Here is a 49,691-nt window from a genome sequence, read left to right as displayed (position 1 = left end):
CAGGCCTGAACCTCTTCAGTCTGAACCGCCGTCAAATAATGTGCCAGCACCAACGCTGCGTTGGCTGCACTCGGTTCATTACCATGCACACCGTAACCCAGCCAGATGATAACCGGTGCATCGCCGGCAATTTTTGTACCTTGTTTTGCCTGCTGCACATGTTGCTGACGGATCTGATCCAACCGACCTAAATTTTCAGGCGATGAAATAACCAACTGCAGCAACGGCCGTTGTTCGTGGCTATAACCTATTACTTCTAACATGGCATTGTCTGACTGGCGGGCCAGCTGCTCAAAATAATGCTGGATCTGATCATGCCGTGCATGCCAGTCACCCACAGCATGACCTAAGGTTTGTTGTGGAGAGGGTAGCCTGGTGTTAACCGGCTCATTAAAATATTGCGCCTGCGCCGTTGCGGCCCAGAGTGTGAAAAAAACCATTACACTCAGTTTCATGCCTGTTTCCTTTAATTTTTTTGCGCGCCCAGTTAGCCAGAAAGTACAGCAAAACTCAAGCAGGGCTGGCATCAGCGCCAGACAGAGAGTATGATAGCCATTAACCTAGTAATTTAGTCAGGTACTAAGATGATTTCTATTTCAGAACAGGCGCAAGCCCATTTTGCAAAGCTGCTGGAAAAACAAGCTGCCGGTACCAGCATCCGGGTATTTGTAGTTAACCCTGGCACGGCTCAGGCGGAGTGTGGTGTATCTTATTGTCCGGCAGATGCCATGGAAGATACCGACATTCAAATCGAATTTACCGGCTTTAATGCGGTAGTTGACGCAGAAAGTAAACCGTTTTTAGTTGACGCAGAAATTGATTTTGTGACCGATCAAATGGGATCACAACTGACCTTAAAAGCGCCGAACGCCAAAGTACGCAAGGTAAATGACAACGCACCTTTGATGGAACGGGTGCAGTACGTTATTGACGCTGAGATTAATCCGCAACTGGCCAATCATGGTGGCCGGGTATCCGTCATGGAATTAACTAACGACGGTGTCGCCGTGTTGCAATTCGGTGGTGGATGTAATGGTTGCTCGCAAGTTGATCTCACCCTGAAAGAGGGTATTGAAAAAGAATTGCTGGCCCGCTTTAGTGGCGAGTTAAATGGGGTTCGTGACATCACCGAACACCAGCGTGGTGAGCATTCTTACTACTAAGCCGCTAGCAGTTTATGGTATAACGACCCCGGTTAAGTTTATTTTCCGGGTTTTTTTATGCGTATGATTATTTTATTTGCTGCACTGTTTAGCCTTATTCTCGCACTCCCGGCTAAGGCTGCTGTCATGCTCATCTATCATCATGTTGCTGATGACACTCCGCGGGTAAGCAGTGTTACCGCCAAGGAACTGCGTCAGCACCTGCAATATTTCAAAGATAATGATTTCCAGGTTATTGCTCTGGATGTCCTGATTAACCAGCTGCGGAACAACCTGCCGATAGCTGACAATGCGGTGGTCATCACCTTTGATGACAGCTTTGAAAATAACTACACTACTGCTCATCCCATTCTGATGGAGTTTGGCTTTCCCTATACTATTTTTATCAGCCCGGGCAGTATTGATAACCGGGTTGGCCCGGTGCTGAGCTGGGATCAAGTAAGGAAGATGGCGGCAGACGGCGTACTGGTAGCGAATCATGCAATGAACCATGAGCATATGACCCAGCTGGAACCTGGCGAAAGCAAGGCTGACTGGCATAGTCGGATCAAGCACAACATTTTAGAAGCTGAACGCAGAATTCTGACCGAAACTGGCCAGAGCCATAAATGGCTGGCATACCCTTACGGCGAATTTAACAATGAACTGGAAACCCTGGTTGAAGCATTAGGCTTTATCGGTATTGGCCAGCAGTCCGGCGCCATTGGTGCCTCAACAAAACTCAGCAGGATCCCACGCTATCCGGCAGCCGGCCAGTATGCCGATTTAGCCAATCTTGCTCAGAAATTACGTACTTTAGCTTTTGATATAACGCATTACCTATCGGCTGATCAGCAAATAACTGATAACCCGCCAACGTTACGCCTGCAAATTAAGGTTAACGACTTTCTGCCTGGCCAGCTACGCTGTTACGCCGGTACCGAGGCACTTGAACCTGACTGGTTAAATGAGAATACCTTCGAAGTTACTGCGAGCAAACCATTGAATCGTGGCCGAAGCCGCTACAATTGCACTGCCCCGTCACTGACTAAAAAGGGCTACTTCTACTGGTATTCGCAGCCTTGGCTAAATTAGCGCTGTTGCAGCTGATACAGTACTAACGGGAAGTCAGCGAGGAGTTGCTCACGGTTAACCAGTGGCACTTCACCGGGTGCCATATCGGGTTTAAACATCGCGGCAACCTGGCCCTTTGGATTAATTAAAACTACCGAAGCACTATGGTCTACCAGATAATCCTGTGCAGTGGTGCTGCTCATGGCATACATTAATCCCAGCTCACGAACGAATGGAAACAGCTGATCGTGGCCCGCAGTTAACCCACTTAAAGCAGGTTGGTTAAAATACTCGACGTACTGCTGCAACTGCTCCGGGGTATCGCGCTGTGGGTCGACCGAAATAAACCAAATTTGCAGTGGCTGCTCCAGACTGGCTGCCAGCTCTGCCTGCACTCCAGCCAGCTTGGCCAACGTTAACGGGCAAATATCCGGACAATAGGTATAGCCAACAAACGCCAGGGTCCATTTTCCCATTAAATCTTCGCGGCCACGACGCTGCTTTTCCTGGTCTATCAGAGTAAATTCGGACAGATTGCGTGGTTGCGGATAAACCAGTGCCTGCTGCGGTAATGGCTGATGCTGCCAAAGTAAATACAGCATCACACCTGCAACCACGGCAGCAGCAGATAAGATTAAAACGATTAAATTACGAAACATAAAAAGGTGACACCTTAAAATAGTGATCCAACAGCAACACTAAAAACAGCACCATTAAATGAACAATGGAGAACTTGAACGTAGCCATTGCGGTTGTAGTGTCTGCATTAAATTTTAATTTCCAGGCATATTGTAAAAATCGTAAATTCAGTAAGGTACTACCCAGTAAATATACCGCCCCGGTCATACCGACAATGTAAGGCAGTAAACACACCAGACACAATAACACCGTGTACAACAAAATGGCGCTTTTGGTGTATTCAATACCGTGCGTCACCGGCAGCATCGGCATATTTACTTTGGCGTAATCATCTCGTCGATGAATGGCCAACGCCCAAAAATGCGGTGGCGTCCAGGCAAAAATAATCATCACTAACAGTAGTGCATAACCATGAATTTCACCCGAAACCGCTGTCCAGCCAAGTAAAGGAGGCATAGCCCCTGCCAGGCCACCAATCACGATATTTTGTGGTGTGGCACGTTTCAGAAACATGGTATAGACCACTGCATAACCAAACAAACTAAGCAACGTCAGCCAGGCGGTTAGCGGGTTAACTCCCAGATAAAGCAAGACAAAGCCGGTTGCTGCCAGTGCGCAGGCGAACGCTATGGCTTGCTGGGAACTGACCCGCCCTTTGGCTACCGGCCTGCTATGGGTCCGCGCCATCTGGGCGTCAATCCGCTGGTCGACCACATGGTTAAGGGCCGCAGCAGCGCCCGATAACAGGCCAATGCCAATGGTGGCAAAAACCACTACCGCGAGATCAGGTAAGCCCGGAGAAGCCAGCATCATGCCCACCCAGGCTGTCAGCACCAGTAGCGCGACGACTTTAGGCTTTGTCAGTTCAAGATAGTCGCGCCAGCGTGAAATACTATGACGAGTTGCTGTTATAGCCGCCATTTATGCCTCCTTTCCCACGGGGCGGTATAACTGATACACCACCACTATCATGATCATCAGTAAGTTCGCGCCGACAAAATTATGTGCCACGGCGTTCACCAATGGCAAATGCAGTACCACATTTAACAGACCCAGTATAAATTGCAACAACAAAACACCGCCCATAGCCAGGGCAAAATTCTGCATGACTTTCGTCTGAGCCCGCTTATACAACAGCACGGCGAACCAACTAACGATCCCGAGTGTAATAAAGGCGCCCAGCCGATGAAATACATGTACTGTCTGGCGGGCTTCGGCAGACATCACCCCATACTCATAGTCACTGTATCCAAGATGTAAATCAAAGGCTTCATCAAGTGCCAGCCGGCTTAGCCAGCCAGCTTCACAAACCGGCAACTCAATACAAGCTAAGGCGGCATAATTAGCCGCAGTCCAGCCGCCAAGCCCAATCTGAATCATGACTACCAGCGCAGCGACTATGGCCAGCGGTTTCAAACTATTTAATGCCGGCTCTGTTTGCCGCAACCCCGGTGACAATTGCATCCAATATAACGCCAGCAAGCAGTAAAGGGTAAAGCCCCCTAACAAATGAGCCAATACCACTATCGGTAATAAACTCATGGTAACTGTCCAGGCCCCCAACGCTGCCTGGAAAATCACCAGAAGCAACAGCACGATAGGAAGCGTACGTGGCTGGCGGACCTTACTAAAAAAGCTGGACATAAATATGGCAGCAATTAATAAGCCCAACGTACCGGCCAGATAACGATGGATCATCTCATTCCAGGCTTTATGAGGCTCTAAAGGCCTATCTGGAAATGCCTGCGCCGCCAACGCAATGCTTTCAGGTTTTTCGGGCACCTTTAAAAAGCCATAGCAGCCTGGCCAGTCCGGACATCCTAAGCCCGCGTCGGTTAAACGGGTAAAAGCACCATATATAATTACTACCATCGTTAGCAGCAAGGTAACGGATACCAACCATTTATGTCTGGTCATACACTGGTCCTGTCATAATTTAGCAGCTTTAATAAGTCGTAGCGGATGTTCCGGGCAATCTGCGCCATCTGCTCGTCCTGCTCCGGCATCGGATAGCTCAGTAGCACCAGGCCTTTTTGGTCAACCAGTAAAATTTGCTGTGAGAGCGCAGCAACGTTCGCGGGTATGGCCTGCTGAATATCGAACATCGGATAAAGCTCAGGTTGTTGCAATGACCCTATAACCACTGGCTGAACCTGCTCTTGCTTGCGTCCCAGACCAATATAGAGCTGTTTTACCGTGTGCAACGCGTTCTGACAGCGCTGCTGACAAGGTGAATCGGTTAACAACACGATCCGCCAATGCTTTTTCTCGCCAGTGATATCATTCAGCAGAAAAATTTCCTGCTTCAGCCACTCTCCCTTGCTGGATGACCCCGGATTAAACCAACCCATTTCGAGTACCAGCTTTGCTCCCGCCAGCGGCAGAGCACAACATAAAACGAAAAGCAGCACAAATTTATTCTTGTTCATTTTCACTCCCGCTGCGCCGAGCAGCAGCAATCGCCACTGCCACTACGGCGATTGCCAGCATAAACCATTGAAAGGCATAACCATGATGTTTTTCTGGTGGCATAACCACCGCGTTGTAGTGGGGCAGAAACGGGCTGTCACCTTGTTGAAATAACATAATCGGCAATGCGTTTACCGGTAATTGCGCAGCCATTTGCTCCAGCTCAGGTTGCTGAATTCGCTGTGGCCACCCGTCTTTTTCAGTGTTGGCACCCAGTCTGAAGCCCCCTACTTCACTGCGTATAAGGCCGTGCAGCGAGAGCTGCAGCGGAATTGTTAGCTCAGGAAATACGGAACGGTCATTACCGCCGGCGACCCAGCCCAGATTAACCAGCAGTATTGGGCTGACAGTATTGTGCTGCACCGGAATAATCACATCGTAGCCGACTTTGCCCTCCACAATCTGGTTATCCAGCAACCAGACATAAGGTTGCAGCCAGCGGCCCTGACTGGCAAACAGCACGCCGTCCGCCTCGCTTGCTGTCAACCCAGCCAGCTGTTGCCAGTTCAGGGCGCCTTGTTGCTGAAGTTGTTCGAGCTGACTGATTTGAATCGCTTTTTCTTCTGCCCGTTGCAACTGCCAGAAGCCAAGCTTGCTTAATATTGCAAAAGCCGTCACAGTAATTAGCAACCATACTTTATGAATGCCAAAATAACGGCCGAATAATTTAAACCGCATAATTGGCTAACCGGAGATTAAAAAGGATGTTGCTTAAGCTTGTTATCATCGCACTACTACTATTTATTGTTTTCAACTTATTCCGGGCCGGAATTGTCATGTTGCGTAACGATCCGGAACAAAAACAAATGTCACGCTTTCTCGGGCGTCGGGTATTTTTATCAGTATTAGTATTATTAGTGATTATGCTGGCCATGGCACTGGGCTGGATAACACCCAACCCCAGGCCTTACTGAAACCGCTGGTTACAGCATGTACACAATAACAAATAAACAAATCCACACCACATCAACGAAGTGCCAGTACCAGGCAGCAGCCTGAAAGGCAAAGTGCTTCTCTGGGGTGAAATGCCCCTTTAGCACTCTGAAAAACACAAACAGCAGGATGATAGCACCCAGGGTAACATGCAGGCCGTGAAAGCCGGTCAGTAAGAAAAACGTATTGCCGTAAAATCCAGAATCTAATCTTAAGCCCAAGTCCCGATAAGCATGAATGTATTCATAAACCTGCAGACTTAGAAAAGTCGCGCCTAACAGTAACGTTAGCAACAACATCAACTTTAACTGGCCACGTTTCTGCTGTTCAAGGCCGGTATGGGCAAAATGTAAGGTAATGGACGACACGACCAGAATAGCCGTGTTAATTAATGGCAAACCGGTCCAGGGCATGGCCTGAGTTTCAATTCCACCAGGCGTTTTAAGTAATGGCCATACCGGTTCGAAGTTGGGCCAAAGCAGCTCGAATGTCATGGCATTATTGCTCGAGCCCCCAAGCCACTGCATCGCAATCATCCGGCCGTAAAACAACGCACCGAAAAAGGCCATAAAGAACATCACTTCAGAGACGATAAACCAGCTCATGCCCTGGCGAAACGAGCGATCCATCTGTGCACTGTATAAGCCACTCATCGACTCATCAATCACATTTCTGAACCAACCCACCAGCATAAATACCAGCACAGCAAAGCCTAACAGCAGTAAATAACCACCAAAGCCACTTTGCTGATTACTGATGTCGATTACCAGATGCCCTGCGCCAAAAGCAATAAAAAACAGCGCGATCGCACCAACAATAGGCCACGGACTCTGAGCGGGAACATAATATTTTTCATAGGTTTTTGTTGTCATCTTATTCCCCAATATTATTTTGTTGTGGTTGCTGAGCTGCCCAGGCCTGAGTGACATCGTACAGAGTGTAATTCAGGGTTATGGTATTAAATTGAGCCGGCAAAGCCGGGTCGACATAAAACTGTAACGGCATCAGCATATTTTTACCGCCAGCCAGTTGTTGCTGGCTGAAGCAAAAACATTCAATTTTATTAAAATACAGCGCTGCCTGACCCGGCGATACAGACGGAACGGCCTGACCGACAATCATCCGGCCAGTCGGGTTTTCCGCCAGATAATTCATAATATGAATTTCGCCGGGGTGCACTGTCATGCTCTGTACTTCTGGTGCAAATACCCAGGGCATGTCTTTGTTTGGTCGCGCCAGGAACTCAATGGTAATCACCCGGCTGGTGTCAATAATTGCATTGTCACCTGTTGCTGCAACTGCCGCAGTTTTACCATTAATGCCAGTTAAATCGCAGAACACGTCGTAAAGTGGGACCAGAGCGAAGCCAAAGCCAAACATAGCCAGCGCTATCAGGATCAACTTGCCAATTAACGGTTTGTTCTGCGCCATGGTCGATTCCTTACTTAATGACCGGAGGTGTTTCAAAGGTATGATATGGCGCTGGCGATGGCACTTCCCATTCCAGACCTTCTGCACCTTCCCATACCTGATCGGTTGCTTGCACGCCGCCACGGGCACACTTAATCAATACCCAGACAAAAATCAGCTGTGATAAACCAAACAGGAAACCGCCAATACTAATAAAGGCATTAAAGTCAGCAAATTGCAGTGCGTAATCCGGGATCCGACGTGGCATGCCCGCTAAACCTACAAAATGCATCGGGAAGAACAGCAGGTTGACCGAAATCAACGAGCACCAGAAATGCCAGCGGCCAAGGCTTTCGTCATACATAAAGCCGGTCCATTTTGGCAACCAGTAATACACCGCTGCCACAATGGAGAAAATGGCACCCGTCACCAGTACATAATGAAAATGCGCAACCACAAAGTAGGTATCGTGATACTGGAAATCTGCCGGCGTTATTGCCAGCATCAGGCCAGAAAAGCCACCAATGGTAAACAGCACAATAAAGGCCAGGGCAAACATCATCGGCACTTCAAATGTCATCGCGCCACGCCACATTGTTGCCACCCAGTTAAACACTTTTACCCCGGTTGGCACCGCAATCAGCATGGTGGCGTACATAAAGAACAGCGTGGCGAACACCGGCATACCGGTGGTAAACATATGGTGCGCCCACACCAGGAATGACAGGATAGCGATACTTGCTGTGGCATAAACCATAGAGGCATACCCAAATAGCTTTTTCCGGGCAAAGGTAGGAATAATAGCCGAGACAATACCAAAGGCAGGTAAAATCATAATGTACACTTCGGGATGGCCGAAAAACCAGAAAATGTGTTGAAACAGCACCGGATCCCCGCCGCCGGCAGCATCAAAGAAGCTGGTACCAAAGTATTTATCTGTTAATACCATCGTAACCACACCTGCCAGCACAGGCATCACCATAATTAACAGGAATGCTGTAATAAACCAGGTCCAGACAAACAGTGGCATCTTCATCCAGGTCATGCCGGGTGCCCGCATATTCCAGATGGTAACAATGACGTTGATCGCCCCCATAATCGAGGATATACCCATGATATGCACAGAAAACACAAACAGGGCTGTACTGTCACCGCTATACGTGGTGGAAAGTGGTGCATAGAAGGTCCAGCCAAAGCTTGGGCCACCACCTGGCATAAACAACGACAATAACAGGATCAGGAAGGCAAAAGGCAGTATCCAGAAACTCCAGTTATTCATCCGGGGCAACGCCATATCTGGCGCGCCAATCATCATCGGAATCATCCAGTTTGCCAGCCCGGTAAAGGCAGGCATTACTGCCCCAAATACCATAATAAGACCATGTACTGTGGTCATCTGATTGAAGAAGTGTGGCTCAACAAATTGCATACCCGGCTGAAATAGCTCCAGCCGGATGATCATTGCCATGGTGCCACCAATAAAAAACATGATTAACGCAAACACCAGGTACATGGTGCCGATATCTTTATGGTTGGTGGTGTAAAGCCAGCGTTTTATGCCGCCAGGTTTATGATCATGATGCTCATGCTCGTGGTCATGCTGCGATTCATGGTCATGTGGTTCAGTAGTTACTACAGACATTATTATTCTCCCTCACCCTGCTGCACTTTATAAACGTCGGCGGCTTGAATGGCCTCTCCGGTGTCGTTACCCCAGGCATTGCGGGTGTAAGTCAGGACAGATGCTAATTCTTTTAAGCTTAACTGGCGGCCAAACGCCTGCATTGAAGTGCCGGCTTTGCCGTTTAATACGATATCAATGTGGGCAGTTTTGTCATTTAAGATAAGTTGACTGCCTGCCAGAGAGGGAAAAATACCAGGTAAACCAGCACCATTAGGTTGATGACATGCCGCGCAATAGGCAATGTAAGTGCGCTCGCCGTTGGCCATCAGCTCAGACATATCCATATTCATCGCCAACAATTCCTGCTCTGCGGCTTTTTCCTGTGCAATCCGGGTTTCTTCGCCAGCCTTCCACGCAGCGTAGTCGTCAGGGCTTTTTGCTATCACCACTATCGGCATGTAAGCATGATCTTTACCACAAAGCTCTGCACATTGACCCCGATAAATTCCAGGCTCCTCGACCCGGGTCCAGGCTTCGTTGATAAACCCTGGGTTAGCGTCCTTTTTAATGGCAAATGCCGGTACCCACCAGGAATGAATAACATCATCAGAGGTCATCAGGAAACGAACTTTCTGGCCGGTGGGGATAATCAGGGGTCTGTCCACTTCTAACAGATAATTTTCACCTTTGGCAAAACGGTTGGTTATCTGCTCACGAGGCGTAGCCAGTACAGAGAAGTATTCCAGATCACTGCCCAGGTATTTATAATGCCACTTCCATTGCGAACCTGTTATCTGAACCGTGACATCCGCTGCAGAGGTGTCGTCCATGGCAATGAGCGTTTTGGAAGCAGGTATAGCCATACCAATTAAGATTACCACCGGTATAGCGGTCCAAAGAATTTCTATTTTGGTACTTTCGTGAAATTGAGCTGGTTGCACGCCCCGCGCTTTTCGGTGTAACAGGATAGAGACAAACATAATCCCGAAAACCACTGCCCCGATAACACAGCAAATCCAGAAAATCAGCATGTGCAGGCTGTAAACCTCCTGACTGATCTCCGTTACGCCCCTGGTCATATTTAAAGGCATAGCTGCTGCATTAGCCGAAGCGGCTAAAAGCAAGGTCGGCAGCGTCCAACGTATACTACTCGTCTTCGCCACTGTACTTCTCCTCTGTCATTTGCAAAGCAAACCGCAGAAACCTGTACACAGTAATACACGGCGAATACCGATAGAATATACGGTGAATACCGCTAGCCCCCGAACCTATGTATGACGTTTCTTTAGTTTATTATTGTTATAGTTTTTTTAATTTTAACTGCCCGCGCAGTATCCCAAAACGGTAACCGATATTTTTTTCGGCAACCTTTGTCTAAGAATCATCCAAATCACCGTCAGTGTAAACCCCTAAATAACAAAAGCGCCGGCAAAACCAACAGGTCGTACCAGCGCTTCTATTAACAAATAACTTATTGAGCTAATAGTTTTTTATAACCAACTGCCATTTCGAATTACCCCAACAGCCAATCCTTCGATGGCAAACTGTTGTTGGCGCAGGTCTACTTTAATTACATCAAAATCTTTATTTTCAGGCTGTAACAACACCTGGTGACCATCGCGTTGAAACCTCTTAACCGTGACATCCTCATCAACCCTGGCAACAATTACCTGTCCAGGCTGAGCCTGGGAAGTTTTATGCACGGCCAGCAAATCACCATCCAGAATACCAATATCCTGCATGCTCATTCCCTGCACTTTAAGTAAAAAGTCAGCGTGCGGTTTAAATAAGTGTCCATCCACTTTGTAATGATTCTGTACGTGTTCTGCTGCCAGAATGGGTTGCCCGGCAGCAACTTTACCTATCAAGGGTAAACCCAGCTGCTCTGGTTCATTCTCGTCTTCTAATAAGCGAATGCCGCGCGAGGTGCCCGGCATCATAGTCAGAACGCCTTTCTTTGCCAGTGCTTTTAAATGCTCTTCTGCTGCATTGGCCGATTTAAAGCCGAGCTGGCTGGCAATTTCCGCCCGGGTTGGCGGCATACCGGTCTCGGCCTGATAATCTTTGATAAGTTGCAAAATTTCTGCCTGACGCGGCGTAAGTGGTCTCATAATGCTGGCTACCTATACAGTGGTTACTGTGAGTATATACAGCCTTTTGCCAATTGCCAAGTTTTTGTCTGCACGACAAATTTGCCAGTTTCTGCTTCCGTGATATTCTGGCAAGTCTGTGTTCATGGTCGGTATTTGTATGTTTTCTTTGTTGTCATTGTGTACCGCGTTATTAAAATGGCCATTGCGACTGCTGGTTAAGTTTAAGATTGTTCCTGACCACCCGGTCAGTGACTTGGCGCTGGATATTGACAGACCCATTTTCTATGTCTGTCATACAGAGTCTGCCAGCGATCTCGCCACGTTACGTCGGGTGTGCCAGCAGCTAAATCTGCCGGATCCACTGCAGTCAGTTACGCTAGACGGCACGGTACTGGCCCGTACGCTATTTCTCGAAAAGCCTCATAGTGTCATTGGCGGCAGGAGTAAAACCCGGGCACTGCGCCAGGGCCAGCAGTTGCTGCAACTTCATCTTGCTAACCCTGAATTGAACGCACAACTGGTGCCCGTTGCAATATTGTGGGGCCGGGCGCCCGGTAAGGAAAACAGTATAAAATGGTTGCTGGGCGAAGCAAATGCGCCACATTGGCTGGCTAAGTTTATGATTGTACTGGTGTCAGGCCGCCACACTCTGGTCCGGTTAAGCCGGGCAGTCTCCCTGACTCAGATGGCAGCGCAATTTGGTGATAAACCGGATACTGCCCGCAAACTGCTGCGCATGTCACGATTTCATTTTTACCGGCAAAAACTGGCTGCTACCGGGCCTAAACTGGTTAATCGCAGCCAGCTTTTCAACGCTTTACTGGCATCACCCGCGTTAAAGCAAGCAATAGAAGATGAAGCACGCTCAAAAAAAGTGTCACTTAAAGTCGCCCGGCAGAACGCCCACAAACTGTTGCAAGAAATCGCTGCAGACTATCGTGAATCCACTTTGCGCGTGGGTGACAGGATACTGAGCTGGCTCTGGAAAAAACTTTACAGCGGTATCAAAATAAATAACGCAGATATGCTGCGTGATTTGGCACAAAAGGGGCATGAAATTGTCTATGTACCCTGTCATCGCAGCCATATGGACTACCTGCTATTAAGTTATGTTATTTATCATCAGGGCCTGGTGCCGCCGCATATTGCCGCCGGTATCAATTTAAACTTCTGGCCGGCTGGTACTATCTTTCGGCGTGGCGGCGCGTTTTTTATCCGGCGCAGCTTTAGTGGCAATAAATTGTATTCTGCAGTTTTTCGGGAATATCTTAGTCAACTGTTTAGTAAAGGTTACGCCGTAAAATATTACTCCGAAGGTGGCCGCAGCCGCACCGGCAGGCTGTTGCAACCTAAAACCGGCATGTTGGCCATGACGGTGCAATCGATGCTGCGGGGTATAGAACGCCCCGTGACGCTGGTACCGGTATATCTGGGCTACGAGCACGTGATGGAAGTCAGTACCTATGTCAACGAGCTACAGGGATCGGGTAAAAAGAAAGAATCCATCGGCGGCGTACTAAAGGCTATTCGCAATTTACGGGATTATGGTTACGGCTATGTCAGTTTTGGCGAGCCTATTCAACTTAATCAGTACCTTAATCAGCAGGTAAGTGACTGGAAGAGTCAAATTCATCCACTGGAAGTGCAAAAGCCAACCTGGTTAAACCCGCTGGTCGCTAAACTGGCGAATCAGGTAATGCAGCACATTAATCAGGCTGCGGCGCTAAACGCCACCAACCTGATTGCCTTAAGTATTCTTGCCACTGATAAGCATGTGCTAACCCGGAATGAACTGGTCCAGCAACTGAGCTTTTATCTGAATTTACAGCGCCAGGTGCCCTACCACCCCCAGGTTAGTTTGCCTGAAGGAGATGCCGACAGTCTTATTGCTCACGCCCTTAATCTACAGAAGGTGCAAAGCACCACCGACGGCTTTGGCGAGCTAATCGGATTAAATGCAGAGCATAGTGTGTTAGCCAGCTATTACAAAAATAACGTGCTGCATTTATTTATGCTGCCTTCGTTATTGGCCTCATCAGTACTGCATCAGCGCAGCATCAGTAGTGAGCAGTTACTCAGTGATATTGAACAGCTATACCCATTGCTTAAAGCTGAACTATTTTTATATGTCAGCTCTTTACGCACTTACTGCCAGGCGTTACTGCAATTTATGACCGAACAAGGCTTAATTGAGTCTGATGGCGTTAACTTTTACGCCCCTGCCCAGCAAAGCAGGCACTATTTTATGCTAAGCCTGCTGGCCCATAATGCTGAAGACACCTTGCAGCGCTACGCTATCGTGTTAAATCTGATTGTGGCGAAGGGGCCGCTAAACCGCACAGACCTGGAAAACAGAGGGCATGAACTGGCTCAGCGGCTGCTGCATTTACACGGCATTGTTGCACCGGAATATTATGACAAAGGGTTGTTTGCCACCCTGATCAATGCCCTGAAAGAGGCTGGGATCAGCCATACTAACAGCAGTAATCAGGTATGCAGCAGTCCACGGCTACAGCAGCTGACACAAACCGTGAATACATTACTGAGAAACGACATTCTGCAAACGTTGCAAAGCATTATGCCAGAGGATGCTGCGCCCTAACGGGCGCTGGCATAGCGGCGAATAACCCCTTCCTGCATGGTTGACGCGACCAGTTCACCGTTACGGTTAAAAAACTGGCCTCGCACCAGGCCCCGGCCGCCACTGGCCCGAGGGCTGTCTACGGCATACAACAGCCAGTCGTCGAAACGAAAGTCCTGGTGAAACCACATCGCATGATCAATCGTCGCCACTTGCATATTTGCTGCCATAAAGGATGCACCATGTGGCTGTAACGCTGTTGGCAGAAAATTAAAGTCTGACGCATAGGCCAGTAGATATTTATGTACCCGGATATCATCTGGCATATTACCATTTGCTTTAAACCAGACGTAACGCTTCGGTGCGCTGACTTGCGGCTGAAACGGATTTTGAAAATCGACCGGCCGCATCTCTATCGGTTTCTCACAAATAAATTTGCTGCGCAGGCTTTCGGGTATTAATGAAGCATGCTGCTGATAAAATGCCAGATCGGATACCAAGTCATCAGGCTCAGGCACCTCCGGCATAGGATCGTAGTGATTAAACCCCTGCTCTTCTGTCTGAAACGAGGCGGTCATGTAGAAAATAGGCTTACCGTACTGAATCGCACTGACCCGGCGGGTGCTGAAACTTTTACCATCCCGAATCGCTTCAACCTCATAAACGATCGGTTTACTGGCGTCACCTGGTCGCAAAAAATAAGAGTGAAATGAATGCACCTTGCGCTCTTCGGTCAGGGTTTCTTTTGCGGCTGACAATGCCTGACCCATGACCTGACCGCCAAAAACGGCTTTAAAGCCTAAATCCTGACTTTGTCCCCGATACAGCCCTAACTCAATCGTTTCTAATTTTAGCAACGATAACAAATTCTCTAATACCTGACTCATTCAGCGGTCCTTTTGCTACACTCTGCAGTCTCTATTCTGCCGCAAAGCGAGGGGCCTGGCAAAGATGAACTACTGGTTATTTAAAACCGAACCGGACGAATGCAGTATTGATGACTTTGCGCAGGCTCCCACCACACCCATAGTCTGGGAGGGGGTTCGCAATTATCAGGCCAGGAACTTTCTGCGGGATAATATCGTCGTTGGTGACCAGGTTTTTATTTATCATTCCAGTTGCAAGGATATTGGCATAGCTGGCGTTGCCAGTGTGGTTAAATCGGCGTACCCAGACCCCAGCCAGTTTGATCGCAGCAGTCACTATTTTGATAATAAAGCCACTAAGCAGAAACCACGTTGGGTAGCTGTCGATTTGCAGTTTGTTTGTAAACTGCCCCAACTGATCAGACTGGACAAGTTAAAAAATGTAGCTACTCTGAATGAGTTGCCGCTGGTACGTAAAGGCAACAGACTTTCTGTTATGCCTGTTACTTGTGCTCAATGGCTAACCATAGTGGCGCTTTCCCAACCGGCCTGACTGAATCCAAAAATTTAAGTCCCTGCAGTTGGAGCCAGGTATGATTCAAGAGCGGCGCCAGACGGATAAGGATATGCATTATTTCTGGGAAGAACTGAATTTAGCACAGAAGTTTTCTGTAGCAGAGTTACAACGATTCGGCTATGAATTACGATTTGTACGGCAGCAAGACAACCAAAAAATAGCCGTGTTGTTTGCTGGCAATAAAATGGCAGCAATAGATAACGAAGGTCAGATTAATACCGAGCCTAAAGTTATTCTCAGACATTGAGGTCACGTTGCTTCTGTTTGATACGCATAATGTACACGTATCAGCTAACGTTTAATCCTGACAAATTAAGCATCACGAACAGTAAACAGCCGGCAAGTGCCGGCTGTTTTTTATCGTCTTTAGGCCGGTATTATTCAGCCAGTTGCGCAGTAATGTAAGCAGCAACCTGCTGCTCTAACACCGCTAACGGTACGCTGCCATTGCCTAATACAACGTCATGAAAACGACGGATATCGAATTTATCTGCCAGTTGCTGCTGCGCATCGGCTCTTAAACGCCTGATGGTGATTTCACCTAACTTATAAGATAACGCCTGTGCTGGCCAGCTGATGTAACGATCTATCTCAGTGGTCACGTTATGTATTGATAAGGCTGTGTTTGCGGCCAGAAAGTCGATAGCCTGCTGTCGGCTCCAGCCCATGCTATGCATACCCGTATCGACCACCAACCTGGCTGCCCGCCACATTTCGTAAGTCAGGCGGCCAAAATTGCTGTAAGGGTCATCGTAAAACCCCATCTCAAGCCCAAGATATTCGGCATACAAGCCCCAGCCCTCACCAAAAGCAGAGGTATAAAAACTACGCCGGTAGTCCGGTAAGCTGGCTTGCTCGCGAGCCAGCGAGATTTGCAAATGATGACCCGGTACCGCTTCGTGCAAGGTTAGCGCTGGCATCTCGTATAACGGCCGACGATTCAATGCATAGGTATTTACCCAGTAAAATCCCGCCTGATCATCGCGCGATGCGCCCGCATACCGGCCGGTCGTGTACTTTGGCGCAATTTCCGCGGGCACCGGCACCACCCCATAAGGCGTGCGTGGCAATGTTTTAAATAACCGGGGCAGCTCTGCATCCGCCTGCTTAGACAACCAGGCAGCGTACCGCATTAACTCCTGCTCAGATTGCGGATAAAACTGCGGATCGGTGCGTAAGAACTGAATAAAATCGGCAAAACTACCGGCAAAGTCTAATTGCGTAATAATGGCCTGCATCTCAGCGCGAATCCGCTTTACCTCTGCCAGCCCGGTATCGTGAACTTGCCGTGGGGTCAGCTTAAGTGTGGTGTAATGCTCAAGTCTGTTCTGGTAAAACGCGGCACCGTCGACTAACGCACTGGCAGCAATAGTATCGCGGGCACCGGGAATATAATCCTGTACCATAAAGTCATAATATGCCTGATATGCCGGATTAATGTCCTGCAAAATAATCTGCTGTGCACTGTCCTGCAGCTGTCGCCACTTGGTATCGCTAATGCTGTCTGGCTTCGTCATAAATGGCCGGTAAAAAACGCTGGCCGTCATATCATCTGTGATATACGAACTAATACTGTGTTCAAAACCTTTCAGTACCGCTTTGGGTTGGGTAATTCCGGTCAACAATCCCTGACGCATCCAGTCTGTCTGTTGTTGCATATAACGCGGGACAGTCGCCAGCTTCTGCAGATAGTTCTCATAGTCGGCCAGCTGGCGAAAGGCACTGCGCTGCAACATCATTGCCACGGACGTGTGAAACCCCGATTCTGACGTCAGCGGCGTTAAATGTGCATTAAACCGGTACTCATCAATATCATTAGCTAACCGGTACAACAGGATGGCATGGTTAATCTGATTTTGCTCTGACAACTGCGCAACATCCACCTGCTGTAATTGTTGCTGCCAATTTAACCGTTGCTGCTGGCGGGCACTTAATGCTGCCGGCGACATATCGGGCATCCGGTCGGGTTCACTGGCGGTCAGGGTGGTTTCAGCCTGCCAAAGTTGCTCGGCTAACTGGGTAAAGCGCTGGTCGGGATCCTGCTGCAGCGGCCCTGTCGCACATCCGGCCAGACTTACCAGTAAGCATGTTATCGTAAGCATAATTCGCATCGGGTTGATCCTTTGAGCTGTGTTGTTAACGATTGTAACCTGATTTAGCCGCGAATAAAGCCACTTAAACTTGCAAATCGTGTCGCTGAGCCGAGATTTAACCATCGGTTTGCCGCTATTTTCAGCGACTGAACGATTTTGTTTACATAGCATGTTGCCAGCGAGCCGGATTCGGTTACTATGGGATCAGAAAAAAATAATAAAAAGAATGGCCCCGGAGCTCAATATCGTCTTATGAAGTATCAGGACTCGCTGCAACAAGCGCTGGAAAAAGCGGGCTTAGTCAAAGCTTTCCTGCAGCATAACCAACTTGCTATTCACCCTATCAATTATGCGGTGGCCTACGACTATATCAGCGGCAACAATGCAGGCCTGTGTCACGCCATTGAGCAAAAACTCGCCAGCAAAGCAACTTTTGATGACTTTATTATGGTCGAGCTTTATCAGCGTTGGCTGGCAGACGAAAATGCGCAGCAAGAACAACTGCTGCATGAGGTAACCGGTATTGTTGGCCGTCTATCTGGCTATACTGATTTGGCCGCAGAGGCTACAGGTCAGTTTCTTCAACAATTAGAACAACAGTTATATGACCTTACAAATGCGCCCGCTAAGGTAGCGGATATCGCCGGAATTATTATGGCGCAGGCGCAGTCTTATCAGCAACAGCAGCAGCAGTTACATAGCCAGCTTGCCATGGCGAACAAACAGAGCCATCAGTTACGACATGAACTTGAACAGCTTAAGTTAGAGCGAATGCAGGACCCGCTAACCGGCCTTTACAATCGGATTGCCATGCAAAATCAGGTTGATGTTTGGTTATCGGAACAACCGGAGCGGCGAATTGCTGCCATTGTGGTCGATATTGATCATTTCAGTCGGTTTAATCAGGATTATGGGCAGACTATCGGCGATGTTATTCTGAGCAAGGTGGCACGAAAAGTGGGTAGTTATGTACAAGCCAGCGGAATGCCGGTGCGTTCAGGGGGCGAAGAGTTTTTATTGCTGCTACCTGATATCGACCTGCGTACTGCCAATGAAATCGCTGAGCAGGTGCGTAAAGGCGTTGAGAAACTTCGGTTTGTGTCATCCCGCGACAAGAAAAGCCTGCCTAAGGTCACTATTTCACTGGGGGTATCGTTGTTTCAGGCCAAAGAAAGCTGGTATCAGTTTTTAGCACGTAGCTCGCAAGTGTTAAAGTTGGCCAAAGCACGAGGCCGCAACCAGGTGGCCGATGAATTAATGTTGCTTGCTGGCTGAACCTGACAGCACCTGTCACGTATACACACAGCAGTTGGCTAGCGCGGTCAATTCTTTTACACTAGTTACTCTTTTTAGCGCTGAAACAGGCAACTTCATGACTGAACCAACACACAACACAACCGACTTCGGCTATAAAACCGTCCCTGCCGCAGAGAAAGTATCTCTGGTAGCGAACGTGTTTCATTCAGTTGCTGCCAAATATGACATTATGAATGACGTGATGTCGCTGGGTATTCACCGGCTGTGGAAGCGTTTTACCCTTGATTGCAGTGGGGTCAGACCCGGCCAGCATGTGCTTGATCTGGCTGGAGGCACCGGCGACATTGCGGCATTGTTCTCTCGTCGGGTAGGTGCAAATGGTAAAGTCGTGTTGGCCGACATTAACGAGTCAATGCTTAACGTAGGTCGCGATAAATTACGTGACTTAGGCCTGATTAATAACATTGAATTTGTGCAGGCAAATGCTGAAGCCCTGCCTTTCGCCGACAATAGTTTTGATATTATCAGCATCGGCTTTGGCCTGAGAAACGTCACCGACAAAGCCGCCGCGTTAAAATCGATGTTTCGGGTTCTGAAACCGGGTGGCCGTTTACTGGTGCTGGAGTTCTCCAAACCTGAACAGCAGTGGCTAAGTAAAGTATACGATATGTATTCGTTTAAATTACTGCCCGTCATGGGCCAGCTAATTGCCAATGACAAAGAAAGCTACCAGTATCTGGCAGAGTCAATCCGGATGCACCCGGATCAGGAAACACTAAAAACCATGATGGCCGAAGCCGGCTTTGCTGAAGTGAGCTACCACAACCTTACCGGTGGTATTGTGGCATTGCATCGCGGTTTTAAGTTCTGATGTTGCAAGCCCTGCTGCCTCAATTGTTATGTGCCAGTGCCGAGCGCCTGTGCCATAGCTTGATCAGCATGGATAGCGGAGCCAGTGAGCGTTTAAGCAAACTACAGGGTAAACAATTAGCCTTTACCTTGCGTGAATTTAAGCTGAGACTGGTGCTGACTGCCGGTAGCGACCGCTTGTTGTTCAACCAGCATAACGAAGCCGTGGATTGCGCCATCAGTACCGACTTAGCCAGCTTACGCCAACTTCGTGACGCCAGCCAGTTAACCCGGCTGATTAAAGCCGATGCGCTGCAAATCGAGGGAGATATCCAGGTTGCGCAGCAATACAGCTATTTTTTGCAACGTCTGAACCCCGACTGGCAGGAAGCACTAGCCGGCTATGTCGGCGATGCAATGGCCCATAAAATTGGTTTGAGTATTGGCCAGTTGCAACATTACATACAGCAAAAAGCGTCCTTACTTGATCAGAGTGTCACCATGCTGGCTCAGGACGAGCTGCTGCTCAGCCCAACCAGTATTGAGTTACAGCAATTTAGCCAAGATGTCAGTGAGCTCAGTGCCAGAGTTGACCGGCTTATCGCCCGCCTGCCAGGCCAGAAGGAGTAACCGTTGCGATTCAGCCGTTTTTACCATATTCAGAAAACGTTGTTGCAGTACGGTCTTGATGAATTGATACCGCCAGCATGGCAACCCTGGTACGCCCGCAGCATGCGTAAAAGTGCGTTTTGGTTGTATAACCGTTACCCTGATTATCCGGTGGGCAAACGGCTCAGGCTGGCATTACAGAGCCTCGGCCCGGTCTGGATCAAGTTTGGCCAGATGCTGTCGACAAGGCGTGATTTATTACCTGCCGATATCGCCGACGAACTCGCCAAGCTGCAGGACAAGGTAGACCCTTTTCCCGGCGAGCAGGCTCAGCAGCTTATTGAACACGCCCTGGGCCTGACAGATATCAGTGAATTGTTCAGTAACTTTAGCGTAGTACCGCTGGCTTCGGCCTCAATAGCTCAGGTGCATGCTGCAGTGCTGCGCCAACCCGACGGCAGCGAAGCAGATGTCGTCATCAAGGTGATCCGGCCCGATATTCTTAAACAAATTATTGCGGATCTTGATTTAATGGATGGCCTGGCAGGCATTGCTGCCCGTTACTTACCCGATGGTAAACGCCTGCGACCACGTGAAGTGGTATCTGAATATCGTAAAACCATTATTGATGAGCTTGACCTGCAGCGCGAAGCCGCCAATGCTATTCAGTTGCGTCGTAATTTTGAAGGCTCTGATTCTTTATATATTCCCTATGTACATAGTGATTACAGCCGTCCTAATGTGATGGTGATGGAGCGGATCTACGGCATACCCGTGTCCGACATCGCGGCACTAAACGCCCAGCACACCGACATGGAGCTGCTGGCAAAACGCGGGGTAGAGGTGTTTTTCACGCAGGTATTTCGCGACAGTTTTTTCCATGCCGATATGCACCCAGGCAATATCTTTGTGTCGCGGGAGCATCCGTACAACCCGAAGTACATTGGTATTGATTGCGGCATAGTCGGCACCTTAAACAGTGAAGACAAGCGTTATCTGGCTGAGAACTTTGTCGCGTTCTTTAACCGCGACTATCGTAAAGTCGCTCAGCTGCACCTTGACTCCGGTTGGGTGCCACTTGATACCAACGTGGAAGAGTTTGAAAGCGCGATCAGAACAGTCTGTGAGCCCATTTTTCAAAAACCACTGGCTGACATTTCGTTCGGCCATGTATTACTAAACTTATTCAGCACCGCCCGCCGTTTCAATATGCAGGTACAGCCACAATTAGTACTGTTACAAAAAACCCTGCTGTATGTTGAAGGGCTTGGCCGGCAGCTCTATCCGCAATTAGATCTGTGGAAAACCGCTAAACCATTTTTAGAAAGCTGGGTAAAACAACAAGTCGGGTTACCCGCGTTATGGCGCCAGGTGAAAGACAATGCACCTTTCTGGGCTGAAAAACTGCCACAGATGCCAACCTTATTACATCGGTATCTGGAACAGGGGCCTAAACAACAGACGATGCTGCTACAGCAGTTGCAGTTGCTGCAGCTGCAACAGCACAAAACCACGCGGCAAATTGTTGCAGCAGCACTTGCCGCAGGCACCCTGATAAGTGGTACTATAGCGCTAAGTTTTGGAGCGCTATGGCTGGCGGGGGCGTTGCTTGGCGGGGCTATCTTTTTCGCTGCAAAAGCACTATTGTCATAAAGTTGTTGCACACTGGCTTAGCAACTTCAGCATAGATTACAGAGGTAATTGTTATGGGTTTTGGCGGCATTAGTATTTGGCAATTGTTAATTGTTCTGGCCATTATTGTGGTGTTATTCGGCACCAAAAAGTTACGTGGCATTGGCACCGACCTAGGTTCGGCCATTAAGGGCTTTCGCAGCTCTATCAAAGATGAGCCCGCTGCAGAAGACGATACTCCAGAAAAACTGGCAGAGCAAAAACGTAGTCACAGCGATATTCAGACCGACGCTAGCAAACAGTCAGAGAAAGATAAAAACTAAATGGGTTTCTGGGAGCTGCTGGTTATTGCGGTTATTGCCTTGCTGGTGTTGGGGCCTGAACGGCTGCCCGGGGCCATCCGCAGTACCGTAAAAACCATTCGCAGCATTAAACAATTTGGCAGCCAGATGCAGGCCGAACTCAGCGAGAATCTGCGGGTGCACGAACTGCATCAGAAATTAAAAGATGCTGAAAGTAAAAACCTGCTTAACCTGAGCTCTGATGAACAAGCCGCGCTGGACGAGCTGCGGGCTGCCGCTAAATCGGTGAACCCGCCGGCAACAGACATAGCGAAAGCGAAAGCTTTGGCACCGGCAACCACCCCAGAAGACAAAAAACCGATTGACCCTGACAATGAAAAATAAACCGGAAGCCGATAGCCTGCTTGGCCATTTACTGGAACTTCGCAATCGTTTATTACGCTGCGTTATTGCGGTAATAGTGGTATTTGCCTGTCTCGCTTATTTTGCTGCAGATATTTATCAGCTGCTGGCGGCACCGCTTATAGCTGTGTTGCCTGAGGGCAGCAGTATGATTGCCACTGATGTTGCCGCGCCTTTTTTCGCGCCCTTTAAGCTTACCTTTATCGTTGCGATATGCCTGGCTATTCCTTATATCCTGTTGCAGGTATGGCAGTTTATCGCGCCCGCCCTCTATGGCAAAGAGAAACGCCTGGTCGCGCCATTGGTGATCAGCAGTACCTTATTATTTTATGGCGGCATTGCCTTTGCCTATTTTGTGGTGTTTCCGCTGGTGTTTGCTTTTTTTACCAGTGTCGCGCCGGTCGGAGTTACTGTTGCCACGGATATCAGCAGTTACCTCGACTTTGTACTAAAGCTGTTTTTTGCCTTTGGTTTATCATTCGAAATCCCCGTAGCCATTTTACTGCTGGTTTGGACCGGTACGGTAACCCCGGCCACGTTAGCCAGTAAACGGCCCTATATCATTGTCGGTGCTTTTGTATTGGGAATGCTACTTACCCCACCCGATGTATTATCACAAACCTTACTGGCGGTGCCAATGTGGTTGCTATTTGAAGCTGGCTTGTGGTTAAGCCGCTTTTATCAGCCGAAGACCGAGCCGGAACACACTGCAGAGGAAGAACAACAATAATGAACAAATCACTGTCTCTTGTCAGTAGCTTGCTGGTTGTCACTGCCAGCTCATTTTGCCCCCTGGTGCAGGCCAGCGAGCTATCAGATGCGCTTAATGAATGTAGGCAACAACAGAATGCCCTGAAACGACTGGTGTGTTACGACGAGATCAGTCTGCAGTCGGCTACCCAGCCGGTTGCTACCACTGTGCCCGTTGCTAACCAGATACAGGATAGTGCAGCAAGCACGGCGCAACCGGCAACGATAAGCCGCGCTGCTCCAGTTGCCAAAAGCACAGAAGCTGACAAAAACTTTGGTCTTGAACATAAGCAGACCGCTGAAAATAAAGCTGATCAGCTTTATTTTACCGTCAGTGCCATTAGCTATAGCCCGCGAAAAGAGTTGATTGTTGAATTTGATAATGGTCAGGTCTGGCGTCAATCCGGAACGGATTACTACAAAATAGCGGTTGGCGAAAAGCATTACGTTAAACGCGGACTGTTTAATTCGTTTAGCCTGGGCAACGACGATAATAATCGTACCGTAAAGGTTCGCCGGGTCGATTAGCATGACTGAAACCGGCACTTACTCTGGCTGGTTTGACTGTGGCGTTAATTTGTTTAGTCAGCAGTTTGCCGGACAAGAACAGCAAATCTGGCAACGGGCCCAACATGCCGGGGTCAATAACATGCTGCTTATTGGCTCTGATATTGCAGAGAGCCGTCAGAATCAGCAGTTTTGCAGCGGCCATTCCGGTTGCTACACCACCGCCGGCGTCCATCCCCATCAGGCTGCTAACGTAGCCGCCGAATGGCTGGAGCAGCTTCGCCAGTTACTTTCACTGCCAACCGTAGTCGCAGTTGGCGAGTGCGGCCTCGACTTTAATCGTGACTTTTCCCCGAGACCGGTGCAGCAGCACATTTTTGCCAGTCAGTTGCAACTGGCAATACAACTGCAAATACCGGTTTACCTGCATGAACGTGACGCGTTTACCACCCAATTGGCCATGTTAAAAGAGCAGCAGGTAAACCACGGGGTGGCCCATTGTTTTACTGGCGACACCAGTCAGCTTAAAGCCTATCTCGACTTAGGCCTTTACGTAGGCGTTACCGGCTGGATATGTGACGAACGCCGTGGCCAGAGTTTACAGCAGGCAATACACTATTTACCGCTGGATAGAATGTTGCTGGAAACCGACGCCCCCTATTTGTTGCCGCGAACCATTAAACCTCGCCCCAAAAATAACGAACCTGCTTTGCTGCCTGCCATTGCAGCTGAAATTTGCCGTTTAAAAAGTATCAGCAGTCAGCAATTAGCAGACATTACCACCGAAAACGCCCACAGGCTATTCTCCCTCAGCGGATTGCAGGCATGAACATAAACGCACTACTGTGGCTGGGAGCCGGGGTATTTGCAGGTGTGCTACTGATGGCCATTATCATGGCGTGGTATTTACGACGCTGGCAACGCCTGCACACCGAGCAACTAGAGGCCAGAATGCAAGCACAGCAACTGGAACTGCAAATTGCTTTAGATGAGCTGGCGGAAAAAAACCGGCTGCTGGAACAACAGAATATGCTCGACTCGTTAAGCGGTATCTTTAACCGGGCCTGCTTTGACAAACGGCTTAACAATGAACTTAAACGTAGCCGGCGTGAACAGACCTCGCTTGGCCTGGTGTTTGTTGATATCGATCACTTTAAAAGAATTAATGACACTCATGGCCATTTGGCCGGAGATGCCGCCATCCAGCAAATAGCCAGTGCGCTCGCAGCCAGCTTAAAACGTAGTAGCGATGCCGTGTTTCGCTATGGTGGTGAAGAGTTTGCGTTATTGCTGCCGGGAACATCACTGGCAGGTTGTATAGAGCTGGCAGAACATGCCAGACTTAATATCAGCCGTACGCCTCTGCAGATAGGATCACTGAGTTTAAATGTGACCCTTAGTGCTGGCTGCTATGCCGCAGTGGCTGATGCCAACAGTAGCAGCAACGGGTATATCTCAGCAGCCGATAGCGCACTTTATCAGGCAAAACATCAGGGCCGCAATCGTACAGCCAGCGCCAGTACTATCGTCAGCCCAATCATTAAGGGATCAGTAAATGAAAACTAACCGTTTTTTCCCGGCCAGCCGGCCACGTCGGATGCGTGAGCATGATTTTAGCCGACGATTAATGGCTGAGCATCAGCTTACGGTAAACGATCTGATTTACCCGATGTTTATTATCGAAGGTGAAAACCAACGGCAAAGTATCGGCTCAATGCCAGGTATTGAGCGTCTTAGCCTGGATTTACTGCTTAGCGAAGCGCAAGAGCTGGTGGCACTTGGCATTCCGGCCATTGCACTGTTCCCGGTAACGCCTGCCGACCGCAAATCCTTATCCGCAGAAGAGGCCTGGAACCCGGACGGACTGGCTCAACGTGCTGTGCGCCTGCTAAAGCAGCATACTCCCGAGCTTGGCATTATTACGGATGTCGCACTGGACCCTTTTACCACCCATGGTCAGGACGGTATTATTGATGACCACGGTTATGTGCTGAACGACATCACTACCTCTGCTTTGGTTAAGCAAGCGCTGTCACATGCCGAGGCGGGTGCAGACATTGTTGCCCCCTCAGATATGATGGACGGCCGGATCGGCGCAATTCGCGAAGCGCTGGAAGAAGCAGGTTTTGTTAATACCCGCATTCTGGCGTATTCCGCTAAATACGCCTCCAGTTACTATGGGCCGTTTCGCGATGCGGTGGGTTCCGCCAGCAATTTAAAAGGCGGCAATAAAAAGAATTATCAGATGGACCCGGCCAACAGCAATGAAGCACTGCACGAAGTGGCGATGGATCTGGAAGAAGGCGCCGATATGATTATGGTGAAACCCGGTATGCCTTACTTAGATATCGTGCGCCGGGTAAAAGATGAGTTTGCTGTACCAACCTTTGCTTATCAGGTTAGCGGCGAATACGCGATGCATATGGCGGCTATTCAGAACGGCTGGCTGGCAGAGCAACCGGTGGTAATGGAATCCTTGCTGGCGTTTAAACGCGCCGGCGCAGATGGCATTTTGACTTACTTTGCCAAGAAAGTGGCTACCTGGTTAAAGCAGGCTTAAATTCAGGCCTGCTTTGCAGCTGCAGCCTGAGGCCTTGCAATGGCCAGGGTAATCAGTAGTGGCAAATGATCTGACGCTATTTTTGCCTGCTGCGATCCCGGAATATCGACCGCCGTCACTGCCACTGCCTCACTGACGTAAATATGGTCTATCCGAATCGCAGCGAAGCGACTGGGAAAGGTTCCTCTTGGACGGTGCCCTTCCAGCAGCGTCTGAGCATCGGTCAGTTTTTGCCCCAGCCGGCGACATACTTCTGACCCAGGCTGAGCATTTAAATCTCCACAGAATATTACCGGCCCGATGCAATCAGGATGGCTGAGCCACTCTTCGCCCAGCAACGCGTCAATTTGGGCCAGCCGCTCCCGGGCTTTTAAGCCCAGATGGGTGTTGATGATATTAACCTGCTGACCATGCAGCTCAACTGTTGTCCAGATAGCACCACGTGGCTCCAGTTTTGGTTTATTTGCTAGGCCGGGTAATGCCCCCGCTTTTACCAGCTTTAATGGTAAATGGGTTAAAATGGCGTCACCGTACTTTTCTTCTTCCAGATGCATTGCCGGATGAAAATGAAACTCCATTTCCAGCGCTCTGGCAATCAGCTGCGCCTGATCCTGGCCCTGAGTGCGATTGCGCCCCACATCCAGCTCCTGCAATACCACCACATCTGGTTTAGCCAGGGCAATGACTCTGGCAATCCGTTCTATATCCACTTTGCCGTCCAGGCCGATACAACTATGCACGTTATAAGTCATTACTCGCAGGCTGTGACAGCACTCCGGGTTGCTGACCGCACGGCCAGCCGGCTTGGCTGAACCCCTGCCCAGCTGTTGCAGCGCAGCGTGGTAGATATCTGCTGGCCTGATGTAACCACAAGGCGTATCAGGCAGCATCACATCTTCCGGCAACAACGCAAAACCATGGGTCTCTGCCGGGGTTGCACCGGCATGCGCGCCGTTTTCATCAGCAAAAGACTGTGCCTTTACGCCTTTGCGCCAACCCATAATCACCAGATCGCCGGCATCCGGATGCTGGCACAACCGCAGAATATCGTCACTGACACCGTCCAGAAAGGGATGATCCGCACCAAAAATTTTGGCTTTATCCTGTGGCAGATAAAAATCACCGTCTGCCGTTGTCGCCCGCACCCGATCCGGCCCCTCCACCACCAGCACCAGTGGCACTTTATGCGTACCAGCCAGCTCTGTTGCCAGCAAACGACTGTCGGTGTCAGTTAATGAGGTACCGGCATAAATGTGCCCCACCGGCCCCTGCGCCGCGACCTTGATCCCGTTATCCGCTGCTGTCTGGTCGTTGCCATTATTTACGGCAAACATCCATTGTACTTTATTACCGCCTAATAAGCGGGCCCGCTGAGTTTGTTCGCTGCCGGTTACTTTGCGCTGCAGGCCGGCCGGCAATGAAGTCAGCTTTTCAAAACTGGCATATACCGCCTGCTGCAGCGGATAACCCTGCAGCACATGATAGGGCGTGACTTTGGCCTGGCCGTGATCAGAATAAAGCCACACCTGATAACTGCGCCATTGCGACCGGTGTGCGGCACGCCAGAGCCGGGCAATGCTGTCATCGATACCCTTTAAGGTCCAGTGGGCAAAAAGCGATGAGGGCCCACGGCGGTGCGACTGTTCATCGTATCCAAGAAAATTGATATGCACCACCGGCAGGCCCCGGGCAATATCCATCTTACCGCCGATAACACAAAGCTCCCGCAACACGATTGATATCGCAATCCTGGCCGGAATGAACTTTAATTCACTGAGAAAATCCTGACCTTTGATAATGCCGCGGCAAAAGTCGACGATTGCCAGACCCAGCTCCAGAAAAAACAAACCGATAATCCGCAGCACGCTGTATAAATTACTTAGAAAAAGCCCCAGCAATACAAAGGGGTTGGCGGCACGCAACGCGGTACCCCACCCCATCGTTGCAGCACAAAAATGTGATTCCGCCGCGCCACCGGTGTAAATATTGGAATAGGTACTGCCGTCCTGCAGCAACGCGGACTTGCTTTGTTGTTGCAAGCCCTGCTCGACCTTTGCGGCCGTGTCAGGTTGCAGCATCCGGACAATTTTGCCGGTTTGCCGGTGACGGAATGAAAAAGCCGGAACGGCTGTTTTCACACCATAAAACAGTTCTGCCTGCACAGCAGGCGTGGTTGCTGGCAAACCACTGTAATGCGCCTGCAGTTTATAATGCTCGCGCTGCAGCAAGCGTTGTAAGAATGGCATTTTACCGTGCTTTAATGCCTGTTGTAATTGTGGCTGTGCCAACCCATCGATCTGGATCATGATCAGACCCGGGCGGACACCCGAACCTTCTGACACCGATAACCGCAGCAGTTTGGTAAACCAGTGACTGCGGCTAAGGCTGCGCATCAGCCAACGACACCATACTTCGACCCGACTGATCATTAGGCTCTCCGGACAGTATTAACCAATAAAGGACACTAAAAAAATAAAAAGGTGCTGTAACCCGGGTTCATTCTTTACTGGTGGCTATTTTATCATCTGTAAATAAACTACTACTCACCGCCGTGGTACCAGCAACAGCGACACTGCTTAAAATATCCCACTCGGCTTTTATCCAGGCCAGCACATCTTCCCAGTCTCTTTCTGTTTTTGGCTCGGCAGGCACAGTATTCAGTACCGAACGAAAGCACTGTAAAGCTTTTGCAGCCGAACGTGACATAGCAAAACCTTCTGCGGTGTGTAATGCCCCCCGACTCAGGGCTGTCATCTTAGCGGGGCTGTCTATCAGCTGCCCCAATGCCGTCGCCAGTGCCTGTGCTGTTTTCTGATTTAGTAACATACCATTTTGCTCATGTACCACAACCTCCCGCACGCCGGGAGCGTCAAAGGCGACGACGGGGAGTCCTGCAGCCATTGCCTCTGTCACTACCATACCCTGGGTTTCACTGGTCGAGGCAAACGCGAATACATCCATGGCGTGCAAGGCATCGGTAAGGGATTGCTGCTGCAGTATACCGGTAATATGCAACCGGTCTGCGACCCCGGCTTCTTTAAATATAGTGCGGATTGACTGTTCAGAAGGTCCTACCCCCACTACCAGAAAGTGGGCCTTTAAATGCGTGCCAATGGCTTCTGCCACTGCCTGGCTCAGTACGTCAAGGTTTTTTTCAGGCGCTAACCGACCAAGGTGGCCGATAACCACCGCATCTGACGGAATGCCCAGCTGCCGACGTACCCGATCACCATCGCCACGAGCAAACCTTTCCAGGTACACGCCGGTAGGGATAACCGCAACCGGGCTGCTGACCCCCCGCTGGTGCAGTAAATCAGCAATGCTCTCGCTTGGGGCAATAACCTGATCGCACAGGTTGGCATAGCGGGTAGCCAGCGCAATAGCAAAATGCTTCATTGCTTGCGAGTCGCCCGGCACATAATGGGTATAGCGCTCATACAAGGTATGATGGGTAAATACCAGAGGTATCTTGCGATAGCGGGCGGTTCGCAGTGCACTCATTCCCAGCAGGAACGGATGCTGGGAATGAATAATATCAGGTTTGAATTTATCAAGGATCTGGCTGAGCTTGTGATGAAAAGGCAGTGCTACCGAGAAGTCGGTCGCATTAAAATTCTGAATGGCAGCAATGCGCACAACATCAAGTTCATCCTCAGGCATACCTGCAAACTCAGGTGCTACCACCAATACCCGGTGTCCCAGCTTCCGGTATTCGGTCACAAAAGCTTCAACCGAACGCGCGACGCCTCCCACGTGTGGGGTATAGGTATTGGTAAAGATGACAATATTCATCTGCTGGTGCTCCGTTTTTTTAAGTTAACCTTTCCTGACGTTTCAGCTGCTATCGACAGGGCCTGATAACCCGGTAAACAGATCTCCAGCTGCGGTCCTTCTGCGGTATGCCAGTCTGCCAGCCAGTGCAGCACCACCTGATCATCCTGCTGATGACTCAGTGTTATGCTGATACTGCCAAAACGGGTAGGCGCGGGTCCAAACCGGATAACATTTTCGTTGTTCAGCCAGCGATCTGGCACTCCGCCGGCCAATACCAAATGGTTCTCTTCCTCACGTACAAAACAATTTCGGACCATTAACAGCCATTCGGCAGCAGCCCAAACGTGGTGGCCATCTCCCATACAGCCGCCGCCCGTACCCGGGTGAATGGCTTCAGGCCATTGGCCGGTAGGCGACGCCAAGCCGGCCACGCTGTCCATTAGCACCAGATAGCGCGGGTCATTGTTGCGCAATAAAATCTGGGCAACATGCAGGGTTAAATACGCATTCAACCCTGAGTGAATCATGTCCTGATAGAATGCATCCTGAACAAAACAGCGTTTTAGCAAAAACTCCACTGTGTCAAGCAAGCGGGGGTCGTCAGGGCGACACAATTGCGCCGGATAACCAAGAGCCAGCGAACCAATGGCTCCTGCATCCAGCCGCCGGTAAGGTGACGCCGGCATACCAGGCCGATTCAGTCGGTTGGCACAGTGCTGTAAGCTGTTATCTATTGCCCCACTGAATTCCGCCGCAGCGTCGGTAAACTCCTGTTGCAGCTTAGGGTCCACCTTTTCAAAAATCCTGGCCGCAGCCTGTAATCCGGCAACCCCCCAGAAGTCGTCCCAGTAATAATAGTCGTTTGGGCCCAAATGCTCGGCACTGAAACCAGCGGGTAATAATCCGGCGTGCGGGGTGTCGAGCTTATCTGACAGGCGTTTATTAATAATCCAGCGCGCACCTTTTTTTAGCGGGCTATGCCAGTCAGATGACAACTCGCGGCCGGTCAGTTCTGCGTAGCGTTGCAGGATCCACAGCACTTCGCCATTTGCATCCCATTCTCCTTCCTGTGAGCGAAAGTAACCTAACAGCGTTTGTCTGGCCGGAAACTGCTGCAAAGCCCGGGCGGCGCGTTCGGTAAGACCGGCACACAATAACGCATGAATAATAAAGGCGGCATCTCTGAACCAGAAACGTTTATAAGTGTAGGGCCCGGGATACACATCTTCGGGTGAATGCAGGATCAAGGAGTTTATCGCTGCGCCATATAAAAACTGATAGTGCTGATCCGGACATTGTAGCTGACAGCACTTTTGTTGCTCTGCCTGCCAGGCACCTGATTGCAATTGCGGTTGTGCTGCAGAGTTTAGCGGCACTGTTACTGCTATTTCATGCCAGTCATTTTCCGGCATTTTAAATAACGCGGCAGCCGTAACCATGCCAACATCACACAGACCTTCTGTCTGTTGCTGAGCATCAGCAAGGTGAATATAGACATCACCTTTTTTATAGGCCGATACATGGTAGCGATCAGCCGGCCGGCTGAACTGCACGCGTTTCTTATCATCAACTAGCCATTGGTTGTGTTGCTCATTTAGCGCTACTTTATGAATAAAACTGACACCCTCGGGGTTTTGTGGCCGCAAGGCCAGTACCAGATAGCCTGCTTTATCAGCTTTGGCCTTCAAGCGCATTTTTACCACCGGCACTCCGTCTTCCAGTGCCACCCAGGCTTTATTCTGTAAAATCATCCCCTGCTGGTGGGTGGTGGTGGTAATACTGACATCACCGGCAACGGTTATTTGCTGCTGGCTGTCATCTGCCCGCGACGGCAGCAGATACTCGCCATGTTCCGGCATAATCCAGCTATCCAGCGACCAGCTGTCTAAAAATGGGGTGAGCAGTCCCCTCGGGTCAACGATTGGTAGCTCAGGACAATCCGGGTAACCGATCGCGGTCCAGTTGCGATGGGTCAGGTTAATATGGGTAATTGAAAATGCCCGTGGTATAAACGACTGATCATTTGGGTCAAACTGGCGTTCAATCCAATATGGCCAAACCCAATCCAGGTTATGCTGAATCACCCTGCTGTTAATTAAACCACGGGCATGAAATACCACGCCCGCTCTTAGCAGTTCAATGGGTTCACCCACTTCAGAGGGTTGAGCAAAATTGTGTAACTTGGCCAGTAACGCCACAGGATCAATAAAACCATGCTTATGGGCGACATAGCGCACCACGTAACGCCAGGGCAACCACTTTAACCAGGTCATGCCAAAGGCTCCTTATCAGTGTTTTGCTTGGTATATGTGGTCAGCGCCCGGTTTGCCAGCCGGTTCAGATAAATAATAATAGCCACCGCGGCGATAAAACCACTAAGGTATAAGGCCCACTCCCAGCCCGAGCGTTGCTGTGCACCAAATTCGAACGTCGTGATATCGGCCACTAACGAGCCCAAATACACGTTGTGAACAGTAAAGGGAATAAAACCAAGCAACGAACCGGCAATATATCCGCGCAACGAAAATTGGGTTAAACCAAAAAAATAATTTGATATTTTGCTTGGGAAAAATGGGATAAGGCGGGTGAGCAACACTATCTTCCAGTCATTTTTGGACAGTTCTTTATTAACCAGCTGTAGCTTTGCCCGGGCCATTATAAATTGCCTTGCTCGCTGGCCAAAGGTGTAACGCGCCAGCAAAAAGGCTATTGTTGCTCCGAGCGTAGTGCCTAGCACCACATAAACGGAGCCCTGCACCACGCCAAACACAAAGCCGGCACCGATGGTAAACAACGCACCGGGTAACAGCAGTACCACGACCGCCGCCATAATCATCATAAACAGCAATGGTGCCCAGGCACCCTGTTGCTTAAACCACTCCAGTAATGTTAATACCTCGGTATGGACGCCAAAATACACCAGCAAGCCAAGCACCGCCGCAACAAACAACACACTGCCTGCTATACCCTGTAAGGCTTTGCTGGTGCTGCTTTTCTGCTTTGGCCGTGTTGCTGTTTTACTGTCAGTGGCTACCGGGTCCAAAATAACGACTCCTCTGGCTCTGTTGTCCGAAGAATTGTTCGCAGCGCAGTGACGCAAAATATAATCGTCTTCTGTAAAACCGTTATTGACGAAGTAGTAACTGGCAAGCTGCGCCATGGGTTAGCGGGTCGCCGGATCTCAGCATTCAGGCGTAGCACGCGCCGCGGATACTAAATAGCATAAAACAAGCTTAGGATACTGCCCTGACTATCGCCAGCCAGTTTAGATATGTCAATTACCAGCGGAAAACGCAGCGGCTTAATAGCTGCCAGTAGCTGCTGCGTACTGTTGGCATGTGTTCACGTTATGGCTGACGGCTAACTAGCCACCCAGTGACCGGCATCATTCTTATGGTACTTCTGTTTTACTGCGGCCCAGGCTACTTTATGTGCTACCTCTTCGCGGCTGTCATCACCCTGCCGGTCATCAGGGCTTTTATACTGATCCCAGGCGCTGTTGAATGCAGCCTGATATATTTCCTGGGCATGTTCAGGTAATACATTTTGGACAGCATCGGGTAATTCACTGCGTTTATGGTATGGCATCTTGCTGCTCCTGTAGATTGACTACTGAATAACAATTGACAGCAACCCTCGTGCCATCCTTACAGACAATGGAGTAAATTCGGATTGGCGTTATAATTGCTCAATAACGTTAATTATTGTTGAGATAAATTATAACGCTAATAAACCAACACTCTCATTAAAGGAGCGATAAATGAAACTTAAGCTACTCGTATTATCAGCAACTGCCGCGGGCTTAGCTGCCGGCTGTAACCCTGATCCACGTCCCTCATCAAGCCCAACAGGTAATGCGACTCCGGTGGCTGAACAGCCTCGCACGTTAGCTGATGCCAATAGCATGATTGTTTATATGAACAAGGTCACACCGGATGAAGTGGGCCAAAGGGCAGGTACCGTTACCGTGATGCAAACTGAAGATGGTCTGCAATTCACTCCCAACGTATTAGGCCTGACTGAAGGACAGCATGGTTTTCATATTCATCAGAACCCCAGCTGTGAGCCTGAAATGATAGAGGGCAAAAAAGTTGCTGCGGCCGCTGCCGGCGGCCATTACGACCCTGAAAATAAAGGTCAGCACACAGGACCACACGGCGATGGCCATAAGGGTGATTTACCCATGATAGAAGTTGATAGCGCAGGCAATCAGCAACAGGTGACCATTAAGGACCTGAGCCTCGATGAGCTTAAGGGCCGTTCATTAGTGGTTCACATGCGCCGTGATGATTATAGCAGTAACCCTGCGGGTGACAGTGGCCCGCGTATTGCCTGCGGCATCATTGATTAATCGGCAATATTTACAAGCGGGCAAGGTAATAGTTACCTGAAAACGACTTGGCAGTAATCTACCTAATCAGCAGCTGCCAGCCAGCCAGCTGCTGATATTGTACTTCCTGCTCTAATTCGGCGCGCATTAGCGGATGTTGTTCCAGCCAGTTTGCCGGCATATACAGGTTCAGGGTTTCTGCTTTAGTGGTTATTCTGACTTCAGGCAGTACTTCGTGGCGGCGACGCATCGATAGAATTACCGCCAGGCGCAAGATACGGGTTAACCTTACCGTTAGCAGAACGGAGGTCATGGTCTGGCGGGCAATCACTTCCCGACTGATATCTGCCCGATGATTATGCACCAGCGCCATCACCAGCTGTTGCTGGGCACGGGTAAAACCAGGTAAGTCGGAATGGTTAATAATGTAAGCGCCGTGATGATGATGGTTTTTATATTCTATCAGTAAGCCAAGCTCGTGCAGCAAAGCGCCCGAGCGCAACATGCTCAGACCTTCAAATTTGTCGACATCCCAGCGTTTTTGCAATTGACCGGCCAATTCCACCGCCATATCCGCGACCCGCTCTGCATGGCGCTGGTCAATAAAGTAACGCACCATCAAACTGCTTACCGTACGGTTGCGCACATCGCTATGCTGTAGCTGCGGTAGCATGCTATACAGCACCCCTTCACGCAGCGCGCCGCCCGATAATGTCATACCATCAATACCTAACACCCGGAACAAGGCGATTAGAATAGCCAGACCCGAGGCAAAAACCTGCTTGCGCTCCTGCGCCAGACCAACAATATTTAACTGTGTAACCGGGCCACAGGCCATAGCCTGTTGCATTATATCTTCCAGTTTACTCAGGGTAATCACTTCATCTTTACCCTGCGCAACCAGAATTTCCTGCACAGCCTGCACCGTGCCTGAAGCCCCTACCGCTATTTGCCAGCCCGTCGCCAGAAACTCAGCACAAATAGTATCTACCTGCAGTTCGGCAGCACCAATCGCCTGATTGAAATTATCTTCACTGAGTTCGCCATCGCCAAAATAGCGCTCAAGAAATGTTACGCAGCCCATATTCAGGCTCGCGAGCAACTCAGGGGTAAAACCACGACCAACTACCACTTCAGTACTGGCACCACCGATATCAATCACCAAGCGGTTAGAATCACAATTTGAGGTATGAGCCACACCCAGGTAAATAATGCGGGCTTCATCGGCGCCGCTGATCACCTGGACATTCTGGCCCAGAATAATTTCAGCTTCTTTCAGGAAAGTTTTTACGTTTTGGGCCAGCCGCAGGGTTGCGGTGCCAACTATCCGAATATTCGCAGCCGGGATATCCTGCAGCCTTTCGGCAAACAATGCCAGACATTCCCAGCCACGTTTCATAGCCTTGCGGCTGAGGACTAAATTATCATTCAAGCCCGCGGCCAGCCGGACTTTGCGTTTTACCCGGCCAATAACCTGCACAGAACCGCCAACCACTTTTACCATCAACATGTGAAAGCTGTTCGAGCCAAGATCAATCACCGCATAGATATCGCTATGCGGTGATGTGTCACCAGAATGCTCCGCAATGACCAGCGGCGCAAGATTAGCGGGGGCGGCTGCGGGGGTTTCTTGAGCCATTACTACTGCGTCCACTGTTGCCCCGGCCCGGACCACTGCGAGCCTGTCCCGGACGACGACGTACCCGTGGTTTAGGTACCGTTAGATCGTCCAGTAAGGCCGTAGCATCATACTGAGTTAGCGCTATCGTGTGCTTAATGTAGTCTTCGATAGCGGTTAAATTCAGGGCGTAACGTTCGCAGGCAAAACTGATGGCTTTACCACTTTCGCCGGCACGACCGGTTCGGCCAATCCGGTGTACGTAATCTTCGCAATCGTCCGGCAGATCATAATTAAATACATGGCTTACTTTAGGAATGTGTAAGCCACGGGCAGCAACGTCGGTTGCAACCAGAATATCGAGTTTGCCGGTGGTAAAATCATCCAGAATTTTCAGTCGTTTTTTCTGGATCACATCGCCGGTCAGCATGCCAACCCGGTGGCCATCGGCCTCCAGCCAGGCATAAACATCTTCACAGGCGTGTTTGGTGTTAGCAAAAACAATGGCCTTATCTGGCCAGTCTTCTTCCATTAGCGTCAGCAGCAACTTCATTTTGTGCTCATGCGCCGGGTAAAACAATTCTTCGCTGATCTGGCTGCCAGTCATTTCATCGGGTGCCACGTGAATATGCACAGGCTCGTTCATTTTTTCAAACGCCAACTCCTGCACCTTATAAGACAAGGTGGCAGAGAATAATAAACTTAACCGTTCCGTCGCCGGTGGCATCCGGTTAAACATGAAACGAATGTCTTTTATAAAGCCTAAGTCGAACATCCGATCGGCTTCATCCAACACAACAACCTGAATCTGATCAAGCTCATACAAGCCTTGCTTAAGATAATCTATCAGACGGCCAGTGGTGCCAATTAAAATATCTACACCTTGTTGCAATAATTGGCGTTGAGTATCGTAGCCCTCACCCCCATATATTAAGCCAAGACGTAAATTGGTTTTCTGCGCCAGCATTACAGCATCGTTATGGATCTGCACTGCCAGTTCACGCGTAGGAGCCATAATAATGGCACGTGGTTGTCCTGAACCTTTCGGTTCATGGTTCAGCAGATAATGAAAAGTTGCCGTTAAAAAAGCCAGGGTTTTACCGGTGCCGGTTTGGGCCTGACCCGCTATATCCTTACCTGCAAGCGCCAGGGGTAAACACTGGGCCTGAATTGGCGTACAATAGCTATAACCTTGCGCCGCTAAGGCGTCAAGAACCTGTGGTGCCAATGCGAAATCGGCGAATTTATGTGAGGTTAAGTGAGTTTTATTCATACCTGCCTAGCATAACTGTTACGCTTGCAATAAGAAACAGCCACGTTTAAATTGATAACACATTTTTGCAGTGTAACTGCACAGCCTGAACGGAGAAATAGATGAGCGAACAAATTTTACAGGTTTCTGACGACAGTTTTGAAACTGATGTTTTAAAAGCCGAAGCGCCAGTGTTGGTCGACTTCTGGGCAGAATGGTGTGGCCCTTGTAAAATGATCGCACCTATTCTGGAAGACGTTGCGGCAGAATACAGCGGCAAAGTCAGCATTGCTAAAGTCAACATTGACCAGAACCCGAATACACCACCAAAATTTGGTATTCGTGGCATTCCAACCTTACTGTTGTTTAAGAACGGTCAGGTTGCCGCTACCAAGGTTGGTGCGCTATCAAAAACCCAATTAAAAGAGTTTTTAGATAGCAATATCTGAAAATGACCAAAAAGGCGTATTTTTGTACGCCTTTTTGCTGTTCGCTGCTGGACGTGCTAAACATCAGCTGCTATTGTGTGGCTAAGCAAATATCTTAAACCACGCTTGTCTGTCGAATAAACCAACTTCCAAACCTTTGTTATCGAGCCGATAAGCATTTTCTGTTTTTACCAACAAGAACCCATCAAACTATGCATTTAACAGAACTGAAACTGAAACCAATTAGCGAACTGGTTGATTTGGCCGAGTCTATGGGCCAGGAAAACATGGCCCGCCTGCGTAAACAAGACATTATCTTCGCAATACTAAAAGCACACGCTAAGAACGGTGAAGAGATTTTCGGTGCAGGGGTATTGGAGATTCTGCAGGATGGTTTTGGTTTCTTACGTTCGTCTGACAGCTCATATTTAGCTGGCCCGGATGATATTTACGTATCACCCAGCCAGATCCGCCGCTTTAATTTGCGCACTGGTGACAGCATTTCCGGTTTAATCCGGCCACCCAAAGAGGGCGAGCGCTACTTTGCCCTGTTAAAAGTTAATGAAGTTAACTTCGGTCGGCCAGAGCAAGCCCGCAACAAAATTTTATTTGAAAACTTAACCGCTCTGCATGCCAATTCACGGCTGCGGATGGAACGCGGTAACGGTAGCCGGGAGGATATCACTGCCCGGGTACTGGATTTAGCATCGCCGATTGGTCGTGGTCAGCGTGGCTTAATTGTGGCCCCGCCAAAAGCCGGTAAAACGATTTTGCTGCAAAACATTGCTCAGTCAATTGCCGCCAACCATCCTGAATGTGTATTAATGGTGCTGTTAATTGACGAGCGGCCGGAAGAAGTAACGGAAATGCAACGCCTGGTAAAAGGCGAAGTTATTGCGTCAACCTTTGATGAGCCCGCCAGTCGCCACGTTCAGGTAGCTGAGATGGTGATTGAGAAAGCCAAACGGCTGGTTGAGCATAAAAAAGACGTGATTATCCTGCTCGACTCTATTACGCGTTTAGCCCGTGCCTATAACACCGTTATTCCAAGCTCTGGCAAAGTACTTACCGGTGGTGTTGATGCGAACGCCCTGCATAAACCTAAGCGCTTTTTCGGTGCCGCCCGTAATGTGGAAGAAGGCGGGAGCTTAACCATTATTGCTACAGCGCTGGTTGATACCGGTTCAAAAATGGACGAAGTAATATACGAAGAGTTTAAAGGTACCGGTAACATGGAGCTGCATTTATCCCGGAAGATCGCAGAGCGTCGTATTTTCCCGGCAATCGACTTTAATCGTTCAGGCACCCGTCGCGAAGAGCTGCTGGCATCGCCGGAAGAGCTGCAAAAAATGTGGATCTTGCGCAAAATTCTGCACCCGATGGACGAAAGTGATTGTATGGAGTTTTTAATCGATAAATTATCAATGACCAAAACCAATGATGAATTTTTCGATTCGATGAAACGGCAAAAATCATAAATAAACAAACCGGCCCTCGCGCCGGTTTTTTTATGGCTGTAATTCACTACCTGGTTTAGAAATAACAAGAGGAAAAAGCAATGACACCCCCTCGTATCGTGGTGATTGGCGGTGGTGCCGGCGGCCTGGAGCTGGCAACCCGGCTGGGCAATAAGTTGGGCCGGAAAAAACGCGCCCATATTACGCTGGTTGACCGTAACCATACCCACATCTGGAAACCGCTGCTGCATGAAGTCGCGACCGGCACCCTGGATGTTGAAATTGACCAACTTAGTTACCGGGCACATGCCGCCAGCCATAATTTCGAGTTTCAGCTAGGCAAGTTTACCGGAATCAATCGCGAGCAACGCACCGTTACCCTGGCCGCCATTGCCTCAGCAGATGGCGAGCAGCTACTTGCGGAGCGCGAGCTTAGCTACGATTATCTGGTGTTAGCCATCGGCAGTATATCCAATCACTTTAATACCCCGGGTGTGGCCGAGCATTGTATTTTTCTGGACAGTCCGGCGCAGGCACATCGCTTTCAGCGCCGTTTACTCGATGCCTATCTGAAATTAAATTCGCCAGAGCACCCCAAAGATAAGCTTAATATTGCGATTGTTGGTGGCGGTGCAACTGGGGTGGAACTCGCTGCTGAGTTGTATCATGCCGCAGCAGAGCTGAATTTATACGGTTTCGCTGATTTACGCTCGGAACGTTTAAATATTCATTTGGTGGAAGCCGGGCCACGTATTTTACCTGCATTGCCTGAGCGTATTGCCAGTGCCGCCCATAAAGAACTGCTGAAACTGGGGGTCAAGGTCCGGGTTGATACCCGGGTCACCGCGGCTAATTCGCATGGTTTAACCTTGGGCGATGAGCAGCTGGATGCGGAACTGATGGTATGGGCTGCTGGGATAAAAGCCCCCGACTTTATGCAGGGGCTGGCAGGGCTGGAGAGTAATAGAATTAATCAGCTGCTGGTTAACTCAAACCTGCAAAGTAGTCGCGACCCTAGTATTTACGTCATTGGCGATTGTGCCGCCTGTCCTTTAGCAGAGGGTAAATGGGTGCCGCCTCGGGCCCAGTCAGCCCATCAAATGGCCAGTCTGGTGGCTAAAAACCTGATTGCCTCGCTTAACCAGAAACCATTGCACACCTTTAAGTATAAAGATCATGGTTCACTTATCTCGCTTAGTCGGTTTGGCACCGTGGGCAGCTTAATGGGTAATCTGGTGGGCGGCGCGATGATGATTGAAGGCCGGATTGCCAGGCTGGCTTATATCTCGTTATACCGAATGCATCAGGTTGCCTTGCATGGCTGGCTGAAAATGCTGATTATTTCACTGGTTGCCCGCATCAACCGGATTGTTCGGCCGCGGCTTAAATTGCACTAACTCCTGTAGACCAAACGGGCCTGTTTAGCAGGCCCTTTGCCAACACCGGGTTACTATTAACCATTGCCTTTAACCGATAGTATGGTGCACCAACGCTGTCGTTTCTGGCATTTGGGTGTGAATACTCAGCGCCTGCAGGTATTCTTTATGGGCTATTTCTGCCGCATCACGACTGGCAGCATGAACGGTCGCCAGCCTGTCGCCCTGCGTAACCCTGCTGCCAGCAGGCAGAATATGGCTAAAGCCCACCGCCGGGTCTATTTGCTGGCTGGGGTGTGAGCGACCGCCACCTAAACGCACCACCGCCATACCCAGACCAACGGTATTGTGATAACTCAAATAACCACTTTGCGGCGCAACAATATCCTGCACCACGGGTGCGCTGGCTAAATACTGCTGAGGCTTTTCCAGTAAATTGACTGGACCACCCAGCTCAGCGACCATTTTAGTGAATATTTCCGCTGCCTTGCCTGAACTTAAGCTATGCTCCAACGCGCTAATCGCTGCAGCTTTATCGCTATGCAGCCCACCCAGCATTAACATACTTGCACCCAGCTCCAGGGTCAGTTGATGCAAGCGTGGCTCGCGATATTTCCCGGTCAAGTAGTCCAGCGTTTCAATAACTTCCAGCGCATTACCTGCGGTGCTTCCTAAAATCTGATTCATGTCAGTGATCAAGGCGCGGGTGGCCACACCGGCACCGGTAGCGGTATTCACAATGCTGGTTGCCAGGGCACTGGCATCATTTGCTGTGGCCATAATGGCACCATTGCCTACCTTCACGTCCATCACCAGGGCATCGAGGCCTTCAGATAGCTTCTTTGATAATATCGAGGCGGTTATCAGCGGTATTGACTCTACCGTGGCCGTGACATCGCGAATGCCATACAAGCGGCGATCTGCCGGCGCCAATTCGCTGCTCTGGCCGACAATCACGCAGCCCAGTTGCGGCAGTAATTGCTCTATCCGGCTTAAACTCTGGGTACAGCTGTAGCCAGGTATACTTTCCAGTTTATCCACCGTGCCGCCGGTATGGCCCAGACCGCGACCGGCAATACTGGGCATAAAAGCACCACAGGCCGCAACCATCGGCGCCAGCATCAGGGTGACCTTGTCCCCTACGCCGCCGGTACTGTGTTTATCTACTACCGGGCCATTTAAGCGGCCCTGCCAGTTAAGCACCGTACCAGAATCCCGCATGGCTAAGGTCAGCTCAACAATTTCACTTACTGCCATACCATTTAAGTAAATAGCCATCGCCAATGCCGCCGCTTGACTATCGCTGAAGCTATCGTCAGTTAACCCTTTAACAAACTGGCGAATATCATCATGGTTTAACGGCTTGCCGTTGCGCTTTGTTTTAATAATTTCCTGCGGAATGGCCATGGTTAACTGTCCTTACTGATTTTTTCGCTAGCTGCCAGATAAGTGGGGGTAAATGCATCAGGTAGTAACTGCTGCAGGGTCCAGCTTTGCTGCTGCCCTAAGTGATTACTGCTGGCAATAGGGGCATCTGGCGTAAAGAATTCAGCAATGACCTGGCGGCATATACCACAAGGCGGCGTCAGCTTAAGTTGTGGGGTGTACACCAGTAAAGCGACAAATTTACGCTCACCGGCCACGACCGCTGCGGCAATGGCATTACGCTCGGCACATACTGTGCCGCCGTAAGAGGCATTTTCAACGTTGCAACCGTGATAAATCTGGCCACTTTGGGCCTGAACTGCCACGCCCACCGGGAACTGACTATAAGGTGCATAGGCCTGCTCAGAGGCCGTTTTGGCGGCAGCATTCAGTGCTGCCCAGTTAATTGCTGTCACGCGGGATAACCTGCTAAATTACGGCCGTACAGTGTTGCCGCGAAATGACTGCAGGTCAAGCCTGCCGGTTAATCATTTGTTAGTTTTTAAGGGTAAAAGCATCGGCATCCAAATGGGCCGGAAACGCCTGGCGGTATTGTGCCAGCGCGCTGGCGTTAAGGGTGGTATTGATGACTCCGGCCTCGCTTTTAGGCAAGCTGGCCAGCAACTGGCCCTGATAGTCAATTACCACACTATCACCACTGTAGTGAATATCGTTACCATCCCGACCTATCCGGTTTACCCCCAGCACAAAAGCCTGATTTTCAATGGCCCTGGCCACTAACAAACTGTTCCATGCATGGCGCCGCGCTGCCGGCCAGTTAGCGACGTAGATCAGCACGTCATAGTCATTCTGGTTACGGCTGAATACCGGAAAACGCAGGTCGTAACATACCTGCAAACAAAAGCGCAGGCCGCGCCAACGCACGATCACCCGTTCCCGTCCTGCCTGATACGCCTGATGCTCACCTGCCATCCGGAACAAATGCTTTTTGTCGTAATAAGAGACCGCACCATCCGGAGTAACAAAATACATACGGTTTACATAGCCGCCAGTAGCATTTCGCACTGCAACCGAGCCCGTTATCGCGGCATTTAACTGTTTAGCCTGGGCAATTAACCAATCCCGACCGGGCCCGCTTTCGGCTTCGGCTATTTCAGCACTTTGCATGCTAAAACCGCTGGTAAACATTTCCGGCAGTACCACCAGATCCGTTGCCGGCAGTTTAGCCAGCAGCGCACTGAACTGCGCCAGATTGGCCGCACTATCCTGCCAGTGCAGCTCGGTTTGCAGCAAACTCACGTTTACAACTGACATAACACCTCCGCCGCCTGGTTTAAGGTTGCCGGCGTTTTGGCAAAACAAAAGCGAATAAGTTTGCTATCGGCTGGCAGGCGGTAAAACACACTAAGCGGTATAGCCGCTACTTTGTGCTCAATGGCCAGCCAGCGGCAAAATTCCACATCCGCCATGTCACTGATTGCTGCATAATCTGCTAGCTGAAAATAGGTCGCGGCGCTGGTTAACAAGCGTAATCGACTGCTACTTAAGGCCATAACTAACCGATCGCGCTTTTGCTGATAAAACGCTGCCAAGCCGCTCACCTGCTGTGGCTGGTTTGCCAGCATATCGGCAATGGCGTATTGCGCCGGGCTGAAGCTGGAGAACGTCACATACTGATGAATTTTCCGAAATTCTGCACTTAATGCAGGCGGCGCTATGCAATAACCCAGCTTCCAGCCGGTAACATGAAAGGTTTTACCAAACGACGACACAATAAAACTGCGCTCAGCCAGCGCCAGATAACAATTGGCACTAAGCTGCGGTGCGCCATCAAATACCATATGCTCGTAAACTTCATCACTCAGACAATATAAGCCATGTTGACACACCAATGCCTGCAGAGCCTGCCAGTCGGTATGGTTAAATACCGTAGCACTGGGGTTATGCGGGCTGTTAACAATAATCAACTTGGTTCGCGAATTAATCGCTGCCGCTACCTGCTGCCAGTTCACGCTAAAGTCCGGGGCCTGCAGGCTCAGATGCACGGTACTGCCGCCCGCCAGCTTAACCGCCGGCGCATAACTGTCATAAGCCGGGTCGAAAACAATGACTTCATCGCCAGGTTGCACCAGAGCCTGAATCGCCACAAACAACGCTTCGGTAGCACCAGAAGTCACGGTAATTTCCGTGTCAGGGTTGATCGTGCGCTGATAACAGCGCTTCACTAAACGACTAATTTGCTGGCGCAACGGCAAAATACCTGGCATTGGCGCATATTGGTTGGCACCATGCAGGCTATGGTAACTCAGCTGCTGTAACAGATAGTTATCCGGCTCAAAGTCAGGAAAACCCTGCGATAAATTAATGGCTTGCTGCTCAGCAGCCAGCTGGCTCATCTGGCTGAAAATACTGCTACCTAACGTCGGAAGTTTTGAGTGTATGGCCATATGCTCAGAAAAAGTTGCCAAAACCAGAGCGAATGCTATCATTCAGCCAGTTTTGTGTATAGACATCTAAATGTTTAAACGTTTAGCTGTCAAGCATGATGGTTCACAGCAGATTGAATGACAGGCTTTTATGAATAACGCTGCGCAGCTACATCAACTTAACCCCAACGCCATCGCCTTGTGTACTCTGGGTCGCTGGGTCGCCAGTCGCCAATGGGTACCCGCAACCGGCGGCAACTTCTCTATTCGTAGCGGTGAAAACAGTGCACTGGTAACCGCTTCGGGCAAAGACAAAGGCGAGCTAAGCCCGCAAGACTTACTGCCGGTCAGCTGGCAGGGTCAGCAACTTAGCTGCAGCGGTATGCCATCGGCCGAAACCGCGCTGCATGCCATGCTGTATCAGCTGAACCCGGCGACCAAAGCGGTACTGCATACCCATTCGGTGCAGGCTACGGTGTTTTCCCGCTTAATCAGCCAGGATAATTATTTGTTTGCCGGCTATGAGATGCAAAAGGCCATTAGCGGTATCAGCAGCCATGAGCAGCTGTTATCTCTGGCTATTTTTGATAACACTCAGGATATCCCCGCGCTGGCTCTGCAGCTTAAACAGCGCTGGCACAAACAACCGCTGCAATATGGCTTGCTGGTACGCGGTCATGGCCTGTATGTCTGGGGTAACAGCCTGGAGCAGGCAAAAAGGCATTTAGAAGGCTGGGAGTTTCTTATAAACTGCGAACTGGAACGTTTTAAAATTGCAGGCTTGCCGTGAATTATAGCGCCATTATTACCGATATTGAAGGCACCACCAGCCGGATCAGCTTTGTTACCGAGGTATTATTTCCTTATGCCGCCAAACATTTACCGGATTTTATCCGCCAGCACCAGGCAAAGCCTGCGGTGGCTGCCGAGCTGGACGCAGTGCGTGATCTTATGCAGCAAGCAGATGGCGACACCGAAAGCTGTATTGCCCAGTTACTAAACTGGCTGGCGGCCGATAAAAAGGTGACTCCCCTGAAAACCCTGCAAGGCATGGTTTGGGCTGATGGCTATCAAAGCGGTGCTTTTACCGGTCATGTTTATGCCGATGTCGCCAGCAAACTGGCCGACTGGCACCACCAGGGTATTAAGTTGTACGTATACAGCTCTGGCTCTGTTGCGGCGCAGCAGCTGCTGTTTAAACACAGCGATGTTGGCGATTTAACGCCACTTTTTACTGGTTACTTTGATACCCGTATTGGTGCCAAGCAAGATGTATCGGCCTATGCTGCCATTTTACAGCAGCTACAAATGCCGCCACGCGAGGTGCTGTTTTTATCAGACGTGGTTGCTGAACTCGACGCCGCCAGCGAACTGGGCATTGATACGGTGCAACTTATCAGGGAAGGCCAGAGTGCAGGAAAGCACAAAACCGCCAGCGATTTTAATCAGGTACCGGAGCGTCTGCAGTGAGCCACCTAACCGTATATAACGACACCGATCCTAAACACGTTTTACTCGACAGCGGTGATGTTACCGTTATCCAGCAACAGCTACAGCTTGCCGGGGTGAAATTTGCCCAATGGCAAGCCAACGCACCTGTTGCAGCAGATAGCAGCGCTGAGCAGATCCTTCACGCTTACGCCGATGAAATAGCGCGCTTAAAAGCCAAAGAAGGCTATATTACGGTTGATGTTATCTCCCTTAACCCTACCCATCCGGATAAACAGCAATTGCGGCAAAAATTTCTGGCTGAGCATACCCACAGCGAAGATGAAGTGCGGTTTTTCGTTCGCGGTCAGGGCCTGTTTTGCCTGCATATCGATGATAAGGTGTATCAGGTATTGTGTCAGCAAAATGATTTAATCAGCGTACCGGCCAATACCCCGCACTGGTTTGATATGGGCAGTGCGCCGGATTTTACTGCCATCCGCTTATTTAATAATCCCGATGGCTGGGTCGCCCACTTTACCGGTAATCATATTGCCGCGGCATTTCCGCTGCTGGCATAACGCACGTCGCGTTATCGAACCAACTTGGTGCGAAGGCAATAAATTGCACAGACCGTTTTTAGCTATGCTATTGTTTTTAAAATTATTTTAGCTTACAAAGAAAAGTGGTTTAACTTTTGCAGCCAAATTGTCATCACAAGCTCGTATAATACGCCTTGTATACTGGCCTGCATCAGACTCCAGGTAATAAAAACATGACTATTCAGACGCCACTGCGTGGCTTGCGCTGTTTTTGCGTAGCTGCCGAGTGTTTAAGTTTTAAAGAAACTGCCAAGCAGCTGTATTTAACGCCATCAGCGGTCAGCCACCAGATAAAACAGCTGGAAGATAACTTAAACCTCAGTTTATTTGAGCGCAAAACCCGCGCTATAGCTTTGACAGAAACCGGTAAGCGTTTTTATCAGGAAGTACAGCCGCTGCTGGCCCAGCTGGCCGACACTATTTCCCAGTTCAGTCAGGTAGAGCGCATGCAGGAAGTCAGCATTTCGATGCCGGAGTTTTTTGCCAGTGAGCTGTTTGTACCCAAGCTTATTGGCTGGTCGGCGCAATACCCGAATATCAACTTAAAACTGGAAACAGTTAAATCACGGCGCGATAGCCCGAAATATACCGATTTATCGATTATTTTGTCCGGTAAAAAGCCCGAAGAAATACAAGCTTACGATTTATTTCCAATAAGCTATGTACCTGCCTGCAATCCCAAGCTGTATGAGCAAATTCATGGCAAAAGCTACCGGGCACTGGAAAAAACCCCACTTATTTTGCATCAGGCACGGCCGCATGCCTGGCATCAGTGGGCCGAGCACGTCGGCTACCATAACTTTAAACCAAAACAAATTATTCAGCTCGACAGCATGTTCAGCGTCGCCCGCGCCGCGCAGCAGGGGTTAGGTGTGGCGCTTATTCCACTTCCGATAAGTCAAAGCTGGTTTAGTAGCGGCAGCCTGGTCAGGTTGTTTGAGCAAGAGTTGCTAAGCCGCGATCGTTATTACCTGGTCCGGCACGATGACGACGCCAACCGGCCGGAAATTCAATTGCTAATTGACTGGGTATTAAAGAGTTTTCAACCAGCGAATGGCTGAGAACCCCATGATTAGCGGTTGTTTACAGCAGCCTTGTGTGACAGTGGCGGTACTGCTACTGCCAGATCATAGGTGAATTTTTTTAACTTATCAGTGTGATTTATCTCGTTTGTCAGACCAGTTGCTACTGGCTAAAGTATCCCTGTCGCCGCGAAACTTTTACTACGAAAGGTCGGTGACCCAAATTTAAACCAAGGGAGAATACGACATGACATTTACAGCCAAAAAATTTGCTACCGCCGTGGCACTAAGCGTGCTGGCCTCAAGTCCATTTCTCGCTTTTGCTGCGAGCAATGGTTATAAAATGGTGTTAATTGAAGACACCCCGGGCGTGACAACCATTCAGGCCGGTCAGTTACAGCAAGGCATCAGCGAAGTGACTAACTATCGCGGTGCTGAGGCAGACAGCTTCTCATTACACATGAGCCTGTGCGTAGCGTACAGCCGCTTAAACCAGATTGACCAGGCGCAAAGCGCTTGCTCTAAAGCAGTAAGCCTGGCGCAAAGCACCGCCGCCCTGCCAGCTGATGCCAAGCGTGAAATGCGCGCCCTGGCTTACAGCAATCGCGGCGTTATGCATGTACTGGCCAGCGATAAAGTTGCCGCACTGGCAGATTTTAAACGCGCGGTATCGTTACAAAACAACGATATTAACCAGCACAACCTGGCACGCTTAACTGCCGATATTAACGGCACTGAAACTAATCAAATTGCCTATAACAGAGCGGAATAAGCTGTTTTAAGCAAAACCTGTTTTAACTTTAACCGATTTAACGGTAAAAAGTTTTACCCCGTTTTACCCTCGTCCTTTGCCCGGTTAATTTAACCGGGCTTTTTTTATCTGCAGAATCTCAAAATATGCTAAGCAAACTGTTTTAGCACCCCACTGGCAATATCTTGCTGCGAGTACACACCCGTATCCAATACCCAGCCGGTTACCAGACTGGCGGGGGTTACGTCGAACGCAGGGTTAAATACCGGCGCGTTTTCTGGTGCCCAAATGATCTTATCTAAGCCTGTCTGGCCGAAGGCACCGCTGACGCCGCGCACTTCATCACCGTCACGCTGTTCTATTGGAATAACACTGCCGTCAGGGCAATTTAAATCGACCGTGGTGTGCGGCGCGACCACGTAAAACGGTACCTGATGATATTGCGCCAGTACAGCCAGGGCGTAGGTGCCGACTTTATTGGCAAAATCGCCATTGGCGGCAATACGATCAGAACCGACAAAAATGCGGTCGACCTGGCCGCGGGCCATTAACATGGCGGCCATATTGTCGCAAATTAGCTGATACGGAATACCCAACTGCTGACACTCCCAGGCGGTTAAACGGCCACCTTGCAGCAGTGGCCGGGTTTCATCGACCCACAGCCGGATATTTTTACCCTGTTGATGGGCTAAATTAATCACCCCCAGCGCGGTACCTACGCCGGCAGTAGCCAGGCCACCGGTATTGCAGTGGGTAAGCAACTGTTCGCCCTGCTGCACCAACGCCGCCCCGTGGCCAGCCATTTGCTGGCAAAGCGCGACGTCTTCAATAAACAGCGCCTCGGCGCAAGCTACCACGGCATTGGCATAATCAGCTTCGGTCAGTGCTTGCAGCATGCTGTCAATATTGTTCATCAGGTTTACCGCGGTAGGCCTGGCAGCACGCAAAATTTCAGCATCTGCCCGCAATTGCTCACGGCTGGCGCCCTGCTCTGCCCGGCAGGCCAACAGCAGGCAGGCACCAATACCAATGGCTGGCGCGCCGCGCAATTGCAGCTTTTTAATCATTCCAACCATATCAGCCACGCTGCTGCAGTTAAGCCACTGCTGACGATGTGGCAGCAAGGTTTGATCCAGCACCAGCAATTTACCCTGTTCGGTTTTAAGGCTTAATGCTGTTAAATTTTGCATGACTTATTCCTTTTTAACACCGTGCAACATATTGCAGACGGCTATCGGGTTTGCGATTATGCAGCTCTGTTTTTGGCATTACAAGTAACCGGATCCTTAATGAGCGAATACAAAACCTTTACCAGCGATGATGCAATGGCTTTTGCTGATCAGCATAGCGAACTGTTTGGCGAGCACAGCAAACTCACGGCCAAAGAGTTTGGTGATGGTAATCTGAACTTGGTATTCCGGGTAGAGAATGATAAAGGCACCTCACTTATTGTAAAGCAAGCGCTGCCCTAT

51 protein-coding genes and 1 pseudogene are annotated in these 49,691 nt (G+C 49.8%); 27 read left to right on the top strand and 25 right to left on the bottom strand.

What is annotated here, in order from left to right:
• Nucleotides 1-455, bottom strand: a 455-nt coding sequence (locus ABY802_RS04155) for a M14 family zinc carboxypeptidase (RefSeq protein ID WP_372625750.1), incomplete at its 3' end; no start/stop codon positions are given.
• Between the two features lie 129 nt (nt 456-584).
• Here ABY802_RS04155 and nfuA point away from each other — a divergent pair.
• Both nfuA and ABY802_RS04145 read left to right on the top strand, forming a co-directional pair.
• Complete coding sequence (gene nfuA, locus ABY802_RS04150; protein ID WP_372625749.1) at nt 585-1,163, top strand: Fe-S biogenesis protein NfuA; 579 nt, start codon at nt 585-587, stop codon at nt 1,161-1,163.
• A gap of 57 nt (nt 1,164-1,220) precedes the next feature.
• Entirely contained in the window at nt 1,221-2,237 is a 1,017-nt protein-coding gene (locus tag ABY802_RS04145; RefSeq protein ID WP_372625748.1) for a polysaccharide deacetylase family protein, read from the top strand.
• Here ABY802_RS04145 and ABY802_RS04140 read toward each other — a convergent pair.
• The 5 genes from ABY802_RS04140 to ABY802_RS04120 are packed head-to-tail and all read right to left on the bottom strand — an operon-like array spanning nt 2,234 to nt 6,002.
• Nucleotides 2,234-2,875: an SCO family protein gene (locus ABY802_RS04140; protein WP_372625747.1), complete on the bottom strand. Its 642-nt coding sequence runs from the start codon at nt 2,873-2,875 to the stop codon at nt 2,234-2,236. The genes ABY802_RS04145 and ABY802_RS04140 overlap by 4 nt on opposite strands.
• Nucleotides 2,865-3,776, bottom strand: coding sequence for a heme o synthase (cyoE, locus tag ABY802_RS04135; protein ID WP_372625746.1), 912 nt, complete (start codon nt 3,774-3,776; stop codon nt 2,865-2,867). Before cyoE ends, ABY802_RS04140 begins: the two co-directional genes overlap by 11 nt.
• The gene (locus ABY802_RS04130) at nt 3,777-4,772 is read right to left on the bottom strand and encodes a heme A synthase (protein ID WP_372625745.1); all 996 of its coding nucleotides are present in this window, start codon (nt 4,770-4,772) and stop codon (nt 3,777-3,779) included.
• Nucleotides 4,769-5,284 (bottom strand): hypothetical protein, encoded by a 516-nt coding sequence (locus tag ABY802_RS04125; RefSeq protein WP_372625744.1) that lies wholly within the window; start codon nt 5,282-5,284, stop codon nt 4,769-4,771. The genes ABY802_RS04130 and ABY802_RS04125 overlap by 4 nt, the downstream gene beginning before the upstream one ends.
• Complete coding sequence (locus tag ABY802_RS04120) at nt 5,271-6,002, bottom strand: SURF1 family protein (RefSeq protein WP_372625743.1); 732 nt, start codon at nt 6,000-6,002, stop codon at nt 5,271-5,273. The genes ABY802_RS04125 and ABY802_RS04120 overlap by 14 nt, the downstream gene beginning before the upstream one ends.
• A 26-nt stretch (nt 6,003-6,028) precedes the next feature.
• Here ABY802_RS04120 and ABY802_RS04115 point away from each other — a divergent pair, with 26 nt between their 5' ends.
• The gene (locus tag ABY802_RS04115) at nt 6,029-6,238 is read left to right on the top strand and encodes a DUF2909 domain-containing protein (protein WP_372625742.1); all 210 of its coding nucleotides are present in this window, start codon (nt 6,029-6,031) and stop codon (nt 6,236-6,238) included.
• A 9-nt stretch (nt 6,239-6,247) separates the two neighbouring features.
• On the opposite strand, the gene ABY802_RS04110 is transcribed toward ABY802_RS04115, so the two are convergent.
• From ABY802_RS04110 to lexA, 5 genes are all read right to left on the bottom strand, one after another.
• Nucleotides 6,248-7,129 (bottom strand): cytochrome c oxidase subunit 3, encoded by an 882-nt coding sequence (locus ABY802_RS04110; RefSeq protein WP_372625740.1) that lies wholly within the window; start codon nt 7,127-7,129, stop codon nt 6,248-6,250.
• A gap of 1 nt (nt 7,130) precedes the next feature.
• Complete coding sequence (locus tag ABY802_RS04105; protein ID WP_372625739.1) at nt 7,131-7,688, bottom strand: cytochrome c oxidase assembly protein; 558 nt, start codon at nt 7,686-7,688, stop codon at nt 7,131-7,133.
• 10 nt (nt 7,689-7,698) lie between these two features.
• Nucleotides 7,699-9,309: a cytochrome c oxidase subunit I gene (gene ctaD, locus ABY802_RS04100; protein WP_372625738.1), complete on the bottom strand. Its 1,611-nt coding sequence runs from the start codon at nt 9,307-9,309 to the stop codon at nt 7,699-7,701.
• 2 nt (nt 9,310-9,311) lie between these two features.
• On the bottom strand, nt 9,312-10,382 hold the full coding sequence (gene coxB / locus ABY802_RS04095; RefSeq protein WP_372625737.1) for a cytochrome c oxidase subunit II: 1,071 nt from the start codon (nt 10,380-10,382) through the stop codon (nt 9,312-9,314).
• A 399-nt stretch (nt 10,383-10,781) separates the two neighbouring features.
• Entirely contained in the window at nt 10,782-11,402 is a 621-nt protein-coding gene (gene lexA, locus ABY802_RS04090) for a transcriptional repressor LexA (RefSeq protein ID WP_372625736.1), read from the bottom strand.
• 139 nt (nt 11,403-11,541) lie between these two features.
• Here lexA and plsB point away from each other — a divergent pair, with 139 nt between their 5' ends.
• Nucleotides 11,542-13,986 (top strand): glycerol-3-phosphate 1-O-acyltransferase PlsB, encoded by a 2,445-nt coding sequence (gene plsB / locus ABY802_RS04085; RefSeq protein ID WP_372625735.1) that lies wholly within the window; start codon nt 11,542-11,544, stop codon nt 13,984-13,986.
• Here the strand turns inward: plsB and tesB are convergent.
• Nucleotides 13,983-14,852 carry an acyl-CoA thioesterase II gene (tesB, locus tag ABY802_RS04080; RefSeq protein WP_372625734.1) on the bottom strand — a complete coding sequence of 290 codons (870 nt, stop codon included), beginning with the start codon at nt 14,850-14,852 and terminating at the stop codon, nt 13,983-13,985. The two genes, plsB and tesB, sit on opposite strands and share 4 nt — an antisense overlap.
• 64 nt (nt 14,853-14,916) lie before the next feature.
• On the opposite strand from tesB, the gene ABY802_RS04075 reads away from it, so the two are divergent.
• On the top strand, nt 14,917-15,384 hold the full coding sequence (locus ABY802_RS04075; protein WP_372625733.1) for an EVE domain-containing protein: 468 nt from the start codon (nt 14,917-14,919) through the stop codon (nt 15,382-15,384).
• A 40-nt stretch (nt 15,385-15,424) separates the two neighbouring features.
• Nucleotides 15,425-15,655: a hypothetical protein gene (locus tag ABY802_RS04070; RefSeq protein WP_372625732.1), complete on the top strand. Its 231-nt coding sequence runs from the start codon at nt 15,425-15,427 to the stop codon at nt 15,653-15,655.
• Nucleotides 15,656-15,785: 130 nt separating this feature from the next.
• Here ABY802_RS04070 and ABY802_RS04065 read toward each other — a convergent pair whose 3' ends face one another.
• Nucleotides 15,786-17,519, bottom strand: coding sequence for a DUF885 family protein (locus tag ABY802_RS04065; protein ID WP_372625731.1), 1,734 nt, complete (start codon nt 17,517-17,519; stop codon nt 15,786-15,788).
• Nucleotides 17,520-17,753: 234 nt separating this feature from the next.
• Between ABY802_RS04065 and ABY802_RS04060 the strand changes: the two genes are divergently transcribed.
• From ABY802_RS04060 to hemB, 11 genes are all read left to right on the top strand, one after another.
• Nucleotides 17,754-18,776 carry a GGDEF domain-containing protein gene (locus ABY802_RS04060; RefSeq protein ID WP_372625730.1) on the top strand — a complete coding sequence of 341 codons (1,023 nt, stop codon included), beginning with the start codon at nt 17,754-17,756 and terminating at the stop codon, nt 18,774-18,776.
• Nucleotides 18,777-18,873: 97 nt separating this feature from the next.
• Entirely contained in the window at nt 18,874-19,629 is a 756-nt protein-coding gene (ubiE, locus tag ABY802_RS04055; protein WP_372625729.1) for a bifunctional demethylmenaquinone methyltransferase/2-methoxy-6-polyprenyl-1,4-benzoquinol methylase UbiE, read from the top strand.
• Nucleotides 19,629-20,237: an SCP2 domain-containing protein gene (locus ABY802_RS04050; RefSeq protein WP_372625728.1), complete on the top strand. Its 609-nt coding sequence runs from the start codon at nt 19,629-19,631 to the stop codon at nt 20,235-20,237. Before ubiE ends, ABY802_RS04050 begins: the two co-directional genes overlap by 1 nt.
• Nucleotides 20,238-20,240: 3 nt before the next feature.
• Nucleotides 20,241-21,869 (top strand): ubiquinone biosynthesis regulatory protein kinase UbiB, encoded by a 1,629-nt coding sequence (gene ubiB / locus ABY802_RS04045; RefSeq protein WP_372625727.1) that lies wholly within the window; start codon nt 20,241-20,243, stop codon nt 21,867-21,869.
• Between the two features lie 53 nt (nt 21,870-21,922).
• Complete coding sequence (gene tatA, locus ABY802_RS04040; protein WP_372625726.1) at nt 21,923-22,171, top strand: twin-arginine translocase TatA/TatE family subunit; 249 nt, start codon at nt 21,923-21,925, stop codon at nt 22,169-22,171.
• The gene (tatB, locus tag ABY802_RS04035) at nt 22,172-22,534 is read left to right on the top strand and encodes a Sec-independent protein translocase protein TatB (RefSeq protein WP_372625725.1); all 363 of its coding nucleotides are present in this window, start codon (nt 22,172-22,174) and stop codon (nt 22,532-22,534) included.
• Nucleotides 22,524-23,282 carry a twin-arginine translocase subunit TatC gene (tatC, locus tag ABY802_RS04030; protein ID WP_372625724.1) on the top strand — a complete coding sequence of 253 codons (759 nt, stop codon included), beginning with the start codon at nt 22,524-22,526 and terminating at the stop codon, nt 23,280-23,282. The genes tatB and tatC overlap by 11 nt, the downstream gene beginning before the upstream one ends.
• Nucleotides 23,282-23,830: a hypothetical protein gene (locus ABY802_RS04025; protein WP_372625723.1), complete on the top strand. Its 549-nt coding sequence runs from the start codon at nt 23,282-23,284 to the stop codon at nt 23,828-23,830. The genes tatC and ABY802_RS04025 overlap by 1 nt, the downstream gene beginning before the upstream one ends.
• A gap of 1 nt (nt 23,831) precedes the next feature.
• Complete coding sequence (locus tag ABY802_RS04020) at nt 23,832-24,638, top strand: TatD family hydrolase (protein WP_372625722.1); 807 nt, start codon at nt 23,832-23,834, stop codon at nt 24,636-24,638.
• Nucleotides 24,635-25,375, top strand: coding sequence for a GGDEF domain-containing protein (locus tag ABY802_RS04015; protein WP_372625721.1), 741 nt, complete (start codon nt 24,635-24,637; stop codon nt 25,373-25,375). The genes ABY802_RS04020 and ABY802_RS04015 overlap by 4 nt, the downstream gene beginning before the upstream one ends.
• Complete coding sequence (gene hemB / locus ABY802_RS04010) at nt 25,365-26,369, top strand: porphobilinogen synthase (RefSeq protein WP_372625720.1); 1,005 nt, start codon at nt 25,365-25,367, stop codon at nt 26,367-26,369. Before ABY802_RS04015 ends, hemB begins: the two co-directional genes overlap by 11 nt.
• 2 nt (nt 26,370-26,371) lie before the next feature.
• Here hemB and ABY802_RS04005 read toward each other — a convergent pair whose 3' ends face one another.
• The 5 genes from ABY802_RS04005 to chaB form a co-directional block, all read right to left on the bottom strand.
• Entirely contained in the window at nt 26,372-28,798 is a 2,427-nt protein-coding gene (locus ABY802_RS04005; RefSeq protein WP_372625719.1) for an endonuclease/exonuclease/phosphatase family protein, read from the bottom strand.
• A 67-nt stretch (nt 28,799-28,865) separates the two neighbouring features.
• Nucleotides 28,866-30,161 (bottom strand): glycosyltransferase, encoded by a 1,296-nt coding sequence (locus ABY802_RS04000; RefSeq protein WP_372625718.1) that lies wholly within the window; start codon nt 30,159-30,161, stop codon nt 28,866-28,868.
• Nucleotides 30,158-32,416: a hypothetical protein gene (locus ABY802_RS03995; protein WP_372625717.1), complete on the bottom strand. Its 2,259-nt coding sequence runs from the start codon at nt 32,414-32,416 to the stop codon at nt 30,158-30,160. The genes ABY802_RS04000 and ABY802_RS03995 overlap by 4 nt, the downstream gene beginning before the upstream one ends.
• The gene (locus ABY802_RS03990; protein WP_372625716.1) at nt 32,413-33,303 is read right to left on the bottom strand and encodes a TVP38/TMEM64 family protein; all 891 of its coding nucleotides are present in this window, start codon (nt 33,301-33,303) and stop codon (nt 32,413-32,415) included. Before ABY802_RS03990 ends, ABY802_RS03995 begins: the two co-directional genes overlap by 4 nt.
• 200 nt (nt 33,304-33,503) lie before the next feature.
• Complete coding sequence (gene chaB, locus ABY802_RS03985; protein WP_372625715.1) at nt 33,504-33,731, bottom strand: putative cation transport regulator ChaB; 228 nt, start codon at nt 33,729-33,731, stop codon at nt 33,504-33,506.
• A gap of 172 nt (nt 33,732-33,903) precedes the next feature.
• Between chaB and ABY802_RS03980 the strand changes: the two genes are divergently transcribed.
• Nucleotides 33,904-34,494: a superoxide dismutase family protein gene (locus tag ABY802_RS03980; RefSeq protein WP_372625714.1), complete on the top strand. Its 591-nt coding sequence runs from the start codon at nt 33,904-33,906 to the stop codon at nt 34,492-34,494.
• Between the two features lie 58 nt (nt 34,495-34,552).
• On the opposite strand, the gene gppA is transcribed toward ABY802_RS03980, so the two are convergent.
• Nucleotides 34,553-36,112, bottom strand: coding sequence for a guanosine-5'-triphosphate,3'-diphosphate diphosphatase (gene gppA / locus ABY802_RS03975; protein WP_372625713.1), 1,560 nt, complete (start codon nt 36,110-36,112; stop codon nt 34,553-34,555).
• Complete coding sequence (gene rhlB / locus ABY802_RS03970) at nt 36,078-37,364, bottom strand: ATP-dependent RNA helicase RhlB (RefSeq protein WP_372625712.1); 1,287 nt, start codon at nt 37,362-37,364, stop codon at nt 36,078-36,080. The genes gppA and rhlB overlap by 35 nt, the downstream gene beginning before the upstream one ends.
• Nucleotides 37,365-37,465: 101 nt before the next feature.
• Between rhlB and trxA the strand changes: the two genes are divergently transcribed.
• From trxA to ABY802_RS03955, 3 genes are all read left to right on the top strand, one after another.
• A complete protein-coding gene (trxA, locus tag ABY802_RS03965; RefSeq protein ID WP_290618272.1) occupies nt 37,466-37,792 on the top strand; it encodes a thioredoxin TrxA in 327 nt (108 codons plus the stop codon).
• Nucleotides 37,793-37,983: 191 nt separating this feature from the next.
• A complete protein-coding gene (rho, locus tag ABY802_RS03960; protein WP_290612559.1) occupies nt 37,984-39,249 on the top strand; it encodes a transcription termination factor Rho in 1,266 nt (421 codons plus the stop codon).
• A gap of 80 nt (nt 39,250-39,329) precedes the next feature.
• Nucleotides 39,330-40,625: an NAD(P)/FAD-dependent oxidoreductase gene (locus ABY802_RS03955; protein WP_372625711.1), complete on the top strand. Its 1,296-nt coding sequence runs from the start codon at nt 39,330-39,332 to the stop codon at nt 40,623-40,625.
• A 69-nt stretch (nt 40,626-40,694) separates the two neighbouring features.
• Here ABY802_RS03955 and deoA read toward each other — a convergent pair whose 3' ends face one another.
• The 4 genes from deoA to ABY802_RS03935 form a co-directional block, all read right to left on the bottom strand.
• Entirely contained in the window at nt 40,695-42,011 is a 1,317-nt protein-coding gene (gene deoA, locus ABY802_RS03950; RefSeq protein ID WP_372625710.1) for a thymidine phosphorylase, read from the bottom strand.
• A 2-nt stretch (nt 42,012-42,013) separates the two neighbouring features.
• Nucleotides 42,014-42,445 (bottom strand): cytidine deaminase, encoded by a 432-nt coding sequence (locus ABY802_RS03945; protein ID WP_372625709.1) that lies wholly within the window; start codon nt 42,443-42,445, stop codon nt 42,014-42,016.
• Nucleotides 42,446-42,524: 79 nt separating this feature from the next.
• Complete coding sequence (locus tag ABY802_RS03940; protein ID WP_372625708.1) at nt 42,525-43,304, bottom strand: amidohydrolase; 780 nt, start codon at nt 43,302-43,304, stop codon at nt 42,525-42,527.
• Entirely contained in the window at nt 43,292-44,437 is a 1,146-nt protein-coding gene (locus tag ABY802_RS03935; RefSeq protein WP_372625707.1) for a methionine aminotransferase, read from the bottom strand. The genes ABY802_RS03940 and ABY802_RS03935 overlap by 13 nt, the downstream gene beginning before the upstream one ends.
• Nucleotides 44,438-44,567: 130 nt before the next feature.
• Here ABY802_RS03935 and ABY802_RS03930 point away from each other — a divergent pair, with 130 nt between their 5' ends.
• The 5 genes from ABY802_RS03930 to ABY802_RS03910 all read left to right on the top strand — a co-directional run bounded on the left by ABY802_RS03930 (nt 44,568) and on the right by ABY802_RS03910 (nt 48,240).
• Entirely contained in the window at nt 44,568-45,206 is a 639-nt protein-coding gene (locus ABY802_RS03930) for a methylthioribulose 1-phosphate dehydratase (RefSeq protein WP_372625706.1), read from the top strand.
• Entirely contained in the window at nt 45,203-45,886 is a 684-nt protein-coding gene (gene mtnC / locus ABY802_RS03925; RefSeq protein WP_372625705.1) for an acireductone synthase, read from the top strand. The genes ABY802_RS03930 and mtnC overlap by 4 nt, the downstream gene beginning before the upstream one ends.
• Entirely contained in the window at nt 45,883-46,425 is a 543-nt protein-coding gene (locus ABY802_RS03920; protein WP_372625704.1) for an acireductone dioxygenase, read from the top strand. Before mtnC ends, ABY802_RS03920 begins: the two co-directional genes overlap by 4 nt.
• Before the next feature lie 194 nt (nt 46,426-46,619).
• Nucleotides 46,620-47,507 carry a LysR substrate-binding domain-containing protein gene (locus ABY802_RS03915; protein WP_372625703.1) on the top strand — a complete coding sequence of 296 codons (888 nt, stop codon included), beginning with the start codon at nt 46,620-46,622 and terminating at the stop codon, nt 47,505-47,507.
• Nucleotides 47,508-47,715: 208 nt separating this feature from the next.
• Nucleotides 47,716-48,240, top strand: a complete 525-nt coding sequence (locus ABY802_RS03910) for a hypothetical protein (protein WP_372625702.1) — start codon at nt 47,716-47,718, stop codon at nt 48,238-48,240.
• Nucleotides 48,241-48,368: 128 nt separating this feature from the next.
• Here ABY802_RS03910 and mtnA read toward each other — a convergent pair whose 3' ends face one another.
• Nucleotides 48,369-49,409: an S-methyl-5-thioribose-1-phosphate isomerase gene (mtnA, locus tag ABY802_RS03905; protein WP_372625700.1), complete on the bottom strand. Its 1,041-nt coding sequence runs from the start codon at nt 49,407-49,409 to the stop codon at nt 48,369-48,371.
• A 99-nt stretch (nt 49,410-49,508) separates the two neighbouring features.
• Here mtnA and ABY802_RS03900 point away from each other — a divergent pair.
• Nucleotides 49,509-49,691: pseudogene (locus ABY802_RS03900) on the top strand (S-methyl-5-thioribose kinase); the annotation flags it as partial.

The organism is Arsukibacterium sp., assembly GCF_041616895.1.
Lineage (GTDB): Bacteria > Pseudomonadota > Gammaproteobacteria > Enterobacterales > Alteromonadaceae > Alishewanella.
The sequence above is the reverse complement of the archived record's forward strand: the minus strand, read 5'-3'. Positions and strand labels throughout refer to the sequence as shown.

Bases quoted from the DNA above. Each gene is read 5' to 3' on its own strand.
- nfuA (WP_372625749.1), top strand. From the start codon at position 585: ATGATTTCTATTTCAGAACAGGCGCAAGCCCATTTTGCAAAGCTGCTG.
- ABY802_RS04145 (WP_372625748.1), top strand. From the start codon at position 1,221: ATGCGTATGATTATTTTATTTGCTGCACTGTTTAGCCTTATTCTCGCA.
- ABY802_RS04140 (WP_372625747.1), bottom strand. From the start codon at position 2,875: ATGTTTCGTAATTTAATCGTTTTAATCTTATCTGCTGCTGCCGTGGTT.
- cyoE (WP_372625746.1), bottom strand. From the start codon at position 3,776: ATGGCGGCTATAACAGCAACTCGTCATAGTATTTCACGCTGGCGCGAC.
- ABY802_RS04130 (WP_372625745.1), bottom strand. From the start codon at position 4,772: ATGACCAGACATAAATGGTTGGTATCCGTTACCTTGCTGCTAACGATG.
- ABY802_RS04125 (WP_372625744.1), bottom strand. From the start codon at position 5,284: ATGAACAAGAATAAATTTGTGCTGCTTTTCGTTTTATGTTGTGCTCTG.
- ABY802_RS04120 (WP_372625743.1), bottom strand. From the start codon at position 6,002: ATGCGGTTTAAATTATTCGGCCGTTATTTTGGCATTCATAAAGTATGG.
- ABY802_RS04115 (WP_372625742.1), top strand. From the start codon at position 6,029: ATGTTGCTTAAGCTTGTTATCATCGCACTACTACTATTTATTGTTTTC.
- ABY802_RS04110 (WP_372625740.1), bottom strand. From the start codon at position 7,129: ATGACAACAAAAACCTATGAAAAATATTATGTTCCCGCTCAGAGTCCG.
- ABY802_RS04105 (WP_372625739.1), bottom strand. From the start codon at position 7,688: ATGGCGCAGAACAAACCGTTAATTGGCAAGTTGATCCTGATAGCGCTG.
- ctaD (WP_372625738.1), bottom strand. From the start codon at position 9,309: ATGTCTGTAGTAACTACTGAACCACATGACCATGAATCGCAGCATGAC.
- coxB (WP_372625737.1), bottom strand. From the start codon at position 10,382: ATGCCTTTAAATATGACCAGGGGCGTAACGGAGATCAGTCAGGAGGTT.
- lexA (WP_372625736.1), bottom strand. From the start codon at position 11,402: ATGAGACCACTTACGCCGCGTCAGGCAGAAATTTTGCAACTTATCAAA.
- plsB (WP_372625735.1), top strand. From the start codon at position 11,542: ATGTTTTCTTTGTTGTCATTGTGTACCGCGTTATTAAAATGGCCATTG.
- tesB (WP_372625734.1), bottom strand. From the start codon at position 14,852: ATGAGTCAGGTATTAGAGAATTTGTTATCGTTGCTAAAATTAGAAACG.
- ABY802_RS04075 (WP_372625733.1), top strand. From the start codon at position 14,917: ATGAACTACTGGTTATTTAAAACCGAACCGGACGAATGCAGTATTGAT.
- ABY802_RS04070 (WP_372625732.1), top strand. From the start codon at position 15,425: ATGATTCAAGAGCGGCGCCAGACGGATAAGGATATGCATTATTTCTGG.
- ABY802_RS04065 (WP_372625731.1), bottom strand. From the start codon at position 17,519: ATGCGAATTATGCTTACGATAACATGCTTACTGGTAAGTCTGGCCGGA.
- ABY802_RS04060 (WP_372625730.1), top strand. From the start codon at position 17,754: ATGAAGTATCAGGACTCGCTGCAACAAGCGCTGGAAAAAGCGGGCTTA.
- ubiE (WP_372625729.1), top strand. From the start codon at position 18,874: ATGACTGAACCAACACACAACACAACCGACTTCGGCTATAAAACCGTC.
- ABY802_RS04050 (WP_372625728.1), top strand. From the start codon at position 19,629: ATGTTGCAAGCCCTGCTGCCTCAATTGTTATGTGCCAGTGCCGAGCGC.
- tatA (WP_372625726.1), top strand. From the start codon at position 21,923: ATGGGTTTTGGCGGCATTAGTATTTGGCAATTGTTAATTGTTCTGGCC.
- tatB (WP_372625725.1), top strand. From the start codon at position 22,172: ATGGGTTTCTGGGAGCTGCTGGTTATTGCGGTTATTGCCTTGCTGGTG.
- tatC (WP_372625724.1), top strand. From the start codon at position 22,524: ATGAAAAATAAACCGGAAGCCGATAGCCTGCTTGGCCATTTACTGGAA.
- ABY802_RS04025 (WP_372625723.1), top strand. From the start codon at position 23,282: ATGAACAAATCACTGTCTCTTGTCAGTAGCTTGCTGGTTGTCACTGCC.
- ABY802_RS04020 (WP_372625722.1), top strand. From the start codon at position 23,832: ATGACTGAAACCGGCACTTACTCTGGCTGGTTTGACTGTGGCGTTAAT.
- ABY802_RS04015 (WP_372625721.1), top strand. From the start codon at position 24,635: ATGAACATAAACGCACTACTGTGGCTGGGAGCCGGGGTATTTGCAGGT.
- hemB (WP_372625720.1), top strand. From the start codon at position 25,365: ATGAAAACTAACCGTTTTTTCCCGGCCAGCCGGCCACGTCGGATGCGT.
- ABY802_RS04005 (WP_372625719.1), bottom strand. From the start codon at position 28,798: ATGATCAGTCGGGTCGAAGTATGGTGTCGTTGGCTGATGCGCAGCCTT.
- ABY802_RS04000 (WP_372625718.1), bottom strand. From the start codon at position 30,161: ATGAATATTGTCATCTTTACCAATACCTATACCCCACACGTGGGAGGC.
- ABY802_RS03995 (WP_372625717.1), bottom strand. From the start codon at position 32,416: ATGACCTGGTTAAAGTGGTTGCCCTGGCGTTACGTGGTGCGCTATGTC.
- ABY802_RS03990 (WP_372625716.1), bottom strand. From the start codon at position 33,303: ATGGCGCAGCTTGCCAGTTACTACTTCGTCAATAACGGTTTTACAGAA.
- chaB (WP_372625715.1), bottom strand. From the start codon at position 33,731: ATGCCATACCATAAACGCAGTGAATTACCCGATGCTGTCCAAAATGTA.
- ABY802_RS03980 (WP_372625714.1), top strand. From the start codon at position 33,904: ATGAAACTTAAGCTACTCGTATTATCAGCAACTGCCGCGGGCTTAGCT.
- gppA (WP_372625713.1), bottom strand. From the start codon at position 36,112: ATGGCTCAAGAAACCCCCGCAGCCGCCCCCGCTAATCTTGCGCCGCTG.
- rhlB (WP_372625712.1), bottom strand. From the start codon at position 37,364: ATGAATAAAACTCACTTAACCTCACATAAATTCGCCGATTTCGCATTG.
- trxA (WP_290618272.1), top strand. From the start codon at position 37,466: ATGAGCGAACAAATTTTACAGGTTTCTGACGACAGTTTTGAAACTGAT.
- rho (WP_290612559.1), top strand. From the start codon at position 37,984: ATGCATTTAACAGAACTGAAACTGAAACCAATTAGCGAACTGGTTGAT.
- ABY802_RS03955 (WP_372625711.1), top strand. From the start codon at position 39,330: ATGACACCCCCTCGTATCGTGGTGATTGGCGGTGGTGCCGGCGGCCTG.
- deoA (WP_372625710.1), bottom strand. From the start codon at position 42,011: ATGGCCATTCCGCAGGAAATTATTAAAACAAAGCGCAACGGCAAGCCG.
- ABY802_RS03940 (WP_372625708.1), bottom strand. From the start codon at position 43,304: ATGTCAGTTGTAAACGTGAGTTTGCTGCAAACCGAGCTGCACTGGCAG.
- ABY802_RS03935 (WP_372625707.1), bottom strand. From the start codon at position 44,437: ATGGCCATACACTCAAAACTTCCGACGTTAGGTAGCAGTATTTTCAGC.
- ABY802_RS03930 (WP_372625706.1), top strand. From the start codon at position 44,568: ATGAATAACGCTGCGCAGCTACATCAACTTAACCCCAACGCCATCGCC.
- ABY802_RS03915 (WP_372625703.1), top strand. From the start codon at position 46,620: ATGACTATTCAGACGCCACTGCGTGGCTTGCGCTGTTTTTGCGTAGCT.
- ABY802_RS03910 (WP_372625702.1), top strand. From the start codon at position 47,716: ATGACATTTACAGCCAAAAAATTTGCTACCGCCGTGGCACTAAGCGTG.
- mtnA (WP_372625700.1), bottom strand. From the start codon at position 49,409: ATGCAAAATTTAACAGCATTAAGCCTTAAAACCGAACAGGGTAAATTG.